Here is a 47,014-nt window from a genome sequence, read left to right as displayed (position 1 = left end):
CAGACCTGTAGGCGCGAACTCCTGGACCGCACCTTGACCTGGAACCAGAGCCACCTCCTCCACGACTCCGCGAATGCGAGAACCTCTACCACGGCCATCGCCCGCACCGAGCCCTGAACCAAGCCGCTCCACTCCGCCCGCTCCCCCAACCGATCAACGAACCAGCGCAGATCAGACATCTGGGAGTACGACGACAAGATCGGCTCGGCGGAACCCTCCACGAGTACCAACATGCAGCCTGACCAGCCTGGATGATTTATCGACACCCGCAAGGTCCCCAGGGCAGTTTTCTTGCCGCCGGAAACACAAAAGGGCCCCGCTCCGTAATCGGAACGGGGCCCAGCGTGAGAGCGGGTCGTCCTGGCGTTACTCGTCCAGGCCCTCCAGCTCCTTCAGGAGAGCGTCCGCACGGTCCCGGGCGTCCTTCACCTGGTCCGCGAACATCCGCCGCTGGGCCGGGGTCATCACCCGAAGAGACGTGGTGGAGAACACAGACAGGCCGTCGTCAATGCGCTTGGCGAGCGTGACCAGCTGGTGGCCGGTGGCCTTGCCCTTGCGGGCCTCCCCGGCCGTGGCCTTGGCCGTCTCCGCCACCGTCGTGAGGGCCTTGGCCGTCTTCTTTTCCAGACCCGCCCGCTCTCCGCGCGTCATGGGGTCCACGCCGAACTTCTCCCACTGGGCCGGGGGGATCACGGCCCGCTTGCGGTCCTCCACGTGGTGGAGGATGGCCCGCTGAGCGGTCTTGTCCGCGCCAATGTCCTGGTACAGGAGTGCCGCCAGGGCCTGGTACTCCGGGGACTGGCCGTTCCAGTCGAGGTCACCCTTGTGCGTAAACATCCCGCGCAGGTCCATCAGCTTGGCGGCCACGGCTTTCTTGGCCTCCGTGGCCCGGCCCTCCGCCTCCAGCCACTCCCGGCCCAGGACCTTGGCCTCCGCGTACGCCTGGGCCACGCCCTCCCGCTTCAGGGCCCGCTCCGCGTTGGGGTCCACGTGCTCCGTGACCACCCGGCCCGCCAGGACTTCCGGCGTATGGACGACCACCTCCGCGCCGTTCTGCGCCTTGGCCTCCGCCTTGGCAGCAATGCGGGCCTCCAACTCCTCCGCCGGCTCCGTGACGACCACCGCAGATTCCGGCTCCGCAGCGTCACGGCCACCTGAACCGTCCGTGTCCGTCGACTCCGCCGGGAACAGGCCCTCCGCTACCGCCCACCCGTCCCCTGCGAGCGTCACCACTCCGTCATCCCCCAGGAGGGCCAGGGCCCGGGACACGGTTGCCTTGGTGGTGTCATACTTCCCCCTCAGCTCCCCCACGTCCAGACCCACGCCTCCGGCGTACGTCCCCGCCTGGACTTCCTGGCGAATTCGCTCCGCCACGGTTTCGTACTTAGCCGCCTTGGCCATCGTGCTCTCCCCTTGGTCTCGATGGAGCGGGGCCACCGTATCGCCGGAGGCCCCGTCAGGTGGTCAGTTCTCTGTGAACTCCGCGCCGCACACATCGCACCGGATACCGCCCAGGACGCGATACGCGGGCCAATCTGGAAAGTGCGCGGCGGGTTCGTGCACTCACACTGAAGGGTGATCCGGGCCCCGGACCGACCCTTGGGCGGGCGCCGTTCCCCTGTACTCCCACCACCACACCGTCAAGGGCCTTACCCAAGGCGGTCAGGAGCGGCGCGTAACCCTTCACCGCGTCCTCCGTGAGCGGCATGGGGGAAAGCCCCTTGGTGGCGTGGGGAGGCTGCCCCTCCGACCACTCCATCCCCAGCTCCTTGGACACGGCGCGGAAGTGCCTGTTATGACGCATCCCCCGGTTGCTGGTCTCAGACATCCCCCGCGCTTGGGACAGGGCATGCGTCGCCACGTGGAGAATCGCCTCCAGGGTGGCGCGCGGCCCGGCCGTGATTGCGTACCTGTGGTTGGGTAGATCCGGACGCATGTCCGCCTCCAGCCAGTCCGGATGGACCAGGTTGTGACGGGCCCCGTGGTGTCCACACGATCACGTACACGCTCGGCAGCTCCGGGTGACGTTCCTGGAGCACTTCCCAGGCCGCTTCGATGGCCGCCAAGACCTTGGGGCCGTCCGGTCCGAAAGGCATCGTGAGACTCCGTTGTGGTCGTTTTGGTCGGTGATCACGGGAAACCCAGCACAACTAGTTAACCGCGCGGGTTCAACTCCGGTAAGAGCAAACGCAAAAGAGCCCCGCCCGCCAGACCAGTGCCTGACAAACAGGGCGCCAAAAGAACCCTTTGTGAGGGTCCTTACTCCGCCCGGGTTGCGCTTGGTCGCCACCTTGCGCGATGCGCTCTCACCCAGGATGAGTAGGAGAACCAGCGTCACGCCGTCCACGATGGCGTCACTTCCTGCCAGCTCCTTCACGGCCGGGACGTACTGGCCCACCAGGACCAGGAGGGCACCCACGGCCGCGCGGCGCGGACCGGGTTGCCCTTCACGAGGGTGCGGAGATCGTCGAACATCAGGCTTCTATCTGCTGATACATGGCCCGGACGGCCGCCAGGAGGTCCTACCCCAGGTCGAACCGGACACATAGGACGGGATGGGCGGGCACCTGGCCGTCACTCTACGCTCGACTGACCGGGACTTCCGGTTTCGGATGCTCTATCGCCTTCCGCCGCTCATGAGCACCCGAGAGGGCAATTCCATCGGTTTGGCCGGCGCGGCTGGACAGATGGTGTAGTTGTAGTGCCGAGGACAAGCCGTTCGTCCTATGACCGACTCAAACCGCGCCCTTCATTTCGATCAACGCGCCTGAGGGAGCAGACTGTTCAGCAGCGCACCTGCCACCCTCTGACTCATCCGCTCCGGGGGATAGCCATGCCAAAAGCACCGCGCCCGTACTTCGAACTCCGCATCGGCGGTTTCCGGGTGACCGCCAACCGTGTACCAACACGGCTGGTCACTGCGATTGTTACGGCCCTTGGCTCCGTCCTGGGCATGTGGACCATGTATGGGCGCTGAATACAGCCACATCACAAGTCGCCAGGATGCCGGACCCTCCGGCCGCTTCCTGGGCACTCGTCGGCCCCTAGCCGCCGCTCCTTCCGCCGCGCTCTTGAGTGCGTGGCGCCACGTACACAGGGACTGAAGGTTGGCCATCGAGTGGCCGTCATTCGGGACGATGTGGTCCACGTCCGTGGCCACCACAGTACAGCGGAGGCCCGTGTCCCGCAGGATGGCCACGCACGTGCACCCGTCCCGCTTCAGGACCTTGGCCCGCAGCGTCCGCCAGTTGGATGGGAGCCGGGGCTGTCGGTCACTGTAGTGCCACGCCATCGGTTGGAATGCGCCTCTCGCGCGGGGTCAGAACATGTTCCGCCTATGACCTTGTCTGGTGGTTGCCCGCACGTCAGTGGCGTATCCGGTAGATGCGTCAGCGACGCATCTGGACGCGCCTTTTGGCGGTCCGGATCGCAAAAGGCGCGTCAATCGCGGGGCAGACGGCCGGAAAGTGCGACCCTGACTTCACTCAGTGCGCTTCCTCTCCACCCGCGCCAAACTGCCATCCTCGGCTCCTCCGGAAATGGGTTGCCGGTCAACTATTCGCCAGGGTTCGCACGCTTCCGCTCGAACCACAGACCCTCATAGACCTGTGAGCCCATGCGAGTTCGGGGCGCGATAAACGACCGATGAACGGGTGCGATCGCAAGTGCGATCGCACCCGGCCGAATTGCGTACGCAGCTGCGTACGCACTTGACATGTCAGGTTGGGCCTTGAATGCAAGGCCACGGGAACGTGAGGCACTCACGCAGCGCCCGGCCGCCCAGCCGTATTGCGCGCGCGTTACGCAGAGTTACGCGCGGCGCCCGTAACTCTTTCGAGTGACCAACGACCGCCGGAAATCCTGCGTTGGCCACCAGCCAACTATTGATTCACCAGCACGTTCGCCAACTGGCCCCGGTTGTGGTGAAGTTGGAGGACCACCGCACCGCTTCAACGCTGCCGGTTTCCTTGTCATGGCCGTTTAGAAAGGCGTGTCGTGAAGAAAGACATCCCCTCCCCGGTCCCAACCCCTGACGCGCCACGGCCATGGCTGTACGTGCGCATAGGTGAGTTCACCATGAGCAGCGAGCGCCCTGTCCGTCTCTTCACGATCGTGGCAACCGCCGTAGCCACAGGGGTGGGCGGTTGGGCCGTGTCGCTCTTCCAGCGCTGAACTCCTGCCCCAACTTCACTGCAAGGCAACGAAGTTGGGGAGTCTATCCCCCATTGCCGCCTGGGTAGGACCGGTCATGGGATCCGTGGGTGGGGGGCGAGCCCACGCTCCAGCCCCACCCTGGCCGACAATGGGCCGAACGCGGTGGCCGGCGCAAGGACCCCGACCGCGAACCCCGGCTCCGACGCCGGGCGACCTACACCCGCCCCCACGGGGTCCGGCACCTGTTCGCCGCCTACGACCTCGGCAAGGACAAGGTTTACGGCCACATCAAGCCGAAGAAGAACCGGACGGGTTCCTGGAGTTCTGCCGCTACCTGCGCAGCCTCTACCCGCCGAAGATCCGCGTGGCGATCGTGCTCGACAACTTCTCACCGCACCTGTCGACGAAGAAGGACGCCCGGGTCGGCGACTGGGCCACAGCCAACAACGTCGAGCTCGCCTACACGCCGACCAACAGCTCCTGGCTCAACCGTATCGAGGCCCAGTTCACCGCCTTGCGCTACTTCGCTCTCGACATCCCGACCACACCAGCCACAAGGAGCAGGGAAGCATGATCCGCCGTTACGTCATCTGGCGGAACAAACACGCTACTGACGCGCGCCTCCGCGAGGTCGTGAACAGGGCGAACGTTGCCGGATGCGGCACTAGAGATCTTGGTGTGCTGCAGAACGCGCTCCACGCCAAGCGCCGTACTGGGCGTCTCACCGCACGTGATCCGGCTCGACGCGGCCGACCAGACGCTGCGAACCCAGAGGCTTCCAGAAACTGGCAGCTCACCCGCGCCCGAGCCCTGATCACTGCCGAGTGACGTGGCGGCGGGGCCCGCGGAGCTCGAGGAGTCGACTTCACGGCCGATCGCCTGGCGAGGTGCGCATCACGACGAACATTGCCCACGGCGAGGGTCGGCGACCGCCTGGAGGCCGAGCGGCGCGGCCGGGAACCGCGGGTTCGAGGCGGTCGTCATCGGGGAGCCGCAGCGCACCTTCTACGGCAACCAGTTCGGCAACACCTTCCCCGTCTTCGTCCATTTCCGCATCCCACTGTGGGTGCCGGAGGTCGGCGGCCCGATCGATCCCGACAACGAGGCCCACGACCTGGTCATGTCCGTCTTCGGCGGCATGAGCAAGGGAGAACGCAACCGCATCAAGATCCGGGTGCGGACCGCCATGAGCTCCCAAGCCCAGCTCCAGGGCCGCTACCTCGGCGGACGCCCTCCCTACGGGTATCTGATCGCCGATGCCGGACCCCACCCCAACCCCTCGAAGGCCGCCGCCGGCCAACGGATCCACAAACTCGAGCCCGACCCCGTCGCCGCGCCCATCGTGCAGCGGATCTTCACCATGTACCTCGACGGCATGAGCGACAAAGCCATCGCCGCCCAGCTCACCCGCGAAGGCATCCCCTGCCCCTCCGCTCACGACCCGGCGCGCAACCCACACCGCCCGAAAACGGCATGGCAGCAGGGCGTCGTGCGCACCATCCTGATCAACCCGCGCTACACCGGATACGAGGTCTGGAACAAGCAACGGAAGGAAGAACGCCTCCTCGACGTCGACGACGTCGCCCTCGGCCACCGCACCAGCATGACCCACAACCCCGCCGAGGAGTGGATCCGCTCCAATGAACCCGCCCACGAAGCGATCATCAGCCTGAGCCGGTTCGATACCGTCCAAACCCTCCGGAGGCAGCGTGCCCGCAACCAGGGACGGCAGGAACGAGCCGGAAAGCGAGGCGCACGCTCTTACACCCTGCGCGGGCGGGTCCGATGCAGCCTGTGCGGGCGCAAGATGCAGCCCGCCACCATCCGCAATCACGTCTACTACCGCTGCGAATTCAAGGACCAGGAACAAGCCCTCTACCCCGACCTCACCCACCCGCGCACCATCTACCTGCGCGAAGACATCGTCTGCCGGGCGCTGGACCAGTGGATCGCCCGGGCCTTCGCCCCTGGGCGGCTCACTGCCACCATCGAAGCGCTCACTCTCGCAAGCGCCGCAGCGAGCACTGCAGAGGCTCAGTCACCAGAGCAAGCTCAAGCGCGCCAGGCGATCAAGGACTGCGCGCGACGACTCGCCCGCTACCAAGCAGCCCTCGAAGCCGGAGCCGACCCAGCCGTCGTCACCCAGTGGATCAACGAGGCGCAGAGAGACAAGGAGGCGGCGCGGAAGAAGCTCGACGCGCTCCCCACCATCACCCGGAAGAAGGAACACCCACTCGACGCCCAGCAGATCCGCGAGTTCACTGAGAGTCTTGAGGAGATCGCACAGCGCATCCATGCAGCCCGACACCGAGAAGAAAGGCCCACTCTACGAAGCCCTCGGCATCACCGTCAGCTACGAAAACGCAACAAGGACCGCAACCGTCAGGTCGAGGCCCTCGTCACCGTATCGTCAGTGGTTGTGGGACGTTCACGAGATCCCTTGACCAGGCGTAACAGGGCTACTTGATGTTGAGGTTCCCGCGGGCCGCAAGATCGCTCCCCGAGTGCATGCGCACGCAATTATTTCTGCCCCTGAAGTGACCGTCGAGCAACTGCCATACCGCCGCTCAGTCTGCGTCTCGCACGGGTAGCACGAGCCGGAGAAACCGCTTCCTCCGGGACTCAACCATCCAGCATCGGGCTGTCCAGCTCAGCGGGGGAACTTCACTCCTCCATCGCAACCAGCGCCTGGGCTGCGGCAGGAGGGCTGGCCAGCCTCTACCTGAGCCGCTTGACGAGTGGAGACACGACCTCGTAGAAGCCCTTGAGGTCATCGACGATCCTCTCGACCGCGGCCACCGTCCGACGGAGTTCTTGGGCCATCTGCTCGGCATTGTCGGCGATGGCTCGGGCGCCTGCGACGGGGGCGATCGTGACCTGACGGTTCACGTGCAACTTCCTCTCTCCTGCGGGCGTGACTGCGTCGGACTCGCGGATCGAGAAGACGCACCATGGTAGATTTCACGAGTTCCTGGTGTTGTGAAACTCAGACTACACGGTCCACGAGGAGTCGGTGAAGTGAAAGCAGGATCCAGTTCAGCGGTGGCCTTCGGTCGCGTGTTGCAGGCAGCGCGCAAACGCTGGTCGAAGACTCAAGCCGATGTTGCCAACTTCTTCGATCCCAAGCTCTCCGTGGCCGCTGTCTCGATGGCCGAAAGCGGCAGCCGTCCGCCCAAAACCGAGGCGATGGTCCGTGGCTACGCCGCCGCCCTGGAGCTCGACGAGGATGCTCTGCTTCAGCTCTGGTGGGCGATGCAGGGGATGATCGGAATCGACATCTGGGCCGAAGACCTGCCGGTCCCCCAATGGTGGCGCGAATTCGAGGCGAGTCCTCAGGCAGAGATCGACTATCACCAAGCCCGTCGCGACGCCAGTAGCGCCTGGACCCCTAACGCGGACTTCTACGAGCCCTCACTGGAGCTGTTCGCCCTCGCCGAGGCGATCTGCACGATCCTGATGCGCCTGCTGGGCGACTCTTGGAAGGTTGGCTACAAACACGAGATCGGCCTCCGCGACCCTGGCGACGTGCGCCTCGCAGCGGTCATCATCGAACTGCGGGCAAAAGTTCCAGACGATGACGAGTCGAACAAGCCTTTCGAGTTGATGGCCACGTTCGCATGCCCGGAACCCGTGGCTCGACCCGTTCCGCCCGAGCCGACGGCGAGGACCAACACTGAGGCCATGTCGCCCGACGTCGCATGGATCCTGTCTTCGGTCGAGGCGATGCCTGCTCGCGAGCGAGCAGCGGTCGCGGGATTCATCCATGGGCTGCGAGAGGGAGCAAGCCTCTTCTCCGAGGAGGTCTCTTCAACGCCTACGTCGCAGACACCTGCCAGCAGGGGCCAGCGAACGCGGCACCGGACATGACGCTGGCCGAGGTTTCCCGTGGCCCAGCTGGTGGAGGCGCCGCGGCAGAGTGGGGCGCACGATCAGGCCGCCGCCCTGGCGGAGCGGCGTGCTGCCGCCCACTCCACCCTCGACGACCCGCGCTCCCTGGCCCAACTGCTGGAGGCCGGAGCGCAAGCAGGCCGTCGCCCGCGCCCCACCAGCGCCCGGAAGCGGGCTGGCAGCGAGCCGCCTGCGCCACCGCACGCCGCCATCCAGCGGACCGTGCCCTCCGCCGACGCGACATCCGAACCACCCACCACCAGCGACCCACCGCCCAGGTCGCCACGCACCAGATGGCTTCGGTCTGATCCCCAAACCGCCGCGCCCTGCCCAAACAGGGGCTGTCTCAACGACCAGCCGAAGAGCGCCCCGTGCCCCGCCTCGCCTTGTCCGCTCTTCCTCCTTGGACCCGCCATGCCCACACCGCGTACCAGCGCGCCCTCGACCACCACCGGCTCGGACGCACTCCTCTACAACTGCTCGGCGTCCCTGGTGTCCTCGGCGCCGGCATCGCCTTCGGCTCCCTCGCCTGGCTGACCGGCAGCCTCGCCAACGCTCTCGTCGGCAGCGGCCCCTGGGCGCCGGCTTCCTTCAGGCCTGCTGGGCCTTCTACCTAACCGTGCTGCATGCACGGCAGGCCAGCTGCGACGTCATGGGTGCTGTGGTCCCCCTTCCTCGACGCGCATCTGCGCCAGCAGGAGAACCAGTTCGCCTCTGCGCTCGATTCGCTGGCTGAGACACTCTCATACATCTCCCCTGATGCGCTCCGTGATCGCGTCAGCCATGCCGTAAGCACGGCCGTGGGATCGGCGTAACCCGGGAGCATTCCGAGCACTCCCACCCCTGACGGCCCTACTACAGCCACGAGCACAGGCATTCGGCGATCGGCCTGCACCCCGGCCAGCGTGCACAACGGCACCGCCGACCTCGCCCGCCAGCAGCGAGCGCTCACCCTCGCCCAGGCGTACGCGGCGCATCCCGAACACTTTGGCCGCGGCCCGCGACCCCGGCAACGGCCCATGGCCGTGTGGATCAACGAACCCCGACCTGAGACAGAACCCCAGAAACAGACCCTATAGCCGCAGACTGCCTCAATTGACTTGACAGCTCCAGGCGTGATCACCGAAGTGGTCCTCGCCCCGGCATCTGCACCCACACGAACGCGACATGACAGCCCATCACAGGTCGATCTCACTCAACCCGCGACCTCGCAAAGTCCGTGCGCTCCGACTAGCCTTCCGAAGGTGTAGGAGACGCGGATCAGCAAGCGACAGGGGGGTACGTGGGGTTCTGGCACACCGGCTACATGGAGTTCCATGAGCCGACCGGATTCGAATCGGCCGGACCGCCAACCCCGCCAAAGCCGCCTCGGTTTCCCTGCGCTGAGTGTGGACTCGTCTTCTCGTCCGAGCGCGCCCGCCGAGCACACCGCTTCGACGGTCATGCGACCAAGCGGCCGATCCTCCTCTTCAGGGGACGAGAGTGCGGGCGCACGCGCTTGATGGTCACGAGCTCCAGCAGCTCCGCCGATTGGGTGACATCGGATGTCGAATCCATCACCGTCAACGGCCGCGAAACCTCCACATCTGAGGCCGCCGGCTTCCTCGCGTCAGTGAAGGTCGGCGTCCAGACAGTGGCTGTTTCCAATGGCCCGCTGGAGCGGACGTTTGAGTTCGATTTCTGCCTTGCCGAGGAAGAGGACCTCTGCCTCGTCGACCAGGCCTTGGAGAAGCTCATCTCCAGCCGCGAGTTGAGTCTCAACGCAATCGACACCTTCATCATGCGTGCCGGCCGAGGGGTGACGGCCCGCCGTTACCGCGAAGGTCTGGCGGCATACCTGTACGGCGTACTCGCGCGTGAAGCGGTCGAGGACCTCGGCCGGGTAGATGCGTCGGGTGCGCCGATCTACGAGCAGCGGTACAACAGTGCGGTCTCTCTGCTGTCGACCTTCGACCGCCCCGCAGCGGAGGCGATCTGCGGGTTGGTCGCGTTGCACTACAACCAGTTCGAACTTGCGGTGCGCAAGACCAACAGCCACCGTGTCTCCGATGTCGCGGCGCGGTTCCGGTCCCTCCTCGCAGGCGGCGCATTCGTCACGACAAGCCTGGCCGACCGGTCGCACGGAAGCTTCGATCGGGCCTTGAGCGACTCCGTTACCGAGGACCTCCTGGACCTCGGTGCAACGGCTTTGGACGGGACACAGTCATCCATGGTCACCCAGCTGCTGCCCTCGCTGGGCGAGCTCCGGCCCCAGGACCAATTCAAGGTCCGACTCATCGCGGCTGAGGCGCTGCTCGCTGTGGGAGACATCGATGGTGCATCACGACACGGCGAGGCGCTCAGGCACTCCAAGGAGACCGGCGCCTGGTACGCAGGATTTCGGACCCGATTGCAAGAGGTAGGACGTTGAGCAACGAGACCATTCCAGAGCCCGGCGCGGAGTCGGGGCCGAGTGACCCCGCATCGGCTACCGCTACCGGCGATGGCACCGCCTCGGCCGCACCTACTGACAATGCGCCAGCGGCACCCGCTGCGGAGAAGGGGACACAGCCGGCCAAGTCCAAGACGAAACCGAAGCCGATCATTACCTCGATCGAGGAGTTGCTGACGTTCGCCTACGAGTCGAACGCTCGACTGCTTGAGTTCTCGAAGGAGGACCTCAAGAAGCTGGCGATTACCGATGAGGGCATCGCGTCACAGAGCGCGCTGGTCGAGTCTCTCGCGCCGACAGACCCAACGTTGTCGACCCCGTTCAAGCTGCTTCAGTACGCGGCGCGCCAAGGGGTCCCGCTCAAGCGCGCCGAGGACGGTGGCCTCGCGCCGGCGTTGAACCGGCTCGTTGACCTCGCGGTAGTCGCACTGGGCCACAGCCCGGCGTTCCGCGTCTGGGTGGACCAGCTGGTCGATCCCCGCAAGGATCCGCAGCTCCCGACCGAACACGTGCGTGCCGAGGCCCGGAGGGTCGCCGACGAGCTTGGACCGGCCCCGAAGCAGTTCAAAGCCGCAGACAGTGAGCGCCTCGTCAGGAATGCCGTCGCGTGCTACGGACTCCTCCGCACGCTCCAACGTGAGTGGACCCTGGATCAGTTCATCGATGCGTCGTACGACGCTCTCTGGAAGTACGAGGCCCCGGAGGCAATAGGACTTGAGCGAGCCGCCAGCCAGGTCGGGGCAAGCAGCGATCACAAGGTACTTGGGATTGTCGGCGCGAACTACCTGGCCCGGATCGACCGCATGGAACGGCAGGTCACACAACTGGAGAGTGAGGCTGCCGCTGCTCGGAATCGCGAGACTCGGCTCCGCAATGAGCTTTCGACCGTCAAAGAGCGTGAGCAATCTGCGACGGCTCGCGCCGACGCGTTCTCTGCCGACGTGGTGCGACTGCAGAAGGAGCTCGCGGCTGAGCGCGATAACAGAGTGGTCGACAAGAGCCATATGGCGGACGACTACGAAACGCTGCGAACGCGCATCATCCGGCGTCTCGGGGGTGAGATCGATCTGCTTACCGATGGTCTGCACGCACTCCGGAACGGTGCGCCCGACGTCGCGGAGGAGTTCCTCGACCGTTCTCTGCTTGCCCTCACGCGTGAGGTCAAGCAGCTGAAGGACGCGTCTGGAGGCTTCGCGTGATCGTCGGGTTCGACTTCGGAACGACCAACAGCCTTGTTTCGGTGGTAGTTGGTGACCGCGTGATCGACGTGATGGACGTCGAGACTGGCCGGCCACATCCCTCGATCGTCCGGTACGAGGGCGAGCAGGTAGTCGTCGGTCGCGAGGCCAAGGACGCGTTGGGTGCCGCGGGCATTGGGGTGCACGGCAACACGGTGAAATCGCCGAAGTTCCTCCTCGGCGAGGAGGTAATCGCCGTCGGAGGCGTCGACCGGAGCCCGGTGGACATCGTTGCGGACGTCGTGCGGCACGTCCGGTCGGAGTCCCTGCGCAGTCCGCAACGGAAGGTGCTCGGCGGCCTCGACAACGCTGTGGTCACGATCCCCGTGACCATGAATGGGCACCGACGCGCGGCGCTGCGAGAGGCGTTCGCCGGGGCCGGGATGGGTGTAGCCCAGTTCGTCCACGAGCCGCTCGCCGCGCTGTATGGGTTCATCCGGGGAGCAGACGACCCAGAAGAGATGGCGCGGCGGCTTGCACGACGAAACGTCCTGGTTGTCGACTGGGGCGGCGGAACGCTGGACCTGACTCTCTGTCGAGTCGACGAAGAACAGGTTCGACAACTTCGCAACGGTGGCTCGGCCCAGGTCGGCGGCGACGAGTTCGACAAGGTAATTCGCGACGAGGTCGTGAAACGCGTTCGGGCTCGCGGAAGTGCCACTGACGACGACCTTGCGATCCCTGAGGCTGAACTCCGGCTCCTCCAGGACGCGGAGCGCAACAAGATCGAGCTCTCGGCTGACCGCGCCAACGTGACGTTCTACCGGCCAAGTTACTTCCGATCAGGTGCCACTTTGCAGTACCAGCTCACGCGTCAGGAACTGGAGGAGATCACGCGGCCGCTCGTGACGGCAGGCATTGATGAGATCGAGTCGCTGCTCGGCAGCTTGTCGATGGCGCCCGGGCAGGTCTCGCTGGTCGTAGTGGTCGGTGGCATGGCGGCCATGCCCGCGATTCGGAGCCGACTGCACGAGTTGTTCGGTCCGGACCGAGTTGAGGTGCCGACGAACAGTGCCACGTTGATTTCACAAGGAGCTGCGTGGATCGCGCATGACAAGCAGCGGCTCCGGCTGGCAAAGCCCATCGAACTCGAGCTCGCCCGTGGGTCGTTGATGCCACTCCTCGCTGCGGGCACTGAAATGCCTCTCGGTGGAGACGTCAAGCACGAAACCCTCCACCTGTACTGCGCGGATCCGACGGACGGGAAGGCGAAATTTCCGATCGCTACTCCGACCGCGTTGTCATCACACCCGCAGGCGAGCGAGCGGCGAACGTCGCTGGGAATGATCACACTCGGCGTCGACGAGACCGCGCCGCCACTGCACGAGCGCCTCGAGCTGAAGGTCGTTCTCGACGACGACTTGGTGTTGTCGGTCGAGGCGTCATCAAGCCAGAAGCACGATCGAGTCACGGCGTCGTACTACGACCTGGAGTTCGGTCTTGGCCTCCCGGCTTCGGCTATGCCCGGAGGTGCAGCCGCGGACCCAAAAGCACCTGAGGAGTCCATAGTCATGCCACAGGCGGGACTGGTCGTCCGTGCGAATGTGGCGAGGGACAAGGACCAGGCGACCGTTCCCGGCGAAGTGCTGTATCGGCACAATTCAAGGGCCTTCACCCGGCACGTGCGCGACGGTGCGACAGAAGCCCAGTTGCGGGAATACCTGTACTACAAGCCGTGCGCCGCCTGCAAGCGCCAGTGGGGGCACCCGGAGTGTCGATGCGGAACGGCGTGACATGGCGAGCGCCAAGGCACTCGTGCGAGTGCTTGACCACGGAACGGAAGTCGAGTCTGGAGTCCGCCGTCCGATTCGTCTGACTCCCGATGGGTACGCGGGCGTCGCGTATGCGGGCTCCGTCTACCCACTCCGGCAGGGCGATCTCATCGACTTGGACGGAACGAGCTGGGAACTCGCGGACTGCGATCGTTTCCTGTTTACCGGAGCAGAGGTTCCGTACGCTCCCATTGCCGGTGAACCGCTGGAGAAGGCCAGCGGTTTCGACGTCGAGTGGCACCTCGAAACCAACCAGTACGGGCATAACGTCGTCTTCAACGCGTCGGAGCGCATTGCCAGCAGCTTGGTGTCAGCGCTTGAGGACGCGGGTCTTAGCATCCAGCGCTGGGACGTCAGCCATCGTCCAGCAGATGACGGCAACTTCTACGACTGGTTCGCGCGCCTTCGGTTCAAGGGCAGCCAGGTCGAAGCACTTGCGCTCGTCGGGGATGTCATCGCACCGCCGTCGTCTCTCGCGCCGACGGTGCCAGTCACGAATCCGACCACAGCTCGCCTTGCTGAGGCCGAGGCTCGGATCGAGGAGCTGCTTAACCAACTGTATGTCGCGACACGCAAGGGCGAGGCGGCTGAACGTGAGGTCGCGCAGCTCCGTCACGATCTTGCGAAAGCGGAAGCGAGCGAGCATCGATACCGAGAATCCGTTGCCCTCGCAGAACGCCGTCATTCAGATCTGCAAGAGCAACTCGCTGTGCTCCGACAAGGCCTGGGAGGCATGGCTGACACGGCGGAACTGGTGAAGAACCTCGCTGACGCCGAGGAACTTCGAGAACTCGCTCTTGCCGAGAACTCCTTGCTGCTGGAGCGTGTGCGAGCGGCCGACTCGGAAACGGCAGAAAGCGGAGCACGCGCTGACAACTTGGCGGTGCAGGTAGACGCACTCCTTGGGAGTGTGTCGGAACTTGAGGGCCTAGAGACGGAACGACTTCGCGCCGCGACCGCGCAACGGCCTCGACGCGGGGGTGTCATTGAGTTCCTGCCTCGGGCGTTCAGCCGCCTCGAGTTCGTTCTCGATGCAGTCGATGTGATCGCCAACCTCGACTCGCCAGCGTCCACGATGAAAGCACTTGCTGAAATCGACTCTGGGCGCCCTGTCGGGAAGGATCTTTCGGGAATTCGTGGCTGGTTTGAGGTGACGGAATTGGCGACGGGCATCGCGGGAAGCGAGCGACTTGGCCGCATCTACTACAAGCCGGACGGCCAAAGAGTGCTTGTCAGTGTGCACACCGAACAGGACGAAAAACAACAGAGACATCACATCGAGAGGCTGCGAGCCTTCTGACCCCGGTTACCGGCGCCTGAGGCATGCCTCGATGTCGGAGCGTTCGAGGCGCAGTTCCTTGGCGTCGGGCCTGGCGGTCCAGGGCCCCAGATCGGTGACAATAGGCGGCGCACTCCGGAGTAGGACCAGTGCCGTCCCGATGGTGCCGCACCAACTCGGCCAGACCTCACGTGTTCTGGGAACTCGCAGCTGCCCTGGTGTGGAGAGCACGGGGGAGTCCGTTGATGCGCTGTCTGTCGGCGCTGCCCCACGGGGTTGGTACATCGGGCGCCTGTGGGGTTGGTACATCGGGCGCTCTGCGCCAGCGCCACACTTAACCGGGGCGTTGCCGAAAGTCCAGTCGTGGACGGCTTTGAGGGTGGATCGGGCGTGTCCCGGCACCTTCCATAATCCAGTCGACCGTACTGGCCTCTCGTCCGAAATCAGCACCTACCCTGAAGCAGGATCAGGTAGTTTCTGCCGATGCAACGCTCCGGCAACCGACAAGGGGTGGCAAGTGACAGCGGATGTCCGTGGGCCGGCATGGGCACTCGAGGGATTGGGCGTGCGATCCGGGCGCTATCCCCTGGCGGTGGAGGGCCCGGTGATGCGGGCGGTGGACCGGTTGGTTCCCGGAGTGTCCACGGTGACCCGCTACATCCGTTACCACTCGCTGTATGCGGCGATCGCGGCGCACGCGGAACGGAACGCGTGGGACATCACCGCGTGCCGCCGGGCTGTCCGCCGCAGCGAGGTCCTGCTGGCGGCGCTCCAGCACCACACGGAGACAGATCCGGCGTGGCTTGCCCACGGGGTCGATCGGGTGTGGCGTTTCTACACAGAGGAACTGGAACTCGCGCGAGCCGCCGACGAGGAGCAGCCGAGCCAGTCGTACTCACCCCGCCGCTGGGGCTTTTGGGACCAGTACGGCGGACCCGCCACGGTGCTCGGCACCGTGGACGTCCGGGACGGAGTGCTCAGACCCGGCCGGCACCCGTGCCCTCCCGCGGTCAAGGAGCTCTTCGCACCTCTGCTGTCTCTCGCGGAGCGGGACGTCGTGTCCTTCGCCGACCTGGAGACAGCGGGGCAGGCGGCTCTTGGTGTCCCGTGTCCGGCCGAGCGGGAATGGCTGACGGACGTGCTGACCGCAACTCGCGGTGGAGGAACCCACGCGCAGGGGGACTGGGAGGCGTCCGACCGCACTCGGCGTGCGACCCTCCGTATCCTCGGCCGGGCGATCGATCTCCACGGTCATGAGGGCGACGGGTTTCAGGAGACGCTGCGCTCCGCGGTGGCCTTCGGTGGCGAGGCGACAACAGATCCCGTTCTGGCGGCGATTACCGAGACGGCCGGTTGGCGGGGAGTGCTGCTGCGCCATTACTCCGTCGGCGCCTGGCGTCGGCTGTGGGCGGCACTGGTGGCCGGTGTCGGCTCCAAGGACGGCGAGGCCGACCGGTCGGCCGAGGAACTGCGCGACTGGCTGGCGCAACAGGCCCCGGATGCGAATGTGCGGCGGGTCCTGGGCGACCTGCCTCCGCTCAAGAACGCGGCAGGTCAGTTGTTGCCTGTCGAACGGCAGCTCCTGGCGCAGGGTGCCGATGCCCCGATGACCAATGTGCTGCTCCTGATGGTGGGTGCGCTGCGCTCCCGAGAGGGTCATCTGCCAGACGACGTACGGGCCGTCTTCCTGGGCCGTCAGCGGCGCTGGGCCGAGTTCCTCGACCCGACGTGGGTCGACGGCCTCATCGACGACTACGCCGACCGGCCGGTCCGCGACCTGGCCGCCCGGCTGGTGGACGACATGCTCGCCCAGTCCCGCAGAGTCGCCCTCGCGAAGCTGCGCACCGACCCTGCGACCGGCGGGCTGAAGATCTTCTCCCGTCTGCACCTTCGCAACGAGCGTTATTTCAAGACCGGTGACGAAGGAGACTCCGATATCGGCACCCGCATCCCCCAACTGGGCTCCTTGGCGGCGCAGCTGGGGCTTTTCGCCGTCCGCGACAACTGCCACACCGTCACCGCGGAGGGACGGCGAATCCTGGAGACAAATCCATGAGCGCGGCACACCACACCCGGTTCGCATCCCCCGTCACGCTGCTGAGAGAGTGGAGCGAACGCAGCGATCAGCAGGCGCTGCACGAAGCACTCTTCCTCGGTTTCACAGTTGATCTTCCCTTCCTGGAGAAGGTCGCCATACCCGTCGCCCGTGGCCTGGGTGCCCGCACCGCGGTGATCGGTGATGCGACCCAAGGGCTGTACGACCCAGTCGATGTGCGCATGGCCGGCCGCAGTTATCTGCACGGCCTGGCCTCCTGCCGGCGTGCGTTCCACCCCAAGGTCGTCCTTCTGATCGGAGAACACGCCTGCCGACTCGCAGTGGGTTCGGGGAACCCGACGCTGTCCGGCTGGGGTGCCAACGACGAACTGTGGACGGTGGTGGAAACCGAGGACGACGACTCCCACGCGCTCCTGGCCGACCTCGCCGACTGGCTGGAGGCACTGCCCTCCGCCGTGGAACTGGCCCCTTGGTCGGCGAGTCATCTGGCGGAACTGGCTGCCCTTCTGACCGAGCGGCATGTCAACGCCCCGGCCGGACCGGAAACCGGTGCCAGGCTTCTGCACAACCTCCAGGAGAGTCTGCTGGACCAACTGCCGCTCGGTCCTGTCGACGAACTGCACGCGTACGCCCCGTTCGTCGACGAGGCCGGTCATGCCCTCAGCGGGCTGCTCGGCCGTCTGACACCCCGCCGCACCATCCTCGGGCTCCAGCCTCGCTGGTCGAGCTACGACGCCGGAGCGATCAAGAGGGCACTCGGCGGCTTCGACGCGCAGATCCGTTTCCTCGAGGAGACTCGGATGCGGCACGGCAAATTCGTCGAGTGGCAGGCCGGCGGCCGCCGATTCGCTCTCACCGGGAGCCCGAATCTGACCCGTGCCGCGCTGTGCACCAGCACCCGGGACGGCGGCAACTGCGAGCTCGCTGTAATCGCCGCCGACACTGCGCCGCTGCTTCCCGAACAGGGGCGCATCACCTCACTCGCGAGCCTGACGGGCCGCACCATCCGGCCCTTCGAGTCCACCGGTCACACGCTCGTCCTTCTGGGCGCGAAGACGGACAGCGAAGGTCTGCACGTCTCTCTGGCGCACCCCCAGCTCCTGCCCGTGGTGATCAGCACGTCTCCGGACGGTTCACCGGGTTCCTGGACACGGACCGGAACCATTCCGGCGGGGGCGGCGGCCTGCTCCTTCCCGCTGCCCGAGGTTCCTGGTGCGGCGGTTCGCGCCACGTGCGCCCGTCCTGACGGCACCACCGCCGAATCCGCCGTCGTCTTTGTGTACAGCCCCGTGCACTGCGCACGGCGTCACAGCGCCGACAGCGGTCCCCGCCTGAGATACGACTACACGGCGCAGACCCTGTTCGCCGACGAGCGTGCCGCACGCCGTTTCGAAACCGATCTGCTGCGCCTGCGCGAACTCACCGCCGGAACGTCCGCTCCCCGGGTGAGCCCGGCGGGAGACACGACAACGGGCTCGGTGACATCGAGCGGCGTCGACCGCTGGGACGCCTACCTCGCCGACTGCCGCCGGATGATCGGGGCGCCGTTGACGGATCTGGCGTTCGGCACCTCGCCGCTCGACCTGCCGCAGGCACCCTCGTCGCGGTGGATCGTGTCGGCGGTCACCCTTGGCGTGCGGGAGGAGGACGACGAGGAGCACGAGGACGAGACGGAGGAGGTGGACCTCCCCACCACGAGCGAGCCGCCCGCCCCGTACGTCGCGCCAGAGCAGCGTGCCCGTTGTCGCGCCTGGGCCCAGCGCTGGGTCGCGGCGCTCACGGGCCCTGACGGTTCAGCCGCAGCACCGGTTCCGGTCCGGCTGCTCGTGGCCAACCTGTACGTCCAGCTCCTGGCCGCCGGAGTCTGGGACGAGCAGGACCAGAGCTGGCGCGACGGACTCAGCCGCCTCCTCGAAGCACTCCGTTCCGAAGACCTGGCGGGCGAGGCGGACCACGATGCTCCGCCCGATACCCGGCGACGGCTGGACGCGGTGGCGGCCGTGGTGATGACACTGCTCGTCCAGGACGCCACCTTCACCGGCGGCGGCGAGCACGACGTACTCGCGGCCCGCGCCTGGCATGGCGGCAAGGCGATGATCGCGCGTGCCGAGCCCGCCGAGGCGGAGGACCTGATGATCCCGCCGGAGCGGGCGCTCGCCCGCGTCGCGCCCTGGAGCGAGGTGGACAGACTCATCGCTCTGGCGCAGGAAGACGACCCCTACGCGGAGGCGATCGAGGGGCTCACCGCGGCCGGTTGGTCGGTCGCGTGCGAGGACGGGCTCTGGGAGATCACGGGCTCCTTCGGCAATCCGCTTCCGGTCGTGGCCAAGGCGGCCGAACGACTCGGGCGGCACCACGCCGACGGCGTGCTCGTGCGAGCCCGCAGCAAAAACCGCTGGGCCTTCATGGCATGGGCGGACCCCTACCTGGTCCTGCTGAATCCCCCGGCACGCGTCTGGTTCACCTACCAGGTACGCCCCCCTGCCACACCGGAATCACGGTTCAGCGGCGGCGACCTTTCCGCGGTACCCGGCCGCGTCGGTTCCCCGGCCCCGCTGCAGAAGGGCCCGCCGGAAGCTCTCAGGAAGATTCTCGCCGAAGCAGGTCTCACCTACCCGGAGTTGGTCAGTCGCCTGTTCACACTCGACACGTGACGGGGAAGGAAAGCGATCAGTGCCGTGACGCCACCGGCGACGGACCGTCGAGCGGCTGATTTCCCTCGATTGACCTCGTCTCACCGTCACGCCGCTGCTCAAGGCGGGCAGGCGCGATGATGGTGGGAGCCTGTCCGGGAGGCAGGGAGCTGTCCGCTCCGAGCACTTGGCAGCGCGCCAGTCCGTGCCGGTACCACAGCGCGGCCGTCCACGCACAGAGCAGCGCGTCGATGAGGTCCTCCCGATGCTTGTAGTCAGCTTCCTTCTGAGGTGAGGGCTCGGAGAGCAGTTGACGGGAGACCGGGTGAGAGGAGAGCAGGAGGGGCGGATCGGCGGTGGCCAGACCCGCCATGTGCCCGATCAGTCTGTCGCACTCCGCCGCCCGTACCGCTCGCCACTGTGCCGTCGGAACTCGTGCCGGTCGGCGCTTGTACGTGGGGCGTTCCTGGTCGTAGCCCAGCTCGGTGGCTCCGACCAGGGTCGTGTACGGATAGCACTCGGAGAAGACCAGACCGCCGGTCGGCGGCCCGCCCCTGCCGTCGTCGTAGGACCAGCCCGACTCCTCCAGCCGTTCCCGCAGCAGCACTCCGGCCTGTCGGGGAGAGCTCTGGTTGGTACTGTTCGCGCTCACCTTCCAACGGCCGTACCGTCGGCCGACCTCCCGCTCGCACGGCCGCTGGCCAGCCGGGTTGGCGACGACCAGCGGTGCGTCGACGAAATGCCAGGGTCGATCCGTCGACGGCTGTCCTGGCCAGCCATGACATCGTCTCGTCGAGGCCGCGGGTCCAGCCGCATTCGACCACGACGCCGTGCTCGTCGATGGCGGCCACGCCTGTTTCATTGGGCTTGGTGCGGGCTCCGCTCTGCGCCCAGGCGAGGTCGATGCCTATGAACGGTTCGATCCGCATGCGTTCGTAGTACCAGAGAACCGGAACCGGCCACCGGTGAGGCGCGGTACTCCTCAGCCAGCGCCCCCATGGTGTGGTGATCGAGGAGATCTCTCACCGGTGCCCGACGTCGCCTCGGGCGGGCCGCCTGCGGACTTATGGAAGTCCGGGCCGAAGTAGGCCTTTTCCAGACGGAGTTGATACGGCAGTCGTTCGAGGATGCCACCTGAGACTCTATGCTGCACAGGCATATGCAGAGTCAACAGGGGGCCTTGGGCGGCGGCGTCCGTGCCGTCGGCAAAACCGGAGGGGAACGGTGGTGTCACACTCCGCGCCGAACGAGGGCGGGGTAAACGGGGGAACGGCCGAGAGGCCATCCGCTGCGTTCGAGCGGGCCGTTGCCGCCTACGCCCACGGAAACTTCGCGCTTGCCGTCAGCCATCTGCGGCTGTTGGAACGCGATGCCGACACCGGCCACGCGGTGATCGACGCCCGCCACGCTGCCTTGCGCGGGGCACTCGCGGCTCGCGCCGGCAACTGGACGGAGTGCTGTGACTGGTACATCCGGTCGCTGGTTCCTTCAGGAGCCGTCGGTGCCCGTTCGCCCGAGTCGACCGAGCCCTGCCACAACGATGACTGCACCTCACCTGCCGACAACCGTTGTGGTCAGTGCTCCCGCTGGTTCTGCGCGGCGCACGGCGCCGAAAGCATGGACGAGGTCTCCCGCTGCGGCCCGTGCCTTTGCGTCGGAAGACGGCCCGGGTGAACGAGGCTCCGTCGAGCCGGGTCTCCAGCTCACCATCGCCGTGCACCTGGACAGGGACCGCTCGATCCAGTTCGTGTCCGGGGCTGCGCTCGTTCAGGAGTTCCTGCAAGGCGTTGCACCGTCCCCGATCTTCGCTGATGACTCCGAAACTCTCACGCTGCTACGCGATCCCGTGATCCGTACCGCATTGCTGAATACGGGTTGAGCCAAGCATTCCCGGAGCTCCGTGCCTGCCCCAGTTCCTGGCAACGTGCGCCAGCTAGGCCCCCTGTGCACGGGATCCCGAAGCAGTCTCGTACAGTCGACGCATCCGATCCGTGGCCGCAGCCCTTGCCACCGGCCCCCTACTCGTGCACGAATCGTGAGAGGGCCTGCTCACCGAGTTCCCCGACTACTCTTTGGACCCCAAGGCGACCGCGCGCGGCGAAGACGCCCCGATCAAGGTCGACACCACTCCGCCGACGCATTGCGCTACGCCGTGACCTCCACAGCGCACGAGTGGCGCCACCTGTTCACCACATCCACCGGTGCCGGGGAACCGGGATAGTCCGCCCTGTCCGGGCCCTCCACAAGAGCACGGAGCAGTAGACCCAGCCGAACAGGGAGATCAGTCCCCACAAAATGCCCAGGGCTCCAACGAGCCCAGCTGAGGGGAACGCGCGCAGATACCCCAGCGCCACGGCCAGGCTCTCCACCAACAGCAACCACAGGTTCCAACGTCGCTTCCTGTGGATGACCCGGACGTAGTCTTCAAACCTGCGCTGCTCTGCTGCCTCTTTGGCGTCCTCTTCATCGAGGGTACGCCGTAGGCGTTCATTCCAACGTCGTTGCGTCTCCGCTGCCTCAGGGTCCATCGGCGCAGCAGACGAGGTGAACAGCACGTCACCATGAATGGCACCGGACTGCACGACGTGGCCCCCGATATTGCCGCTCAACTCATTATGTATGGACGGCTGTTCACTCATGAGGCGGAAGATACGCACCTGATCACAAGATCGCCATTGGGGGGCGGCACATGCTGCTGTCCGCGGATCAAGCTCGACGGGTGCCGTCGTTGAAGGTCGACGACACTCCGCCGGCACGATGGTGTACGTCGTCCGCTCAGCGGCACGCAAGTAGCGCACGTGTTCATGGCGTCGAGCGGAGACAACCTCACGCTCGACTAGGAGGTGTTCCAAAGTCGAGCGAGCCCGTGACGCCGGCCTGGACGACCGGACCGTTCTGCACGCCCCCACTGATGGTGTTGTGGACGGCGGCAACCTGTTGACCACTTGAGGCGGGCGCCAATTCGAACAGCACTTGGCGTAGTTCGGACGCTGCGACCGGGTTGTCCAGCAGAGTACGTCGCAATCGAGTACGCCACTCAGCTTCGACGTCTGCAGCTGTCTGCTCGTCTCCAGATGCCATTGCCGCTGTGAGCTCTCCTCGCGAGGTCTCCAACTCTCCCTGGATGACCGCCCGCTCACGGCCATCACGACGCGAAAAGAACGAGACAATGCGGTCACGAGCTTCCGCCCAGGAGTCCGCCGCCATCTGCTGCACGAATGCAGTCGCGCCTGCAGCAGCCAGTGACATCAACTCGGCTTCCATCAAACCCCCTTCGAGCACCAGAGGAAGCCACCGTACCCTTGAAGCTGGGCTGCAGCAGCGCCGACGCGTCCCAGTACATACGCGGACTCCGCGCGCCCGTGGCGCTACCTATTGACGCCACACCCTCTACACGAGAGGCGCCTCACGCACACGACGAACCTCATCCCTGAACCTTGACAACCGATCCTGTAGATCCTGGCGGAAGCGGTCATGATTGCGTTGCCATCGACGGGGTACGTTCGCAACCCGATCCCAGGCGATCTTGGAAGACAAGAGCAGAGCAACCGATACCGCGGTCACGGAACTTGCCGCTTCGTATGCGCCCTCAGGGCCAACCAACTGCACACCACGCGTCACTGGTCTCAACTGGTCAAGGGCCGAACGGGCATCACGTAGGCGATCGCCAAGACCGACCAGCTCATAGCGGGGTCGAATTGTCTGCACGATGTCCGCAGCCATCTGCGCCGCTTCCTCCAGCTGCTCCGCTAGCGCTTCCGCGGCTTGCAGAAACAACGCGCAAGCAGATAGCCGCTCCTCCCTCAACGCCCGAGCGTGCGCGATCCGCGCCTGAGCTGCTGCATCGAACACGACGTCGCCGTGCACTGCTCCCGCCTGAACAACTGGGCCCGTGACCGCACCGCTCAGGTCGTTACTGCTCCGCTCCACCATGTACGAGAAGGTACGACAGATTGACGGCGCTTGCGGCTGACCATCCCCCGATTGTGAGGTGAACCGTGCCTCTGCCATTCCCCGGCACCCCGTAGCCACCGCCAGAGGGGGCCGACCACTACAACCGCATGCGAATCGACGAAGGGTGGCACACCGACGACCGGCGCCGCCTCGCCCGCATATACAGCCACCATGCCCCGCCACGGACTCGAATCTGCGCCCAGCGCCATTATGGCGCTTCCCTGTCCGACAACCATCCTGCGACGGGCCCCAGTCCAGCGCACACGCCCACTGGGCCCCGACACCACCGTCAGCGGCCCGCGGCATCCGGTCGGCAGCGGAATCCAGGGCGGACGCTCCACCCGAGGAGGTCCCTGGCCGACAGAGGACGACAAATCCACGGTGCAACTTCTCTATAGGGGATGTGTCAGCACCGACGAGTCACCCGACCCCGGGCAACTCCCAGAAGATCCACGTAGCCCTCCCCAAGGGGCCACCCGCCATGACCGACTCCCTCGCTGCTGCCCTCCTGCAACTCCTCCAGGCCATGATCACCGACCCCGACCAGCCACGCCCCGAGCCCGGAGACACCTGACAAGGCGGTGCCGACTGGCTCTTCTCGCCCGATCGAGGTACGAGAGACCGCCACATAACACCCGCACCGCGCTGTACGCCACAACCGCTGGGGGTCTGACCGCACGTGATCCGTTTCGCCTTCGCCGGACGCTGTTCCACCGAGGACCTTCAAGATCCCGGGGCCTCTAGAAACTGGCAGCTCACCCGCGCCCGAGCCCTCATCGAGCCCGCCGGCGGCCAGATCGTCACCGAATACTTCGACGTCGGCCACAGCCGCTCCCTGCCCTGGCAGCGCCGCCCCCGCGCCAACGAACTCCTCCAAGCACTCCGCGACCCGCACCGCGGGTTCGACGCGGTGGTGATCGGGAGCCGCAGCGCACCTTCTACGGCAACCAGTTCGGCAACACCTTCCCCATCTTCGTCCACTTCCGCATCCCGCTGTGGGTACCGGAGGTCGGCGGCCCCATCGACCCCGACAACGAAGCCCACGACCTGGTCATGTCCGTCTTCGGTGGCATGAGCAAGGGCGAACGCAACTGCATCAAGATCCGGGTGCGCACGGCCATGAGCTCCCAGGCCAAGCTCCAGGGCCGTTACCTCGGCGGCCGACCGCCCTACGGCTACCACATCGCCGACGCCGGACCCCACCCGAACCCGTCAAAGGCCGCCGCCGGCCAGCGCATTCACAAACTCGAACTGGACCCCGCCGCCGCACCCGTCGTGCAGCGGATCTTCACCATGTACGTGGACGGCATGAGCTACAGCGCCATCGCCGCCCGGCTCACCCGGGAAGGCATTCCCTGTCCCTCCGCGCACGACGCCACGCGTAATTCGCACCGCAAGAAGACCGCGTGGCAGCAGGGCGCCGTACGCGCCATCCTCATCAATCCCCGCTACACCGGCTACGAGGTCTGGAACAAGCAGCACAAGGAAGAACGGCTCCTCGACGTCGACGACGTCACCCTCGGCCATCGCACCACCATGACCCACAACCCGCCCGACGAGTGGATCCACTCCAATGAACCCGCCCGCGAAGCGATCGTCAGCGCCGGACTCTTCGACGCCGCCCGAGCGCTCCGCAGCCAGCGGGTCGGCAACCAGGGCCGACAGGAACGAGCCGGAAAGCAGGGCGCACGCCCCTACGCCCTGCGCGGGCGGGTCCGATGCAGCCTGTGCGGGCGAAAGATACAGCCCGCCACCATCCGCAACCGTGTTTACTACCGCTGCGAGTTCAAGAACCAGGAAGCCGCGCTCTACCCAGATCTCACGCACCCGCGCACCGTCAACCTGCGTGAAGACATCGTCTGCCAGGCTCTGGATCAGTGGATCGGCCGCGCCTCCGCCCTCGACCGGCTCGCCGCCACCATCGAAGCGATCAGCCATGCAAGCGCCGCAGCGATCCAGACACCCGAGCAGGCTCAAGCGCGCCAGGCGATCAAGGACTGCGAGCGACGGCTCGCCCGCTACCAAGCAGCCCTCGACGCCGGAGCCGACCCAGCCGTCGTCACCCAGTGGATCAACGAGGCGCAGAGAGACAAGGAAGCGGCGCAGAAGAAGCTCGAAGCGCTCCCCACCGTCCCCCGGAAGAAGGAATCCCCACTCGACGCTCGACAGATCCGTGAGATCACTGAGAGTCTTGGAGACATTGCACAGCGCATCCACACGGCCGACGCCGACAAGAAAGGCCCGCTCTACGAGGCCCTGGGCCTCACCATCTGCTACGAACACACAACGAGGACCGCGACCGTAAGGTCAAGGCCCACGTCACCGTATCGTCAGTGGTTGTGTCCGAGGGGGGACTTGAACCCCCACGCCCGATAAAGGGCACTAGCACCTCAAGCTAGCGCGTCTGCCATTCCGCCACCCGGACCAGGTGTCTGTCGCCTTGCCGGGGTTGTTCCCGGCGGCGACACGGACAACGATACCAAGGTTTCGGAGTGCGTTTCACCTGCATATCCGCCGGTGAGCCAGGTCACCTCGGGTGGCGGGGCGGCTACGGTGACGCCACCAGGATTCGCAGGGCACGGACGAGTGTCGCGGCCGTCTCCTCGTCGAGCGGAGCGAGGAAGCGGCGCTCCGCGATCCGGCGCGCCTCCTCGCCCTCCCGCAGGCAGTCCCGGCCCGTGGGCGTGAGCTCCACGATGTTGCGGCGGCGGTCCTGCGGGCTGCGCCGCCGCCCCACCAGGCCGCGGCCCTCCAGGGAGTCGATCAGCGACACCATCGTCGTACGGTCCACGCCCAGCCGTCCGGCCGCCTCGACCTGCGACAGCGGCTCGTCGCCGGAGAGCACCACCAGCACCGCCAGTTCATGGCCGTCCACGCCGTGCGGCGCGAGGGCCTCCGCCGACGCACGCGCCAGCCTGGCCTGGGCGTGCTTGAGGAGGTAGCCGAGCCGGGATTCCAGGGGGGTCGGCCGCTGATCACTGTCCATGCGAAGACTGTAGCGAGAACTGATCGTCAGCAGTGCTGATGATTGTGTACGCTGACGGTTATGACGACTGTGCGCTTCGGCATCAAGACCACGCCCATGCACGTGCCGTACGAGGACATCCGCCGCGTCTGGCTGGAGGCCGACGCGGTGCCGGAGATAGCGGACGCCTGGCTCTGGGACCACCTGCTGCCCGTGGCGGGGCCGAAGGACGGCCAGATCCACGAGGGATGGACACTGCTCAGCGCGCTCGCGGCCCAGACCGCGCGGCTGCGCCTCGGGCTGCTGGTGACCAGCAACCGGATCCGTCCGCCCGCCGTGCTCGGCAAGATGGCCTGCACGGTGGACGTGATCTCGGGCGGGCGGCTCGTCCTGGGCCTCGGGGTCGGCGGCACGCACCAGCCGCCGGGCGCCGGCGGGATACCCGGCGAGAATCCGGCGATCGCGGAGTACGAGGCGTACGGCCTCACCCTCGTCCCGCCCGCCGAGGGCATCGCGCGGCTCACGGAGAGCGTCGAGATCCTGAAGCTGATGTGGACGCGGGACGTCTTCGACTACACCGGCCACCACTACCGACTGAAGGGCACCCGGAACCAGCCCGGACCGGTTCAGCGTCCCGGCCCTCCGCTGCTCATCGGCGGCTGGGGCACTCGGCTGCTGCGGCTGGTCGCCGAGCACGCCGACATCTGGAACGTGCCCGGACCGCCGCACAACACCGTCGACTTCGTCGCCGAGCGCGCCCGGGTGCTGGACGCGCACTGCGCCGAGCTGGGCCGCGATCCGTCGGACATCACCCGCTCGGTCCAGGTTCTCGTCTCGTACGACGACCCGGCGGCGACCCGTGAGACGGTCGCCGCGCTCGTCGGTGCCGGGATGACCCACATCGTGCTCAGCCTGCCGCGTCCATACCCGCAAGGCGTGGCCCGCTGGCTGGCCGACGAGATCATCGCCCGGTGGCGCCCGTCCGCGACCGGCGCCACCGGGTCCGGGGTCACGGCATGAGCTGGTAGTCCGGGAAGTTTCCGGGCAGCCGCTCCCCCGCCGGGCCCTGGGTCACCGCGCGTACCAGGAGCTCGCCGCCGACGAAGGCGCCGCGCCAGGAGGCGCCGAAGCCGCCGAACAGTTCGTCGCGGTCTCCGCGGGAGCGGGGCTTGCCGTGGCCGACCTTGAACGCGCGGATCTGCGGCGCCAGCCGGTCGTAGGCGGCCCGGTCGTCGGTGGAGAGGGTGGCGACCAGAGCGCCGTTGGACGCGTTCATCGCGGCGAGCAGCTCCGCCTCCGTGTCGACCAGGACGATGGTGTCGACCGGGCCGAACGGCTCCGCGTGGTGCAGCGGGGAGGAAGGGGGCGGGCCCAGAAGCGTGACCGGCTGGACGTACGCCGAGGTGTCCTGGCCGGGCAGGAAGCGGGCGTCGGACAGGCTGCCGCGGTGCAGCGGGACGGCGCCGCGGTCGATGGCCTCGGCGACCTGGGCCTGCAGCTCCTTGGCCTTGGCCGCGTTGATCACCGGCCCGAAGTCCAGCTCGGGCGGAAGGTCGTCGGGGTGCCCGACGGCCAGCGGGTGGCCGACCTTGATCCTGCGGACCGCGGGCAGGTAGGCCGCCAGGAACTCGTCGAACAGGGTGCGCTGGACGACGAAGCGCGGGTATGCCGTGCAGCGCTGTTTGCCGTAGTCGAACAGCTTGGGGACGACGGCCGTGAGGGCGTCCCAGTCGGAGAAGTTCCAGATGCCCCAGGCGTTCAGCCCTTCCTGTTCAAGGACGTGCCGCTTGCCCAGGTCGGCGACGGCGGTGGCCACAGCGGCGCCGGTGTCGCGGCCGCCGACGAAGGAGACGCAGCCGATCTCGGGCGCGCGGACCAGCGCCTCCGAGAGCTCGCCGCCGCTGCCGCTGACGAGGGTGACCGGGATGCCCTCGCGGGCGATCAGCGCCGAGGCCAGGGTGAGACAGGCGACGCCGCCGTCGGTCGGCGTCTTGGCGATGACCGCGTTGCCCGCGAGCGCCTGCACCAGCATGGCGTGCGCGAGCACGCTCATCGGGTAGTTCCAGCTCGCGATGTTGGACACCGGCCCGTCCAGCGGGGCCCGGCCGGAGACCATCGGCTCGATGCCGTCGACGTACCAGCGCACGCCGTCGATCGCCCGGTCGACGTCGGCCTGGGCGAGCCGCCAGGGCTTGCCGATCTCCCAGACGAGCAGCAGCGCGAGCAGTTCGCGGTGCTCGGTCAGCGCGTCGAGGGCGGCCGCGACCCGGGCCCGGCGCTCCTCCAGCGGGACATGCCGCCAGGTGCGGTGCTGGTCCAGCGAGGCCCGTACGGCCTGCTGGGCGGTGGTCCGGTCCAGCCGCGGCGCGCCCGCGATCGGGCTGCCGTCGACCGGGGTGGTCGCGGGCAGCGCGCGGCCGTCCGGCTGCCAGGCGGCACCGTAGAGGTTGAGGACGCGGTCGTCCCGGAAGGCCTCGGGGGCGACGGCCAGGCAGCGCTGCCAGGCATCGCTCCAGGAGGTACCGGGCTTCAGCGTGAGGGTGGGGCGGGTGGTGGTGAGCGTGGGTGCCATTCGTCTGCTCCGCTCTCGGGGCGGCGATCGGGGCGGGGTGTGGCAAGGGTCGTCTCCGACGCCTGAGCCCGCTTCGACGCGGACTCGGGCGGGGAGACACGGGCTCGCGCGGGAGACGCGGACTCGGGCGGGGACGGGAGGCCGCGTCCGGGACGCGCTCTTGGTCGTAGGGAAACATGGTGACCGGTCGCTCGGTGGTCGGGAACACGGCGACCGGTCACTTGGTGGCCGGGAACGTGGCGACCGGTCACTTGGTGGCCGGACTCATCGCGACTGCACTGCCGACCGGGCCCATGGCGAGCGGGCGGCCGTGGTCCCGAGTCAGTCCCGGGTGCTGTCTCTCCGGGTTTCCAGGATCTCCAGTACCAGTCGTGCCGTTTCCGTGGGTGTCCCGCCCACCCGTACCCCGGCCGCCTCCAGTGCCTGCTTCTTCGCAGCCGCGGTGCCCGTCGAACCCGACACGATCGCGCCCGCGTGCCCCATGGTCCTGCCCTCGGGCGCGGTGAACCCGGCGACGTAGCCGACGACGGGCTTGGTCACGTGGTCGCGGACGTACGCCGCCGCGCGTTCCTCCGCGTCTCCGCCGATCTCCCCGATGAGGACGATCAGCCCGGTGTCGGGGTCGTCCTGGAAGGCGGCCGGACAGTCGATGTGGGTGGTGCCGACGACGGGGTCGCCGCCGATGCCGACACACCTGGAGAAGCCGATGTCACGGAGCTCGTACATGAGTTGGTACGTCAGCGTGCCCGACTTGGACACCACGCCGATCCGGCCGGGCTTGGTGATGTCGGCGGGGATGATGCCCGCGTTGGACTGGCCGGGGGGTGATCAGACCTGGGCAGTTGGGGCCGATGATCCGGGTGCCCTTCGACCGTGCGTACGTGGTGAAGGCGACGGAGTCATGGACGGGGATGCCCTCCGTGATGACGACGGCGAGGCCGATGCCGGCGTCGGTGGCCTCGGTCACGGCCGCCCGGGCGAAGGCGGGCGGGACGAAGACGACGGTGACGTCCGCGCCGGTCGCCTCGATGCCCTCGCGGACCGACCCGAAGACCGGGACGGCACGGTCGTCGAAGTCGACGGTGCGACCGGCCTTGCGCGGGTTGACGCCGCCGACGACGTCCGTTCCGGCCGCGAGCATCCGGCGGGTGTGCTTCATGCCCTCGCCGCCGGTCATGCCCTGGACGAGGACCTTGCTCTCCTTGGTGAGGTAGATCGCCATGTGCCGGCTCCTCAGGCTGTGTGGGCGAGTTGGGCGGCCTGGCGGGCGGCGCCGTCCATGTGGTGGCCTGCTGGACCAGCGGGTGCGTCCGGCCGTCGAGGATCGCGCGGCCGGCTGCCGCGTTGTTGCCGTCGAGGCGCACTACCAGCGGCTTGGTCAGCCGGACCGTGTCCAGGGCCCGGACGATGCCCTCGGCTACCGCGTCGCAGGCGGTGATCCCGCCGAAGACGTTGACGAGGACCGACTTCACGGCCGGGTCGGAGAGGATCAACGACAGTCCGTCGGTCATGATCTGCGCGGACGCGCCGCCGCCGATGTCCAGGAAATTGGCCGGGCGGGCGCCACGGCCGGCGACCACGTCGAGGGTCGACATGACGAGCCCGGCGCCGTTGCCGATGATGCCGACCTCGCCGTCGAGCTTGACGTAGTTGAGGCCGCGGGCGGCGGCCACGGCCTCCAGCGGGTCGTGGTGATCCGGGTTCGGCGGCGCCCCAACGGGCCTGTCGGAAGCGGGCGTTGTCGTCGAGGGTGACCTTGCCGTCGAGGGCGAGGAGCCGGCCCTGCCGGATGCGGACGAGCGGGTTGACCTCGACGAGCGGGGCGTCCTCGCGGACCAGCACCTGCCGCTGGTTCGCGTCTCGTTGACTGGGGGCGGACCAGCGGCGCCGCTCTGGGGGTACGGCACCTACACCGACCAGGCGCGGCACCATGTCGTCGGGCCGGGCCAGCACCTCGTCGGGGCGAGGTCCAGCTGCGCGAGGATGCGCAGGGCGGAGCACGTACGCGCCAGCGGGACCTACGCCGACCTCATCAACCAGACACCGCCCGCACCGACGATGCGGCGCGTTCTTGGCCCTGGCGGGAGGTGCCGCGCGGTTCCTCCTCGGCCGGTGCTCAGGACTCGGCCCGGTCGTGATACGAGCGCCGGGTGTGTTCCGTGTGTTCGCGCATGAGGTTCGTGGCTTGCTGTTCGTTGCGGTCGGCGATCGCCGCGATGAGGGCGCGGTGCTCGATCCAGGACTGGTGGCCGCGCCGGCGGGCCACCGGTGTGTAGTACCAGCGGACGCGGCGGTCCACCTGCCCGGCGAGTTCGGCGAGGACCGCGTTGCCGGCCAGGTCCATGATCTTGGCGTGGAAGCGGGCGTTCAGGGCGACGGCGGCGTCCACGTCGTCGGCGGCCACGGCCTTTTCGCCCTCGGCGCACAGCTCCTCCAGCGCCCCGATTCCGGCGCTGCCCGCGTTCGCGGCGGCCAGCCGGGCCGCCTCGGCCTCCAGGAGCGTACGGACCGTGAGGAGCTGGTCGACCTCCTCCTCGGTCGGCTCGTGCACGAACGCTCCCTGGGCGGGCCGCAGTTGGACCCAGCCCTCCGTGTTGAGCCGCTGCAGCGCCTCCCGCACGGGTTGCCGGGAGACGCCCAGGTGCCCGGCGAGCTCGCTCTCCACCAGGTGCCGGCCGGGCTGCAGCGCGCGGGTGGTGATGAGTTCGAGCAGTGCCTCGTAAACGCGGTCGCGCAGCGGGCCGGGCCGTTCGAGCTTGGGCACCGCACCCTGCGGCAGTCCGGGCGACAACATTCGCGCTCCCCCTCCTCGACAGGGCCGGAAGCCCGGTATCGATTGTCTTTCGTCTACAGTCTACGGCGCACAAACGCCACGAAGAGGGGGAGTTGGGCGCATCACACCACGGACGGGGCGCGCGGCGGCGCCCACCCGCCCGCGCGGCCCCTCACGGGCACCGTACGACCTGACCGGCGTACGACAGGTTGCCGCCGAAGCCGAACAGCAGTACCGGGTCGCCGCCACAGATCGCACCCTGCTCGACGAGCTTGGACAGCGCGAGCGGAATGCTGGCGGCGGAGGTGTTGCCAGAATCGGCGACATCACGCGCGACGACGGCGTTGACGGCGCCGATCTTCTCGGCGAGGGGCTCGATGATGCGCAGGTTGGCCTGGTGCAGCACGACCGCGGCGAGATCCTCCGGTGCGATGCCGGCCTTCTCGCAGGCACGGCGCGCGATGGGCGGCAGCTGGGTGGTGGCCCAGCGGTAGACGCTCTGCCCCTCCTGCGCGAACCGCGGCGGTGTGCCCTCGATCCGCACGGCGTGCCCCATCTCCGGCACCGACCCCCACAGCACGGGCCCGATCCCGGGCTCCTCCCCCGGCCCGCACGCCTCCACGACGGCGGCCCCCGCCCCGTCGCCGACGAGAACGCAGGTGGTGCGGTCGCTCCAGTCGGTCACCTCGGACATCTTGTCGGCGCCGATCACGAGGGCGCGGGTCGCGGCCCCCGCGCGGACGGTGTGGTCGGCAGTGGCCAGCGCGTGCGTGAACCCGGCACAGACGACGTTCACGTCCATCGCGGCGGGCTGCGGAATGCCGAGCCGGGCCGCGACGCGGGCCGCGGTGTTCGGCGAGCGGTCGATCGCGGTGGAGGTGGCGACGAGCACCAGGTCGATGTCACCGGGCGTCAGCCCCGCCGCCGCGAGCGCCTTGGCGGCGGCGTACGCGGCGAGCTCGTCCACGGGCTCGGCGGGCCCCGCGATGTGCCGCGTCCGGATGCCCACCCGGCTGCGGATCCATGCGTCACTCGTGTCGACCATGCCCGCCAGGTCCTCGTTGGTGAGTACCTTGGCGGGCTGATAATGGCCGACTGCGGTGATGCGCGAGCCGTTCATGTGGGGCTCCCCCTCGTTGCCGTTGGTTGCGGGATGCACCAGTCTTGTCAGTGACTCACGGGTACGACGGCAGCCGAAGCCACAGGATTCGGGGGCCCTCGTTGTCGGCTTCCATCAGACCTTCGGACGTCCGACCATTCCCCCCACGGCCACCAGAGCGGCGACGCGCGAACCCGTAGCTGTGCCCGGAGGACGCCGAGCGGTACGGGGTCGTCGTCGGCGAGGAGGTCCGGGTGACCTCGCGGCGCGGATCGGTGGTGGCACCGGTGTGGACCGGCACCGCGCTCAGGCCCGGGAACGCCTGCCGTGTCTGTCGAGGTGGAAGGGTCCAGGACCCTCGTCCCGGCCTGCTCCCGCGGGGCCGAGCCGGGCATGGAGGTCCGCACCGGCACCGAGCGGGTCCGGCACAGCCGCAGGATCGTGCTGGAGCTCCTCGCCTCCTCGGTGGACCTGTCGACGACGCCCCGGGCCGCCGAGTGGATCAAGGAGTACGAGGCGAAGCCGGACCGCTTCGGCCCGGACGCGGCCCGTCTCGACGAGGAACCCAGGATCGACAACGACCTGTATGTGCGCGACTACGACAAGTGCATCCTCTGCTACAAGTGCGTGGACGCCTGCGGCGACCAGTGGCAGAACACCTTCGCGATCTCCGTCGCCCGCCGTGGCTTCGACGCCCGTATCGCCGTCGAGCACGACGCGCCGCTGACCGACTCGGCCTGTGTGTACTGCGGCAACTGCATCGAGGCGGGCCCGACGGGGGCGCTGTCGTTCAAGTCGGAGTTCGACATGCGCGCGGCGGGTACCTGGGACGAGTCGAAGCAGTCCGCGACGACCACGGTGTGCGCGTACTGCGGAGTGGGCTGCAACCTCACCCTCCATGTGCAGGAGAATGAGATCGTGAAGGTCACCTCGCCGCACGACAACCCGGTGACCCACGGCAATCTCTGCATCAAGGGCCGATTCGGCTACCAGCACGTACAGAACCGGGGCTGATCAGGACATGGGACGAGTCACGGAACGACGCAAGGTGATCCGCATCAGGGACGGCGCCGTCTCCACCCGCCCGGACACGCTCGTCGCCGAGGAGCCCCTGGAGATCCGCCTCAACGGCAAGCCCCTCGCGATCACCATGCGCACCCCGGGCGACGACTTCGCGCTGGCCGCCGGCTTCCTGGTGAGCGAGGGCGTACTGGCGGCCGCGTCCGATCTGCAGAACATCGTCTACTGCGCCGGCGCGACGGTCGACGGCTCCAACACCTACAACGTGGTGGACGTACGGACCGCACCGGACGTCGCCGTTCCCGACATCACGCTGGAGCGGAACGTCTACACCACCTCGTCGTGCGGCCTGTGCGGCAAGGCGAGCCTCGACGCGGTCCGTACGACGACGCGCTGGCCGGTCTCCGACACGCCCCCCGTCCGCATCGAGCCCGCCCTGCTCGCAAGCCTTCCGGACCGGCTGCGGGAGTCCCAGCGGGTGTTCGACCGGACCGGTGGACTGCATGCGGCGGCCCTGTTCACCGAGGACGGGGAACTGCTCGACATACGGGAGGACGTGGGCCGGCACAACGCGGTCGACAAGCTGGTCGGCCGCGCCCTGCAGAACGGCGACCTGCCCCTGTCCCGCACCATCCTGCTGGTGTCGGGCCGGGCCTCCTTCGAGCTGGCGCAGAAGGCCGTGATGGCGGGCATCCCGGTGCTGGCCGCCGTCTCGGCCCCGTCCTCCCTGGCGGTGGACCTGGCCGCCGAGACCGGCCTGACCCTGGTGGGCTTCCTGCGGGGCAGCTCCATGAACGTGTACGCGGGTGAACACCGGCTTGCCCTGAAGGCCGCGGCCGCCCAGTCCTGACCGGCTCCCCGCGACACGGCGGCGGGCCCCCGCCGGCGGGGAGCGCCCCCTGCGCCGGCGGGGGCCCTCTTGTTTTGCTCGGTCGCCTGCGGGGCGCCTTTTGCCGGTGTCGAGAGGCCGGCGCGTTGGGAAAGGAAAAGTCGGTGGGCCCTTGCCGCTTGTTTGTGTGGGCTCGTTGGCTGGTCAGGCGGGGTTGAAGCACAGCTCTGCGACCGAAGACACCACCGAACCCAGCCTCGGGAAGTCCAGGCGCACCGATGCTTCGTGCTCCGGTGTCGTGAACGCTGCCATGGCGGACTCCACGAAGACCAGGTCGTAGCCCAGGTCGTGGGCAGCTCGGGCGGTGGACTCCACTCCGAGGTTGGTGGCGATGCCGCCGAACACCAGTGTGGTGATGCCGCGTTGACGCAGGCCCGCGTCGAGGTCCGTGCCCTGGAAGGCGCCGATGGTCCGCTTCACGATCTCCAGGTCGCCGTCCCGCAGCAGTCCGGCGACCAGTCCGCTGCCGGGCGGCTGCTCGGCGACCGTAGGCCGTTCGACACGAATGAGCACGACGAGTGCCCCGGCCGAACGGAAGGCGTCCGCCAACTCCTCGGCGGCGACGAGGACTTCGGTACCTTTGCGAGGCTCCAGGGGCAGCGCGACGATGCGGTCCATCAGATCGACTAGGACGAGTGCGGTGCGCGCCGGATCGAGCGCCAGGGGTGCGGTCATGACGGAACGTTAGCCGCCGTCAGCCGTCCGTACCGGAAATCCGGATCAACAGGCCCATGAACTGGTCACGTTCGGCGGACGACAGCGGGGCGAGCAGCGTGTCGTTCGCCTCGCGCGCCGCCTTTTCGCAGCGCTTCAGCAGGCGGCCTCCCTCCTCGGTGAGCGACACCGCGTTCTTGCGGCGGTCCCTCGGGTCCGGCTCGCGCACGACGAGGCCGGCGGCCTGCAGGTCGTTGAGGACGCCCACCAGGTCCTTCGGGTCGAGCCGTACACCGCGCCCGAGGTCGGCCTGGGCGACGGGGGCGAGGTCGCGGACGGCGGACAGCACCACGTGGTGCCACATCTTCATGCCCTCGGTGGCGAGGGCGTCGGCCACCAGGGCGCGGCCGCGCGCGGCGGCACGGCCGAGGAGCCAGCTGGGCAGGGAGCGGATCGCGGGCAGGGGTGCTTCGGCCATGGCCGGAGTTTAGCGAAAAGTCGTTGGGCTTCCCCATGAATGTCGGATACCGTGGGGACCACCAACGACTTCTGGAGGTGCGATGCGCCGCGTCCGGTACGAGTCCAGTGGTGGGCCACTGTTCGTGGAGGAGGCCTCTGTGCCCGAGCCCGGCCCCGGCGAACTCCTCGTGCGCTGTGAGGCGGTCGGGGTCACCCTGCCCGTCGTCCGCAAGGTCACCGAGGCCGCCGAACCGATCCCGCTGGGCGGCGAGATCGCCGGCGAGGTGGTGGCGGTCGGCGAGGGAGTGACGCGCTTCCGGGTCGACGACCGGGTGACGGGGCTGTGCTTCGGGCACGGGTACGCCGAGTTCGCTCCCCTGCACGAGGCCATGGCCACGCCCGTGCCCGACGGCGCCTCCTTCGTCGACGCGGTCGCGCTGGTCCGCAGCGGTCTGGTCGCCCTCGGTGCCCTCGCGGCCGCGCGGCCCGCGCCGGGGGAGGCCGCCCTGGTCACGGCCGCGGCGAGCGGCGTCGGACACCTCGCCGTGCAGCTGGCGCGGCTGTGGGGCGCGGAGCGGGTGGTGGGCGCCGTCTCCGACGCGGCCAAGGCGGACTTCGTGCGGTCCCTCGGCGCCGACGACGTCATCCTGTACGGCGACGAGAGTTGGGGGCAGCCCGTCGACTTCGCCCTGGATGCGGTCGGCGGCGATCTGCTCACCCCGGCGATAGGCGCCCTCGCCCCGGGTGGCCGGCTGGTGGCGTACAGCTCGGGCGGCGGGACCATCCGGGCGTACGACCTGCTGGTGGGCGCCAAGTCGGTCATCGGGTTCCAGATGGCGCTGATCGCCCGCGGGCAGCCCGAGTTGTACGAGCGGTGGCGGCGGGAGCTGTGGCGGCTGTTCGGCGAAGGCCTGCTGAAGCCCGCCGTGCACGGGGAGTTCGCGCTGGCGGACGCGGCCGAGGCGCACAAGGTCGTGGAGTCGCGCAGCAACTGCGGCAAGGTCGTGCTGCGCCCCCGAACCGCGAAGTGACTGCACGCTCCTTGTGAGGCGCCCGAGGCCCCAACTACCGTCGATGAAGTGCACGTCGGACGTCGGATGTCCGAATGTCCCGATGACCGGATGACTCATGTCCCTATGCCTCCGACGCATGAAGGGCAGGTCGCACCATGCCGTCAAGAGTCCGCGCACGACTGAGAGCCACCCTGGCCGCCGCCTTCGCGGCGGCCGCGCTGTCGGTGCTGCCGAATCCGGCGCACGCCGCCCAACCGGCCGCCGACAAGCCCGACTTCGAGCAGCAGATCCTCTTCAGGGCGTCCCAGGACCCCGGCTACGCCTGCTTCCGCATCCCGGCCGTCGTGCAGACCACCGACGGCACGCTCCTCGCGTTCGCCGAGGGCCGCGTCCTCAACTGCGGTGACGCGGCCGACATCGACATCGTGGTGAAGCGCTCCACCGACGGCGGGCGCACCTGGGGCCCGCTGCAGGTGGTCAACGAGGGCACCGGCGACACCCATGGCAACCCGGCGCCGATCGTGGACCGCGAGACCGGCCGCATCCTGCTGGCCGAGACGTACAACACGGGCCGTACGGACGCCGCCAGCTGCTCCGTCCCCTGTGATCGCACCCCGCATCTGCAGTACAGCGACGACGACGGACTGACCTGGTCGAAGCCGCGCGATCTGAGCCCCGAGATCCTGCCCGCGGACTGGAACTCCTGGTACGCGACCGGCCCGGTGCACGGCCTCCAGCTCACCCGTGGCAAGGACGCCGGCCGGCTGGTCTTCGGCGTCAACACCGAGACCTGGGGCGGCAGCCGGGTCACCGCGAATCACGGGGCGCTGATCGTCAGCGACGACGGCGGCGACCACTGGCGGATCGGGGCCACCGACACCTGGCCCATCGCCGAGGACCGCACCTTCCGGCAGAAGCCGTCCGAACTGACCCTCACCGAGCGTGTCGACGGCTCCCTCCTGGTCAGCGGACGCGAACAGGACGGCACCGACCTCGGCCACCGCACCCAGACCGTCAGCCGCGACGGCGGCGACAGCTTCGTCGCCCCCTTCCGCGACCTCCCCGACCTCTACACCCCGCAGGTCCAGGGCTCGACCCTGCGTCTGGGCAGCCGCATCCTGCTGGCCTGCCCCGGCGACCCGGACCGCCGCCGGACCATGATGATCCGCTCCTCCTACGACGGCGGCCGCACCTGGGACAGCGTGGACCGCGGCACGGTCGTCACCACGGACTGGTCCGGCTACTCCGACATGGCGCGCATCGACCACGACACCGTGGGGCTGATGTACGAGGGCGGGGCGGTCGACGCACGCGACGAGATCCGCTTCGCCCGCTTCACCGAGGACTGGCTCCAGCCGCGTCGTGGACCCGACCCGACCACCGCCGACCGCGCCCGGCACGCCCCGCGGGCGGCCGTGCTCGGTGACGCCGAGGAGACCGACGGAGTGTCGGGCGGCGCCCTGAAGTTCGACGGCGTGGACGACGCGGTACGTCTGCCGTATCACGACGAACTCCCGCTCGGCACCAAGGACTTCACCGCGTCGCTGTGGTTCCGGTACTCGGCCGCCACCGGTGAGCAGCCGATGCTGTGGATGGGTGGCATCGGCTCCACGCAGCCCCAGGTGTGGCTGCGCGGCGAACCGGACAGCAACCGGGTGCGGGCCCTGATGACCGTACGCGAGGGCGCGTCGACCGTGCGCACGGCGTCGCTGTGGACCACAGGGGCGTACAACGACGGCCAGTGGCACCGTCTGGCGCTGCGCCGGGGCGGAGGACGGCTGTCACTGTTCCTCGACGGTGTGCAGTCGTCCGTCGCCGATGTGGCGGGCTCGGTGAGCCGCAACTCGCCGTTCGGTGTGCACATCGGCCAGCGCATGGACAGCCGGGCCTTCTTCACCGGGGCCATCGACGACGTCCACGTCTGGGACCGCGCGCTGAGCGACGACGAGCTGTCCGACCCGCAGGTGCTCCGGTCGGTGAAGGACACCGTGCTGTGGCTGCCCATGGACCGTGTGAGCGGCGGCCACTAACGTCCCGGGGGTGCCCGAGGACGCACGAGCACGACGGCGGACGGGAACCGGGGTCGGCCTGTTGCTGACCCTGGTCCTCGCCGCCGTGCTGCTCACCGCCCTCCCCCGGGACCGGCACGGGGAGGGCGGCGGTGGGTGCGGGGCCCGTGCGGTCGCCTCCTGGACGTACGACAGCGCGCTCACCGGCACATTCGCCCGGTACGGCGACGACCCGGCCCGCGCCGACGACTGGACCGGCGGTGACGGCACCCACTCGGTGCGGCTGCCGGACGGCCGGGTGCTGTGGCTGTTCTCCGACACCTACCTCGGCCAGGTACACGCGCCGCCCAACCCCTGGGGCGAACCCCACTCCTGGCGTGATGCCTCGGCCCCGATGGTGCGGAACTCGGCCGTGGTGATGGACCGGGGCCGCCTCACCGCCACCCTCCCCGCCCCGCTGTTCCCGGACCCCGCCCCGGACCAGTGGCGCTGGCCGGTCGCGGCCCGGGTCGAGCCCCGCTCCCCCGGCTCGGCCGAGAGCGTCGTCAGGGTGCTGCTGTGGGTGCGGACGGCCGGCCAGTACCCGTGGATCTACGGCGTGCCCGGCGCCACCGAGGTCGCCACGCTGTCGCTGCCCGACCTGCGGGTGGAGTCGGTCGTACCGGTCTTCGACCAGCGGCAGGTGCCGGACCCGTCCCGGCGCGTGCTGTTCGGGACCACGCTCGTCGCGCGGGACGGCTGGACGTATGTCTTCGGCGGTGACGACGGCCAGGCGGCCGACCGTCGCCCCTCGTCCGCCTATCTGGCACGGGTGCCGGAGGGCAGACTGGCCGAGCCGGGGGCCTGGCGGTACTGGGACGGCTCCGGGTGGACGTCCGCGTCCGCCGCGCGACCGGTGCTCGGGGACGGGCGGCGCACCGGGGTGGGCAGCGCGTTCTCGGTGGTCCGGGACGAGGGGACGTACGTCCTGTTCACCATGGCGGCGGGCACGGCCGGTCTGGCCAGGGTCACCTGGTACTGGGCCTGCTCCCCCACCGGCCCGTGGCACGGATCGGGCCGGGGCTTCGGCGCGCGGCTGCCGCGCGGGCAGGTGGCCGCGTACAACCCGCAGGCGCACCCCGCGCTCGGCCCCGGGGACGGAGGGCTGGTGCTCAGCTACGACGTCAACTGGCTGGAGACCACGACCGCCTCGGCCGGCATCAGCGCGAACGTGGACCTGTACCGACCGCGGTTCGTGACCCTCCGGCTGACGCGGACGGGCCCGTGACCTCGGGGTCGTGTGCCCGGCGCTTGGCGATGACCGCGCACACCATCAGCTGCATCTGGTGGAAGAGCATCAGCGGCAGCACGGCCAGGGAGGCGTGCGCGCCGAACAGGACGCTCGCCATCGGCAGTCCGGAGGCCAGGGACTTCTTCGACCCGGCGAACTGGATGGCGATCCGGTCCCCGCGACCGAAGCGCAGCGCCTTGGCGCCGTACCAGGTCAGCGCGAGCATCACGGCGAGCAGCGCGGCCTCGACGACGAGCAGTCCGGCCAGCCGTACGGGGCTCACCCGGTGCCAGATCCCCTGGACCATGCCCTCGCTGAACGCGGTGTAGACGACGAGCAGGATCGAACCACGGTCGACCAGGCCGAGGACCTTCCTGTGGCGGGCGATGAAGTCGCCCACCCGTCTCCCGCCACCACCCTGCTCGACCCGCTGCGCGCGGCCCCACTTGATTCGGCACGGGCGCAGCACCTGGCCGGCGAGGAACGGGACCAGCAGTTGCAGCACGATCTTGATCAGCGAGTCGGCGGAGAATCCGCCGCCGCCGCTGCCCAGCAGCGCGGCCGCCAGCAGCGGGGTGAGGACGATGCCGACGAGCGAGGAGAAGGAGCCGGCGCAGATGGCGGCGGGCACATTGCCGCGGGCGATCGATGTGAACGCGATCGACGACTGGATCGTCGACGGCACGAGGGTGAGGAAGAGCAGGCCCTGGTAGAGCGGCTGGGTGAGCAGCACCGGCACGAGTCCGCGGGCGGCCAGACCGAGCAGCGGGAAGATCACGAAGGTGCAGGCCAGGACGGTGGTGTGGAGCCGCCAGTGGCGCAGCCCGTCCAGCGCCTCACGCGTGGACAGCCGGGCGCCGTAGAGGAAGAACAGGAAGGCGATCGCGGCGGTGGACGCGCCGGAGGCGACATCGGCGGCCGTACCCCGGGCCGGGAGGAGCGCCGCTACGCCCACTGTCCCGAGCAGCAGCAGGATGTACGGGTCGATCGGCATCCGACTCGGCCGGCGCAGGCGTTTCACGGTGCTCCACTTGCTGTACGTCTCGTGAGGGTCCGGATCGGGGCCCTCCGGCCCCTCCCCATCGTCCTCTCCCGGCTGCCGATCGGGAATCAGGCATACCACTCTGACTGTCATCACGTTCCGCGATAGCCTGACTGGCGTGTACGACCCCTCCCAGCTGCGGACGTTTCTGGCGGTCGCCCAGACGCTCAGTTTCACGCAGGCCGCCAAGCGGCTCGGGCTGCGCCAGTCGACGGTGAGCCAGCATGTGCGGCGCCTTGAGGACGCCGCCGGGCGGCAGCTGTTCGCCCGGGACACCCACTCCGTGGAGCTGACCGAGGACGGCGAGGCCATGCTCGGTTTCGCCCGCCGGATCCTGGAGGTGCACGAGCAGGCGACGGCGTTCTTCACGGGCACGCGGGTGCGCGGCCGGCTGCGTTTCGGCGCGTCGGAGGACTTCGTCCTCACCCGGCTGCCGGAGATCCTGGAGGGCTTCCGGTACGACCATCCCGAGGTCGACCTGGAGCTGACGGTGGAGCTGTCCGGCACGCTGCACGAGCAGCTGACCGCGGGGAAGCTCGACCTGGTGCTGGCCAAGCGCAGGCCGGAGGATCCGCGCGGCGAGCTGGTGTGGCACGACGAGCTGGTGTGGATCGGCGCGGACCGGCTCCGTCTGGACCCCGAGCGCCCGGTCCCGCTGATCGTCTATCCCCCGCCCGGCATCACCCGGGCACGGGCCCTGGAGGCACTGGAGCGGCAGGGCCGCCCGTGGCGCATCGTCTGCACCAGCGGCAGCCTCAACGGCCTGATCGCGGCGGCCCGCGCGGGCCTCGGAGTGATGGCCCACTCCCGGGGCCTGGTACCGCCCGGCCTGTTCCGGGTACCCGACCGAGCGGACCTGCCGGAACTGGGCAAGGTGGACTTCGTCCTGGTGCACGGCCGCCGCCGCCCCTCCGCGGAGGATGCGGCAAACGCACTGGCGACAGCCATCCTGACCGGCGGCGACCGACTGCATCCGCGCCGGCGCGGCACACGCTGATCCGGCGGCTGCTGTGGGCCGTAATCGGGTCGTACAGATTCAGTGGAGATTACGGTGTCGAAACTTACTGAAGCGTAAGTATTCTGTCCGGCCCTTCCCCATGTGAGCGCATTTTCCAGACGTCGGCCCGACCATTCGTGAACATTGCTCGATTTCGCACCCCCTCCCGTACCGCGTCCTGGTGGGGTAGCTTTCACGGCCTACGCGGAGCGCCACTGAGGAGCGAGGAGCGGGGAGCGGGGTTTGCACGAGTTCACCAACCCTCCGTTGGCATCGCCGCCGCCGGTGGGCGGTCTGGCCGACGCCGTCTTCGAGCATGCCCTGGAAGACCCGCTGCACGTCGCCCTGGGCCGCAAGGACGAGTTCGGACAGTGGCGTGACGTGACCTCGGCCGAGTTCCGGGACGAGGTCCTCGCCCTCGCCAAGGGGCTGCTCGCCCGCGGCATCCGGTTCGGCGACCGGGTCGCCATCATGTCCCGCACCCGCTACGAGTGGACCCTCTTCGACTTCGCCCTGTGGACCATCGGCGCCCAGGTGGTGCCGGTCTACCCCACCTCCTCCGCCGAGCAGTGTTTCTGGATGCTGTACGACGCCGAGTGCACGGCCGCGATCGTGGAGCACGAGGACCACGCGATGACGATCGCCACCGTCATCGACCGGCTCCCCCATCTGCACCAGCTGTGGCAGCTGGACTCGGGCGCGGTGCAGGAGCTGTACGACGCCGGTGCGCACCTCGACGACGAGACGGTGCACCGGCACCGGCGGGCTGTGACCCCCGACTCCATCGCCACGATCATCTACACCTCGGGCACCACGGGCCGCCCCAAGGGCTGTGTCCTGTCGCACGGCAACTTCATGTTCGAGGCGGACACGATGATCGGCCGCTGGGAGCCGGTGTTCCACTCGAAGAAGGGCGACGAGGCGTCGACTCTGCTGTTCCTGCCGCTGGCGCACGTCTTCGGCCGGATGGTCGAGGTGGCCGCGATCCGCGGCGGCGTCCGCTTCGGGCACCAGCCGCAGCTGAACGCCGCCGCCCTGCTGCCCGACCTGGCGGCCTTCAGGCCGACCTTCATCCTCGCGGTGCCGTACATCTTCGAGAAGGTGTTCAACGCGTCCCGCCGCAAGGCCGAGAAGGAGGGCAAGGCCGGGCCGTTCGAGAAGGCCGTCGGGATCGCGGTGAAGTACGCGGAGGCGGTGGAGGCCAAGGCCTGGGGCACCGGACCCGGTCCCTCGGCGGGCCTGCGCATGCAGCACCAGCTCTTCGAGAAGCTGGTCTACTCGAAGGTGCGCGCGGCGATGGGCGGCCGTATCCGCAACGCGATGTCCGGCGGCTCGGCGATGGACCGCCGCCTCGGCCTGTTCTTCGCGGGCGCGGGCGTGCAGATCTACGAGGGCTACGGCCTCACCGAGTCGACCGCGGCCGCCACCGCCAACCCTCCCGAGCGCACGCGCTACGGCACGGTCGGGCAGGCCGTCCCGGGCACGACGGTGCACATCGCGGACGACGGGGAGATCTGGCTGCACGGCGGCCATGTCTTCCAGGGCTACCTCAACAACCAGAAGGCCACCGACGCGACGCTGCACGACGGCTGGCTGGCCACCGGCGACCTTGGCTCCCTCGACGAGGACGGCTATCTCACCATCACCGGCCGCAAGAAGGAGATCCTGGTGACCTCCGGCGGCAAGAGCGTGTCGCCCGGTGTGCTGGAGGAGCGGGTCCGCGACCATCCGCTGGTCAACCAGTGCATCGTGGTCGGCAACGACCGCCCGTACATCGCCGCCCTGGTCACGCTGGACACCGAGGCGGTCGAGCACTGGCTGCAGATGCGCGGCAAGCCGCAGCTGAGCGCGGCCGAGCTGGTGCGCGACGCCGACCTGGAGACGGAGGTGCGGCGCGCGGTGGTCGCCGCCAACACCCTCGTCTCGCAGGCCGAGTCGATCCGTACCTTCCGCATCCTGGCCCAGCCGTTCACCGAGGAACACGGCCTGCTCACCCCGTCGTTGAAGCTGAAGCGCAAGGCGATCGAGACCGCCTACGCCAACGAGGTGGAGGCCCTCTACCGGGTCTGACGCACCGTCAGTTGATGGTCACGCGGAAGATCTCGTCGGATCCGTCCGCCGCGCCTCCGTTGTTGTCGCAGTTGGTGGTCGACAGCCACAGCTGGTCGGAGCCCGGGACCTTGGTGACCGTGCGCAGCCGGCCGTAGGTGCCGACGTAGTACGCGGTGGGCGTGCCGACGCTCTCGTTGTCGCCGTTGATCGGGATGCGCCACAGCCGTTCGCCGCGCAGGGACGCCATGTAGACGACGTTGCGGACGATCGCGATGCCGCTCGGCGAGGCCTCGGAGACGTTCCAGGTGGCCTTGGGGTTGGTCATGCCGGAGACGCTGCAGCTGCCCTCGCAGGTCGGCCAGCCGTAGTTGGCGCCCGGCTTGATCAGGTTCAGCTCGTCCTTGGAGCTGTTGCCGAACTCGGCCTCCCACAGCCGCCCGTTGCGGTCGAAGGCGAGGCCCTGCGGATTGCGGTGGCCGTAGCTGTAGACGTAGTTGCCGAACGGGTTGCCGGGGGCCGGCTTGCCGTCCGTGGTCATGCGCAGGATCTTGCCGTTCAGGGAGTTCTTGTCCTGGGCCAGGTTCGGCGTCTGGGCCTCGCCGGTGGAGACGTAGAGATAGCCGTCGGGGCCGAAGGCGAGGCGGCCGCCGTTGTGGTAGCGGTTCTTCTTGATGCCCTGGAGCAGGACCGTGTAGTTGCTCAGCGAGCTGCCGTTGTAGGTCATGCGGACGACCCGGTTGCCCTCGGACGCCGTGTGCATGAAGTAGACGTAGTGGTTGCTCTCCCACCGGGGGTCGACCGCGACCCCGAGCAGACCGCCCTCACCATTGGTGGTGACGGCATTGGGAACCGTGCCGACCTGCGTCTTCGTGCCGTCCTTGGCCAGCTTCCAGACACGGAAGTCGTCCCGCTCGGTGACCAGGGCGGACTGGCCGTCGGGCAGCCAGTAGGTGCCCCAGGGGATGGTCCAGCCGGTGGAGAAGGTGGCGATGGAGGACGGCACCCCGCCGTCGCTGGCGCAGGCCTTCGTGGTGAAGGTGACCGTGTTGCTCGGCTGGGAGACATTGCCGGCCGCGTCGCGGGCGACGACGTTCAGGGAGTACGGGCTGTTGCAGGCGAGGCCGGTGAGCGTCGTCGACGTGCCGGAGGTGACCGTCTTGTAGACGGTGGACCCGCTGCGGATGTCGTAGGCGGTGACCCCACGGTCGTCGCTCGACGCGCCCCAGCTGAGGTCGACCGAGTTCGCCGTGACGTTGGCCGTGGACAGGGTGCCGGGCGCGGACGGCGGTGCAGTGTCGGAGCTGGGCTTCGTCGTGCAGTCGACGACGGGACTGGCCGGTGAGGTGTTGCCGGCCGCGTCGCGGGCGATGACGGTGAGGTTGTAGGTGGTGTTCGGGGTGAGCCCGGTCAGCGCCTTACTGGTCGTGCTCCCGGGCGCCTCACTGATCTTGTTGCCGTGTTCGTAGATGTCGTACGCCGCCACGCCCACGTTGTCGGTGGACGCGCCCCAGCCGAGGGTGAGGCCGCTCTCGCCGATGTCGGAGCAACTGGGCTGGCCGGGGCGGGTGGGGGCCTGGCTGTCGGCCGCGGCGGCGAGGCTGACGCGGTCGAGGTTGGGGCCGCCGTTGGCGGTGGTCGCGGTCGCGCGGATCTTGTTGGTCCCCGCCGCAAGGGGGATGTTGACGCTCCTGGTCGTCCAGGTGTTCCAGTCGGCGGTGGCCGGGAAGGAGACGCCGGACGCGACGACCGTGCCGCCCACGGAGATGTCCATGGGCCGGTCGGTGGACGTTCCGTTGGCGAAGCGCAGGGTGAGCGACGAGGTGCCCGCGGCGGCCGCGTTCACCGTGAACTCCACGTACGAGCCCTTGACGTTGGTGTAGTCGACGAAGCCGGTGCCCGTGTAGCCGGTGTGGTTGGTGGCCACGGTGCCCTGCGAGATCAGGGCGTCCTCGGCCTGGTAGTCGGTGGCCGCGAGGGCGGTGCCCTGGCTCAGCCCGGCCAGCGGCAGCGCGAGGGCCACGGTCAGGCCGTACGGCAGAACTCTCTTGAGATTCATGGGTGTTCCCCTCAGCCCGCGTACTGGGCGAAGACCTTCAGGTAGTCGTACGGCTGCTGTGACACGCCGCTGCAGGAGTCGCCGTCGGTGCCGGAGCCGCAGGCGCGGTCGCGGTTGACGGACCAGTAGGTGAGGCGTCCGATGTGGTGCTGCTGGGCGTAGGCGAGCATCGTCTTGAAGTCGGCGACGCGGACACGCTCGCCGGAGTCGTCGGTCCTGCCGTTCATGGACGACAGCCCGATGTGGGCGTAGGCGGTGGCGTCGCCGTAGCCGTACGCCGCCTTGACCCGCGCCTTGAGGCCTTCCATGGCCCGGGTGGTCAGGGTGCCCATGTTGGTGGTGCCGCCGCCGAAGTCGAACGGCATGATGCACCAGACGTCGTTCGCGAGCCCGGAGGCGGCCGCCCGCTTGATCATGTCGACACCGGTGGAGTCGGGGCCGCCGGTCGTCGTGCCGAAGGTGATGACGGTCTTCAGGCCGGGGTTGTCGGCCTTGACCTTCTTCAGCGCGTCGACGACGCGTTGCCGCACGGTGGCGCTCGCCCACTCGGTGTTCTCGATGTCGATGTCGAGGGCCTTCAGCTTGTAGGCGTTGATGACCTTCTGGTACGCGCCGGCGAGGGCGGAGGCGCTGGAGCACTTCTCGCCGAGCTTGGCGCCGCTCCAGCCTCCGACGGAGACGATCACATCGCCGCCTGCCGCTCTGATCGCGTTGATCTTCGACTGGTCGTTGCCGCCG

32 protein-coding genes, 1 tRNA gene and 6 pseudogenes (1 of these 39 running past the window's edge) are annotated in these 47,014 nt (G+C 68.4%); 21 read left to right on the top strand and 18 right to left on the bottom strand.

Going from position 1 to position 47,014, the window contains the following annotated elements; genetic code table 11:
- Positions 1–242: pseudogene (locus ACZ4EG_RS07975) on the top strand (integrase); the annotation flags it as partial.
- A 124-nt stretch (positions 243–366) separates the two neighbouring features.
- On the opposite strand, the gene ACZ4EG_RS07970 reads toward ACZ4EG_RS07975, so the two are convergent.
- The gene (locus tag ACZ4EG_RS07970; protein ID WP_453562297.1) at positions 367–1,401 is read right to left on the bottom strand and encodes a GntR family transcriptional regulator; all 1,035 of its coding nucleotides are present in this window, start codon (positions 1,399–1,401) and stop codon (positions 367–369) included.
- A gap of 2,867 nt (positions 1,402–4,268) precedes the next feature.
- Here ACZ4EG_RS07970 and ACZ4EG_RS07965 point away from each other — a divergent pair.
- A pseudogene (locus ACZ4EG_RS07965) lies at positions 4,269–4,809 on the top strand (transposase); the annotation flags it as partial.
- A 175-nt stretch (positions 4,810–4,984) separates the two neighbouring features.
- Positions 4,985–6,622: a recombinase family protein gene (locus ACZ4EG_RS07960; protein WP_467789966.1), complete on the top strand. Its 1,638-nt coding sequence runs from the start codon at positions 4,985–4,987 to the stop codon at positions 6,620–6,622.
- Between the two features lie 251 nt (positions 6,623–6,873).
- On the opposite strand, the gene ACZ4EG_RS07955 is transcribed toward ACZ4EG_RS07960, so the two are convergent.
- The gene (locus ACZ4EG_RS07955) at positions 6,874–7,044 is read right to left on the bottom strand and encodes a hypothetical protein (RefSeq protein WP_467789965.1); all 171 of its coding nucleotides are present in this window, start codon (positions 7,042–7,044) and stop codon (positions 6,874–6,876) included.
- Between the two features lie 129 nt (positions 7,045–7,173).
- Here ACZ4EG_RS07955 and ACZ4EG_RS07950 point away from each other — a divergent pair, with 129 nt between their 5' ends.
- The 8 genes from ACZ4EG_RS07950 (at position 7,174) to ACZ4EG_RS07915 (ending at position 19,473) form a co-directional block, all read left to right on the top strand.
- The gene (locus ACZ4EG_RS07950; protein ID WP_467789964.1) at positions 7,174–8,022 is read left to right on the top strand and encodes a helix-turn-helix domain-containing protein; all 849 of its coding nucleotides are present in this window, start codon (positions 7,174–7,176) and stop codon (positions 8,020–8,022) included.
- A 392-nt stretch (positions 8,023–8,414) separates the two neighbouring features.
- On the top strand, positions 8,415–8,660 hold the full coding sequence (locus tag ACZ4EG_RS07945; RefSeq protein ID WP_467789963.1) for a hypothetical protein: 246 nt from the start codon (positions 8,415–8,417) through the stop codon (positions 8,658–8,660).
- Between the two features lie 689 nt (positions 8,661–9,349).
- The gene (locus ACZ4EG_RS07940) at positions 9,350–10,453 is read left to right on the top strand and encodes a hypothetical protein (protein ID WP_467789962.1); all 1,104 of its coding nucleotides are present in this window, start codon (positions 9,350–9,352) and stop codon (positions 10,451–10,453) included.
- On the top strand, positions 10,450–11,673 hold the full coding sequence (locus ACZ4EG_RS07935; RefSeq protein ID WP_467789961.1) for a hypothetical protein: 1,224 nt from the start codon (positions 10,450–10,452) through the stop codon (positions 11,671–11,673). Before ACZ4EG_RS07940 ends, ACZ4EG_RS07935 begins: the two co-directional genes overlap by 4 nt.
- Positions 11,670–13,445, top strand: coding sequence for an Hsp70 family protein (locus ACZ4EG_RS07930; RefSeq protein WP_467789960.1), 1,776 nt, complete (start codon positions 11,670–11,672; stop codon positions 13,443–13,445). The genes ACZ4EG_RS07935 and ACZ4EG_RS07930 overlap by 4 nt, the downstream gene beginning before the upstream one ends.
- 1 nt (position 13,446) lies before the next feature.
- Positions 13,447–14,784 (top strand): hypothetical protein, encoded by a 1,338-nt coding sequence (locus tag ACZ4EG_RS07925; protein WP_467789959.1) that lies wholly within the window; start codon positions 13,447–13,449, stop codon positions 14,782–14,784.
- Positions 14,785–15,328: 544 nt separating this feature from the next.
- Positions 15,329–16,819: a hypothetical protein gene (locus ACZ4EG_RS07920; RefSeq protein WP_467789958.1), complete on the top strand. Its 1,491-nt coding sequence runs from the start codon at positions 15,329–15,331 to the stop codon at positions 16,817–16,819.
- Positions 16,816–19,473, top strand: coding sequence for a phospholipase D-like domain-containing protein (locus tag ACZ4EG_RS07915; protein WP_467789957.1), 2,658 nt, complete (start codon positions 16,816–16,818; stop codon positions 19,471–19,473). Before ACZ4EG_RS07920 ends, ACZ4EG_RS07915 begins: the two co-directional genes overlap by 4 nt.
- Before the next feature lie 16 nt (positions 19,474–19,489).
- On the opposite strand, the gene ACZ4EG_RS07910 is transcribed toward ACZ4EG_RS07915, so the two are convergent.
- The 4 genes from ACZ4EG_RS07910 to ACZ4EG_RS07895 form a co-directional block, all read right to left on the bottom strand.
- Entirely contained in the window at positions 19,490–20,314 is an 825-nt protein-coding gene (locus tag ACZ4EG_RS07910; protein WP_467789956.1) for a DUF429 domain-containing protein, read from the bottom strand.
- A 1,324-nt stretch (positions 20,315–21,638) separates the two neighbouring features.
- The gene (locus ACZ4EG_RS07905) at positions 21,639–22,091 is read right to left on the bottom strand and encodes a hypothetical protein (RefSeq protein WP_467789955.1); all 453 of its coding nucleotides are present in this window, start codon (positions 22,089–22,091) and stop codon (positions 21,639–21,641) included.
- A gap of 187 nt (positions 22,092–22,278) precedes the next feature.
- Positions 22,279–22,716: a hypothetical protein gene (locus tag ACZ4EG_RS07900; RefSeq protein ID WP_467789954.1), complete on the bottom strand. Its 438-nt coding sequence runs from the start codon at positions 22,714–22,716 to the stop codon at positions 22,279–22,281.
- Between the two features lie 126 nt (positions 22,717–22,842).
- Positions 22,843–23,385, bottom strand: a complete 543-nt coding sequence (locus tag ACZ4EG_RS07895) for a hypothetical protein (RefSeq protein WP_467789953.1) — start codon at positions 23,383–23,385, stop codon at positions 22,843–22,845.
- Positions 23,386–24,459: 1,074 nt separating this feature from the next.
- Between ACZ4EG_RS07895 and ACZ4EG_RS07890 the strand changes: the two genes are divergently transcribed.
- Entirely contained in the window at positions 24,460–25,782 is a 1,323-nt protein-coding gene (locus tag ACZ4EG_RS07890) for a recombinase family protein (protein ID WP_467789952.1), read from the top strand.
- Here ACZ4EG_RS07890 and ACZ4EG_RS07885 read toward each other — a convergent pair.
- Both ACZ4EG_RS07885 and ACZ4EG_RS07880 read right to left on the bottom strand, forming a co-directional pair.
- A tRNA-Leu gene (locus tag ACZ4EG_RS07885) sits at positions 25,747–25,831 on the bottom strand. The two genes, ACZ4EG_RS07890 and ACZ4EG_RS07885, sit on opposite strands and share 36 nt — an antisense overlap.
- A 123-nt stretch (positions 25,832–25,954) precedes the next feature.
- Entirely contained in the window at positions 25,955–26,392 is a 438-nt protein-coding gene (locus ACZ4EG_RS07880) for a MarR family winged helix-turn-helix transcriptional regulator (protein ID WP_453556001.1), read from the bottom strand.
- A gap of 60 nt (positions 26,393–26,452) precedes the next feature.
- Here ACZ4EG_RS07880 and ACZ4EG_RS07875 point away from each other — a divergent pair, with 60 nt between their 5' ends.
- Positions 26,453–27,391 carry an LLM class flavin-dependent oxidoreductase gene (locus tag ACZ4EG_RS07875; protein ID WP_467789951.1) on the top strand — a complete coding sequence of 313 codons (939 nt, stop codon included), beginning with the start codon at positions 26,453–26,455 and terminating at the stop codon, positions 27,389–27,391.
- On the opposite strand, the gene ACZ4EG_RS07870 is transcribed toward ACZ4EG_RS07875, so the two are convergent.
- The 5 genes and pseudogenes from ACZ4EG_RS07870 to ACZ4EG_RS07850 form a co-directional block, all read right to left on the bottom strand.
- Positions 27,381–28,943: an aldehyde dehydrogenase family protein gene (locus tag ACZ4EG_RS07870; RefSeq protein WP_467789950.1), complete on the bottom strand. Its 1,563-nt coding sequence runs from the start codon at positions 28,941–28,943 to the stop codon at positions 27,381–27,383. The two genes, ACZ4EG_RS07875 and ACZ4EG_RS07870, sit on opposite strands and share 11 nt — an antisense overlap.
- A 321-nt stretch (positions 28,944–29,264) precedes the next feature.
- A pseudogene (sucD, locus tag ACZ4EG_RS07865) lies at positions 29,265–30,165 on the bottom strand (succinate--CoA ligase subunit alpha).
- An 11-nt stretch (positions 30,166–30,176) separates the two neighbouring features.
- Positions 30,177–30,788, bottom strand: a pseudogene (locus ACZ4EG_RS07860) (ADP-forming succinate--CoA ligase subunit beta); the annotation flags it as partial.
- Between the two features lie 271 nt (positions 30,789–31,059).
- Positions 31,060–31,737 (bottom strand): GntR family transcriptional regulator, encoded by a 678-nt coding sequence (locus ACZ4EG_RS07855; protein ID WP_467789949.1) that lies wholly within the window; start codon positions 31,735–31,737, stop codon positions 31,060–31,062.
- A 151-nt stretch (positions 31,738–31,888) separates the two neighbouring features.
- A complete protein-coding gene (locus ACZ4EG_RS07850) occupies positions 31,889–32,836 on the bottom strand; it encodes a beta-ketoacyl-ACP synthase III (protein WP_453556013.1) in 948 nt (315 codons plus the stop codon).
- Between the two features lie 179 nt (positions 32,837–33,015).
- On the opposite strand from ACZ4EG_RS07850, the pseudogene ACZ4EG_RS07845 reads away from it, so the two are divergent.
- From ACZ4EG_RS07845 to fdhD, 3 genes and pseudogenes are all read left to right on the top strand, one after another.
- A pseudogene (locus ACZ4EG_RS07845) lies at positions 33,016–33,138 on the top strand (molybdopterin dinucleotide binding domain-containing protein); the annotation flags it as partial.
- Positions 33,112–33,829 (top strand): annotated as a pseudogene (locus tag ACZ4EG_RS07840) (2Fe-2S iron-sulfur cluster-binding protein); the annotation flags it as partial. The pseudogenes ACZ4EG_RS07845 and ACZ4EG_RS07840, both read left to right, overlap by 27 nt.
- 7 nt (positions 33,830–33,836) lie before the next feature.
- Positions 33,837–34,685: a formate dehydrogenase accessory sulfurtransferase FdhD gene (gene fdhD / locus ACZ4EG_RS07835; RefSeq protein WP_467789948.1), complete on the top strand. Its 849-nt coding sequence runs from the start codon at positions 33,837–33,839 to the stop codon at positions 34,683–34,685.
- 183 nt (positions 34,686–34,868) lie between these two features.
- Here the strand turns inward: fdhD and ACZ4EG_RS07830 are convergent, their stop codons facing one another.
- Together ACZ4EG_RS07830 and ACZ4EG_RS07825 are read right to left on the bottom strand one after the other, a co-directional pair.
- On the bottom strand, positions 34,869–35,399 hold the full coding sequence (locus ACZ4EG_RS07830; protein ID WP_467789947.1) for an isochorismatase family protein: 531 nt from the start codon (positions 35,397–35,399) through the stop codon (positions 34,869–34,871).
- Between the two features lie 19 nt (positions 35,400–35,418).
- Positions 35,419–35,856, bottom strand: a complete 438-nt coding sequence (locus ACZ4EG_RS07825; RefSeq protein ID WP_453556021.1) for a MarR family winged helix-turn-helix transcriptional regulator — start codon at positions 35,854–35,856, stop codon at positions 35,419–35,421.
- A gap of 82 nt (positions 35,857–35,938) precedes the next feature.
- Between ACZ4EG_RS07825 and ACZ4EG_RS07820 the strand changes: the two genes are divergently transcribed.
- From ACZ4EG_RS07820 to ACZ4EG_RS07810, 3 genes are all read left to right on the top strand, one after another.
- The gene (locus ACZ4EG_RS07820) at positions 35,939–36,868 is read left to right on the top strand and encodes a quinone oxidoreductase family protein (protein WP_467789946.1); all 930 of its coding nucleotides are present in this window, start codon (positions 35,939–35,941) and stop codon (positions 36,866–36,868) included.
- 137 nt (positions 36,869–37,005) lie between these two features.
- Positions 37,006–38,880, top strand: a complete 1,875-nt coding sequence (locus tag ACZ4EG_RS07815; RefSeq protein ID WP_467789945.1) for an exo-alpha-sialidase — start codon at positions 37,006–37,008, stop codon at positions 38,878–38,880.
- 10 nt (positions 38,881–38,890) lie between these two features.
- Complete coding sequence (locus tag ACZ4EG_RS07810; RefSeq protein WP_467789944.1) at positions 38,891–40,126, top strand: DUF4185 domain-containing protein; 1,236 nt, start codon at positions 38,891–38,893, stop codon at positions 40,124–40,126.
- On the opposite strand, the gene ACZ4EG_RS07805 is transcribed toward ACZ4EG_RS07810, so the two are convergent.
- On the bottom strand, positions 40,059–41,123 hold the full coding sequence (locus ACZ4EG_RS07805) for a bile acid:sodium symporter family protein (RefSeq protein WP_467789989.1): 1,065 nt from the start codon (positions 41,121–41,123) through the stop codon (positions 40,059–40,061). The two genes, ACZ4EG_RS07810 and ACZ4EG_RS07805, sit on opposite strands and share 68 nt — an antisense overlap.
- Positions 41,124–41,289: 166 nt before the next feature.
- Here ACZ4EG_RS07805 and ACZ4EG_RS07800 point away from each other — a divergent pair, with 166 nt between their 5' ends.
- Entirely contained in the window at positions 41,290–42,168 is an 879-nt protein-coding gene (locus ACZ4EG_RS07800; RefSeq protein ID WP_467789943.1) for a LysR substrate-binding domain-containing protein, read from the top strand.
- Between the two features lie 243 nt (positions 42,169–42,411).
- The gene (locus tag ACZ4EG_RS07795; RefSeq protein WP_467789942.1) at positions 42,412–44,238 is read left to right on the top strand and encodes an AMP-dependent synthetase/ligase; all 1,827 of its coding nucleotides are present in this window, start codon (positions 42,412–42,414) and stop codon (positions 44,236–44,238) included.
- A gap of 7 nt (positions 44,239–44,245) precedes the next feature.
- Here the strand turns inward: ACZ4EG_RS07795 and ACZ4EG_RS07790 are convergent, their stop codons facing one another.
- Entirely contained in the window at positions 44,246–46,276 is a 2,031-nt protein-coding gene (locus ACZ4EG_RS07790; RefSeq protein WP_467789941.1) for a PQQ-dependent sugar dehydrogenase, read from the bottom strand.
- Positions 46,277–46,287: 11 nt separating this feature from the next.
- A protein-coding gene (locus ACZ4EG_RS07785; RefSeq protein ID WP_467789940.1) for a glycosyl hydrolase family 28 protein crosses the window boundary here: on the bottom strand, positions 46,288–47,014 show its final stretch. The gene runs 4,670 nt beyond the window's last position; 727 of the gene's 5,397 nt are visible here — the last part of the coding sequence; the start codon falls outside the window, past its right edge — the gene reads right to left on this strand; the stop codon is at positions 46,288–46,290.

The organism is Streptomyces sp. NPDC025638 (genome assembly GCF_055558775.1).
This window is presented reverse-complemented; position numbering and strand designations above follow the sequence as displayed.

Excerpts from the sequence above, each read along its gene's own strand:
- ACZ4EG_RS07970 (WP_453562297.1), bottom strand. The coding sequence starts at position 1,401 with ATGGCCAAGGCGGCTAAGTACGAAACCGTGGCGGAGCGAATTCGCCAG.
- ACZ4EG_RS07940 (WP_467789962.1), top strand. The coding sequence starts at position 9,350 with ATGGAGTTCCATGAGCCGACCGGATTCGAATCGGCCGGACCGCCAACC.
- ACZ4EG_RS07925 (WP_467789959.1), top strand. The coding sequence starts at position 13,447 with ATGGCGAGCGCCAAGGCACTCGTGCGAGTGCTTGACCACGGAACGGAA.
- ACZ4EG_RS07915 (WP_467789957.1), top strand. The coding sequence starts at position 16,816 with ATGAGCGCGGCACACCACACCCGGTTCGCATCCCCCGTCACGCTGCTG.
- ACZ4EG_RS07910 (WP_467789956.1), bottom strand. The coding sequence starts at position 20,314 with ATGAAACAGGCGTGGCCGCCATCGACGAGCACGGCGTCGTGGTCGAAT.
- ACZ4EG_RS07905 (WP_467789955.1), bottom strand. The coding sequence starts at position 22,091 with ATGAGTGAACAGCCGTCCATACATAATGAGTTGAGCGGCAATATCGGG.
- ACZ4EG_RS07900 (WP_467789954.1), bottom strand. The coding sequence starts at position 22,716 with ATGGAAGCCGAGTTGATGTCACTGGCTGCTGCAGGCGCGACTGCATTC.
- ACZ4EG_RS07895 (WP_467789953.1), bottom strand. The coding sequence starts at position 23,385 with ATGGTGGAGCGGAGCAGTAACGACCTGAGCGGTGCGGTCACGGGCCCA.
- ACZ4EG_RS07890 (WP_467789952.1), top strand. The coding sequence starts at position 24,460 with ATGTCCGTCTTCGGTGGCATGAGCAAGGGCGAACGCAACTGCATCAAG.
- ACZ4EG_RS07880 (WP_453556001.1), bottom strand. The coding sequence starts at position 26,392 with ATGGACAGTGATCAGCGGCCGACCCCCCTGGAATCCCGGCTCGGCTAC.
- ACZ4EG_RS07875 (WP_467789951.1), top strand. The coding sequence starts at position 26,453 with ATGACGACTGTGCGCTTCGGCATCAAGACCACGCCCATGCACGTGCCG.
- ACZ4EG_RS07870 (WP_467789950.1), bottom strand. The coding sequence starts at position 28,943 with ATGGCACCCACGCTCACCACCACCCGCCCCACCCTCACGCTGAAGCCC.
- ACZ4EG_RS07855 (WP_467789949.1), bottom strand. The coding sequence starts at position 31,737 with ATGTTGTCGCCCGGACTGCCGCAGGGTGCGGTGCCCAAGCTCGAACGG.
- ACZ4EG_RS07850 (WP_453556013.1), bottom strand. The coding sequence starts at position 32,836 with ATGAACGGCTCGCGCATCACCGCAGTCGGCCATTATCAGCCCGCCAAG.
- fdhD (WP_467789948.1), top strand. The coding sequence starts at position 33,837 with ATGGGACGAGTCACGGAACGACGCAAGGTGATCCGCATCAGGGACGGC.
- ACZ4EG_RS07830 (WP_467789947.1), bottom strand. The coding sequence starts at position 35,399 with ATGACCGCACCCCTGGCGCTCGATCCGGCGCGCACCGCACTCGTCCTA.
- ACZ4EG_RS07825 (WP_453556021.1), bottom strand. The coding sequence starts at position 35,856 with ATGGCCGAAGCACCCCTGCCCGCGATCCGCTCCCTGCCCAGCTGGCTC.
- ACZ4EG_RS07820 (WP_467789946.1), top strand. The coding sequence starts at position 35,939 with ATGCGCCGCGTCCGGTACGAGTCCAGTGGTGGGCCACTGTTCGTGGAG.
- ACZ4EG_RS07815 (WP_467789945.1), top strand. The coding sequence starts at position 37,006 with ATGCCGTCAAGAGTCCGCGCACGACTGAGAGCCACCCTGGCCGCCGCC.
- ACZ4EG_RS07805 (WP_467789989.1), bottom strand. The coding sequence starts at position 41,123 with ATGCCGATCGACCCGTACATCCTGCTGCTGCTCGGGACAGTGGGCGTA.
- ACZ4EG_RS07790 (WP_467789941.1), bottom strand. The coding sequence starts at position 46,276 with ATGAATCTCAAGAGAGTTCTGCCGTACGGCCTGACCGTGGCCCTCGCG.